52 protein-coding genes and 1 pseudogene (2 of these 53 only partly in view) are annotated in these 57,671 nt (G+C 57.8%); 24 read left to right on the top strand and 29 right to left on the bottom strand.

The window, feature by feature from the left end; genetic code table 11:
* From tagH to HCI85_RS08360, 19 genes are all read right to left on the bottom strand, one after another.
* Nucleotides 1-519, bottom strand: partial view of a type VI secretion system-associated FHA domain protein TagH gene (tagH, locus tag HCI85_RS08450; RefSeq protein ID WP_167144040.1) — the 5' end (the start) only. Its footprint begins 678 nt before the window's first position; only the first 519 of its 1,197 coding nucleotides appear in the window; its start codon is at nt 517-519; its stop codon lies off the left edge, out of view.
* Between the two features lie 19 nt (nt 520-538).
* A complete protein-coding gene (locus HCI85_RS08445; protein WP_167144038.1) occupies nt 539-673 on the bottom strand; it encodes a type VI secretion protein in 135 nt (44 codons plus the stop codon).
* 77 nt (nt 674-750) lie between these two features.
* Complete coding sequence (locus HCI85_RS08440; protein ID WP_241693744.1) at nt 751-2,904, bottom strand: lipase family protein; 2,154 nt, start codon at nt 2,902-2,904, stop codon at nt 751-753.
* Nucleotides 2,905-2,911: 7 nt separating this feature from the next.
* Nucleotides 2,912-3,667 carry a hypothetical protein gene (locus HCI85_RS08435; protein WP_167144036.1) on the bottom strand — a complete coding sequence of 252 codons (756 nt, stop codon included), beginning with the start codon at nt 3,665-3,667 and terminating at the stop codon, nt 2,912-2,914.
* A gap of 6 nt (nt 3,668-3,673) precedes the next feature.
* Nucleotides 3,674-4,420 carry a hypothetical protein gene (locus HCI85_RS08430; RefSeq protein ID WP_241693743.1) on the bottom strand — a complete coding sequence of 249 codons (747 nt, stop codon included), beginning with the start codon at nt 4,418-4,420 and terminating at the stop codon, nt 3,674-3,676.
* A complete protein-coding gene (locus HCI85_RS08425; RefSeq protein WP_167144034.1) occupies nt 4,417-5,259 on the bottom strand; it encodes a DUF4123 domain-containing protein in 843 nt (280 codons plus the stop codon). The genes HCI85_RS08430 and HCI85_RS08425 overlap by 4 nt, the downstream gene beginning before the upstream one ends.
* Nucleotides 5,256-7,334 carry a type VI secretion system Vgr family protein gene (locus HCI85_RS08420; RefSeq protein WP_167144032.1) on the bottom strand — a complete coding sequence of 693 codons (2,079 nt, stop codon included), beginning with the start codon at nt 7,332-7,334 and terminating at the stop codon, nt 5,256-5,258. Before HCI85_RS08420 ends, HCI85_RS08425 begins: the two co-directional genes overlap by 4 nt.
* Nucleotides 7,335-7,351: 17 nt before the next feature.
* Nucleotides 7,352-8,863: a sigma-54 interaction domain-containing protein gene (locus tag HCI85_RS08415; RefSeq protein WP_167144328.1), complete on the bottom strand. Its 1,512-nt coding sequence runs from the start codon at nt 8,861-8,863 to the stop codon at nt 7,352-7,354.
* Nucleotides 8,864-8,873: 10 nt separating this feature from the next.
* Complete coding sequence (gene tssH / locus HCI85_RS08410; RefSeq protein ID WP_167144030.1) at nt 8,874-11,477, bottom strand: type VI secretion system ATPase TssH; 2,604 nt, start codon at nt 11,475-11,477, stop codon at nt 8,874-8,876.
* An 11-nt stretch (nt 11,478-11,488) separates the two neighbouring features.
* Nucleotides 11,489-12,496, bottom strand: a complete 1,008-nt coding sequence (gene tssG, locus HCI85_RS08405) for a type VI secretion system baseplate subunit TssG (protein WP_167144028.1) — start codon at nt 12,494-12,496, stop codon at nt 11,489-11,491.
* Complete coding sequence (gene tssF / locus HCI85_RS08400; RefSeq protein ID WP_167144026.1) at nt 12,460-14,250, bottom strand: type VI secretion system baseplate subunit TssF; 1,791 nt, start codon at nt 14,248-14,250, stop codon at nt 12,460-12,462. Before tssF ends, tssG begins: the two co-directional genes overlap by 37 nt.
* Before the next feature lie 30 nt (nt 14,251-14,280).
* Nucleotides 14,281-14,556: a PAAR domain-containing protein gene (locus HCI85_RS08395; protein ID WP_167144023.1), complete on the bottom strand. Its 276-nt coding sequence runs from the start codon at nt 14,554-14,556 to the stop codon at nt 14,281-14,283.
* 9 nt (nt 14,557-14,565) lie between these two features.
* Nucleotides 14,566-14,973 carry a type VI secretion system baseplate subunit TssE gene (gene tssE, locus HCI85_RS08390; protein ID WP_108489173.1) on the bottom strand — a complete coding sequence of 136 codons (408 nt, stop codon included), beginning with the start codon at nt 14,971-14,973 and terminating at the stop codon, nt 14,566-14,568.
* Nucleotides 14,974-14,981: 8 nt separating this feature from the next.
* Nucleotides 14,982-16,457 (bottom strand): type VI secretion system contractile sheath large subunit, encoded by a 1,476-nt coding sequence (gene tssC, locus HCI85_RS08385; RefSeq protein ID WP_108489172.1) that lies wholly within the window; start codon nt 16,455-16,457, stop codon nt 14,982-14,984.
* 24 nt (nt 16,458-16,481) lie between these two features.
* Nucleotides 16,482-16,988, bottom strand: a complete 507-nt coding sequence (tssB, locus tag HCI85_RS08380) for a type VI secretion system contractile sheath small subunit (RefSeq protein WP_160086074.1) — start codon at nt 16,986-16,988, stop codon at nt 16,482-16,484.
* A 33-nt stretch (nt 16,989-17,021) separates the two neighbouring features.
* A complete protein-coding gene (gene tssA, locus HCI85_RS08375) occupies nt 17,022-18,584 on the bottom strand; it encodes a type VI secretion system protein TssA (RefSeq protein WP_167144021.1) in 1,563 nt (520 codons plus the stop codon).
* Between the two features lie 468 nt (nt 18,585-19,052).
* A complete protein-coding gene (locus HCI85_RS08370; protein ID WP_167144018.1) occupies nt 19,053-19,958 on the bottom strand; it encodes a D-hexose-6-phosphate mutarotase in 906 nt (301 codons plus the stop codon).
* A gap of 105 nt (nt 19,959-20,063) precedes the next feature.
* Nucleotides 20,064-21,440, bottom strand: coding sequence for a TRAP transporter large permease (locus HCI85_RS08365; protein ID WP_160086068.1), 1,377 nt, complete (start codon nt 21,438-21,440; stop codon nt 20,064-20,066).
* A complete protein-coding gene (locus HCI85_RS08360; protein ID WP_167144014.1) occupies nt 21,433-21,978 on the bottom strand; it encodes a TRAP transporter small permease subunit in 546 nt (181 codons plus the stop codon). The genes HCI85_RS08365 and HCI85_RS08360 overlap by 8 nt, the downstream gene beginning before the upstream one ends.
* Nucleotides 21,979-22,174: 196 nt before the next feature.
* On the opposite strand from HCI85_RS08360, the gene HCI85_RS08355 reads away from it, so the two are divergent.
* A complete protein-coding gene (locus HCI85_RS08355; RefSeq protein WP_090250792.1) occupies nt 22,175-23,275 on the top strand; it encodes a TRAP transporter substrate-binding protein in 1,101 nt (366 codons plus the stop codon).
* Between the two features lie 59 nt (nt 23,276-23,334).
* Here HCI85_RS08355 and HCI85_RS08350 read toward each other — a convergent pair whose 3' ends face one another.
* Nucleotides 23,335-23,736, bottom strand: coding sequence for an acyl-CoA thioesterase (locus tag HCI85_RS08350; protein ID WP_090250791.1), 402 nt, complete (start codon nt 23,734-23,736; stop codon nt 23,335-23,337).
* A gap of 312 nt (nt 23,737-24,048) precedes the next feature.
* Between HCI85_RS08350 and HCI85_RS08345 the strand changes: the two genes are divergently transcribed.
* From HCI85_RS08345 to HCI85_RS08315, 7 genes are all read left to right on the top strand, one after another.
* Nucleotides 24,049-25,020: a PstS family phosphate ABC transporter substrate-binding protein gene (locus tag HCI85_RS08345; protein WP_167144011.1), complete on the top strand. Its 972-nt coding sequence runs from the start codon at nt 24,049-24,051 to the stop codon at nt 25,018-25,020.
* A 180-nt stretch (nt 25,021-25,200) separates the two neighbouring features.
* On the top strand, nt 25,201-27,486 hold the full coding sequence (locus HCI85_RS08340; RefSeq protein ID WP_160086062.1) for an ABC transporter permease subunit: 2,286 nt from the start codon (nt 25,201-25,203) through the stop codon (nt 27,484-27,486).
* A 15-nt stretch (nt 27,487-27,501) separates the two neighbouring features.
* Nucleotides 27,502-29,178 (top strand): phosphate ABC transporter permease PstA, encoded by a 1,677-nt coding sequence (pstA, locus tag HCI85_RS08335; protein ID WP_167144008.1) that lies wholly within the window; start codon nt 27,502-27,504, stop codon nt 29,176-29,178.
* Between the two features lie 63 nt (nt 29,179-29,241).
* On the top strand, nt 29,242-30,075 hold the full coding sequence (gene pstB, locus HCI85_RS08330) for a phosphate ABC transporter ATP-binding protein PstB (protein ID WP_090250782.1): 834 nt from the start codon (nt 29,242-29,244) through the stop codon (nt 30,073-30,075).
* Nucleotides 30,076-30,128: 53 nt separating this feature from the next.
* On the top strand, nt 30,129-30,860 hold the full coding sequence (gene phoU, locus HCI85_RS08325; protein ID WP_160086060.1) for a phosphate signaling complex protein PhoU: 732 nt from the start codon (nt 30,129-30,131) through the stop codon (nt 30,858-30,860).
* Between the two features lie 132 nt (nt 30,861-30,992).
* A complete protein-coding gene (locus tag HCI85_RS08320) occupies nt 30,993-31,895 on the top strand; it encodes a response regulator (RefSeq protein WP_167144005.1) in 903 nt (300 codons plus the stop codon).
* A gap of 123 nt (nt 31,896-32,018) precedes the next feature.
* Nucleotides 32,019-32,915 (top strand): peptidoglycan DD-metalloendopeptidase family protein, encoded by an 897-nt coding sequence (locus HCI85_RS08315; protein WP_167144002.1) that lies wholly within the window; start codon nt 32,019-32,021, stop codon nt 32,913-32,915.
* A 252-nt stretch (nt 32,916-33,167) separates the two neighbouring features.
* On the opposite strand, the gene HCI85_RS08310 is transcribed toward HCI85_RS08315, so the two are convergent.
* The 5 genes from HCI85_RS08310 to HCI85_RS08290 form a co-directional block, all read right to left on the bottom strand.
* Nucleotides 33,168-34,508 (bottom strand): hemolysin family protein, encoded by a 1,341-nt coding sequence (locus tag HCI85_RS08310; RefSeq protein WP_167143998.1) that lies wholly within the window; start codon nt 34,506-34,508, stop codon nt 33,168-33,170.
* Between the two features lie 69 nt (nt 34,509-34,577).
* A complete protein-coding gene (gene phoR, locus HCI85_RS08305) occupies nt 34,578-35,885 on the bottom strand; it encodes a phosphate regulon sensor histidine kinase PhoR (RefSeq protein ID WP_167143994.1) in 1,308 nt (435 codons plus the stop codon).
* Between the two features lie 69 nt (nt 35,886-35,954).
* Nucleotides 35,955-36,644: a phosphate regulon transcriptional regulator PhoB gene (gene phoB, locus HCI85_RS08300; RefSeq protein ID WP_090250769.1), complete on the bottom strand. Its 690-nt coding sequence runs from the start codon at nt 36,642-36,644 to the stop codon at nt 35,955-35,957.
* Nucleotides 36,645-36,735: 91 nt separating this feature from the next.
* Complete coding sequence (ubiA, locus tag HCI85_RS08295) at nt 36,736-37,629, bottom strand: 4-hydroxybenzoate octaprenyltransferase (protein ID WP_167143991.1); 894 nt, start codon at nt 37,627-37,629, stop codon at nt 36,736-36,738.
* Nucleotides 37,630-37,739: 110 nt separating this feature from the next.
* On the bottom strand, nt 37,740-38,294 hold the full coding sequence (locus HCI85_RS08290) for a chorismate--pyruvate lyase family protein (RefSeq protein ID WP_167143988.1): 555 nt from the start codon (nt 38,292-38,294) through the stop codon (nt 37,740-37,742).
* 214 nt (nt 38,295-38,508) lie between these two features.
* On the opposite strand from HCI85_RS08290, the gene HCI85_RS08285 reads away from it, so the two are divergent.
* From HCI85_RS08285 to HCI85_RS08250, 8 genes are all read left to right on the top strand, one after another.
* Entirely contained in the window at nt 38,509-38,676 is a 168-nt protein-coding gene (locus HCI85_RS08285; RefSeq protein WP_090250760.1) for a rubredoxin, read from the top strand.
* Nucleotides 38,677-38,773: 97 nt separating this feature from the next.
* On the top strand, nt 38,774-38,941 hold the full coding sequence (locus tag HCI85_RS08280) for a rubredoxin (RefSeq protein ID WP_167143985.1): 168 nt from the start codon (nt 38,774-38,776) through the stop codon (nt 38,939-38,941).
* A gap of 63 nt (nt 38,942-39,004) precedes the next feature.
* The gene (locus tag HCI85_RS08275; RefSeq protein WP_167143982.1) at nt 39,005-40,153 is read left to right on the top strand and encodes an NAD(P)/FAD-dependent oxidoreductase; all 1,149 of its coding nucleotides are present in this window, start codon (nt 39,005-39,007) and stop codon (nt 40,151-40,153) included.
* 186 nt (nt 40,154-40,339) lie between these two features.
* Nucleotides 40,340-40,612, top strand: coding sequence for an HU family DNA-binding protein (locus HCI85_RS08270; RefSeq protein WP_090250753.1), 273 nt, complete (start codon nt 40,340-40,342; stop codon nt 40,610-40,612).
* A gap of 212 nt (nt 40,613-40,824) precedes the next feature.
* Nucleotides 40,825-42,042 carry a tyrosine-type recombinase/integrase gene (locus HCI85_RS08265; protein WP_143003809.1) on the top strand — a complete coding sequence of 406 codons (1,218 nt, stop codon included), beginning with the start codon at nt 40,825-40,827 and terminating at the stop codon, nt 42,040-42,042.
* Nucleotides 42,043-43,647 carry a site-specific integrase gene (locus HCI85_RS08260; RefSeq protein ID WP_167143979.1) on the top strand — a complete coding sequence of 535 codons (1,605 nt, stop codon included), beginning with the start codon at nt 42,043-42,045 and terminating at the stop codon, nt 43,645-43,647.
* Entirely contained in the window at nt 43,648-46,305 is a 2,658-nt protein-coding gene (locus HCI85_RS08255) for a hypothetical protein (protein ID WP_167143976.1), read from the top strand.
* 2 nt (nt 46,306-46,307) lie between these two features.
* Complete coding sequence (locus tag HCI85_RS08250) at nt 46,308-46,763, top strand: hypothetical protein (RefSeq protein ID WP_167143973.1); 456 nt, start codon at nt 46,308-46,310, stop codon at nt 46,761-46,763.
* Nucleotides 46,764-46,801: 38 nt separating this feature from the next.
* On the opposite strand, the pseudogene HCI85_RS20975 reads toward HCI85_RS08250, so the two are convergent.
* The 4 genes and pseudogenes from HCI85_RS20975 to cadR form a co-directional block, all read right to left on the bottom strand.
* Nucleotides 46,802-47,058 (bottom strand): annotated as a pseudogene (locus tag HCI85_RS20975) (HipA domain-containing protein); the annotation flags it as partial.
* Between the two features lie 143 nt (nt 47,059-47,201).
* Nucleotides 47,202-47,846: a DsbA family protein gene (locus tag HCI85_RS08235; RefSeq protein WP_167143970.1), complete on the bottom strand. Its 645-nt coding sequence runs from the start codon at nt 47,844-47,846 to the stop codon at nt 47,202-47,204.
* Nucleotides 47,843-48,280: a disulfide bond formation protein B gene (locus HCI85_RS08230; RefSeq protein ID WP_167143966.1), complete on the bottom strand. Its 438-nt coding sequence runs from the start codon at nt 48,278-48,280 to the stop codon at nt 47,843-47,845. Before HCI85_RS08230 ends, HCI85_RS08235 begins: the two co-directional genes overlap by 4 nt.
* 261 nt (nt 48,281-48,541) lie before the next feature.
* Nucleotides 48,542-48,994: a Cd(II)/Pb(II)-responsive transcriptional regulator gene (cadR, locus tag HCI85_RS08225; protein WP_167143962.1), complete on the bottom strand. Its 453-nt coding sequence runs from the start codon at nt 48,992-48,994 to the stop codon at nt 48,542-48,544.
* Between the two features lie 235 nt (nt 48,995-49,229).
* On the opposite strand from cadR, the gene HCI85_RS08220 reads away from it, so the two are divergent.
* From HCI85_RS08220 to HCI85_RS08185, 8 genes are all read left to right on the top strand, one after another.
* Nucleotides 49,230-51,512, top strand: coding sequence for a heavy metal translocating P-type ATPase (locus tag HCI85_RS08220; protein ID WP_167144326.1), 2,283 nt, complete (start codon nt 49,230-49,232; stop codon nt 51,510-51,512).
* Nucleotides 51,513-51,528: 16 nt separating this feature from the next.
* Nucleotides 51,529-51,876 carry a DUF3703 domain-containing protein gene (locus HCI85_RS08215; protein WP_167143959.1) on the top strand — a complete coding sequence of 116 codons (348 nt, stop codon included), beginning with the start codon at nt 51,529-51,531 and terminating at the stop codon, nt 51,874-51,876.
* Nucleotides 51,873-52,385 carry a signal peptidase II gene (lspA, locus tag HCI85_RS08210; protein ID WP_167143956.1) on the top strand — a complete coding sequence of 171 codons (513 nt, stop codon included), beginning with the start codon at nt 51,873-51,875 and terminating at the stop codon, nt 52,383-52,385. Before HCI85_RS08215 ends, lspA begins: the two co-directional genes overlap by 4 nt.
* Nucleotides 52,382-53,128, top strand: a complete 747-nt coding sequence (locus tag HCI85_RS08205; RefSeq protein ID WP_167143953.1) for a helix-turn-helix transcriptional regulator — start codon at nt 52,382-52,384, stop codon at nt 53,126-53,128. The genes lspA and HCI85_RS08205 overlap by 4 nt, the downstream gene beginning before the upstream one ends.
* Before the next feature lie 68 nt (nt 53,129-53,196).
* The gene (locus tag HCI85_RS08200; RefSeq protein ID WP_167143950.1) at nt 53,197-54,066 is read left to right on the top strand and encodes a sterol desaturase family protein; all 870 of its coding nucleotides are present in this window, start codon (nt 53,197-53,199) and stop codon (nt 54,064-54,066) included.
* 625 nt (nt 54,067-54,691) lie between these two features.
* Nucleotides 54,692-56,017, top strand: a complete 1,326-nt coding sequence (locus HCI85_RS08195) for an OprD family porin (RefSeq protein ID WP_167143947.1) — start codon at nt 54,692-54,694, stop codon at nt 56,015-56,017.
* A gap of 147 nt (nt 56,018-56,164) precedes the next feature.
* Complete coding sequence (locus HCI85_RS08190) at nt 56,165-56,443, top strand: hypothetical protein (RefSeq protein WP_241693742.1); 279 nt, start codon at nt 56,165-56,167, stop codon at nt 56,441-56,443.
* Between the two features lie 458 nt (nt 56,444-56,901).
* Nucleotides 56,902-57,671 carry the 5' portion of an arsenic resistance protein gene (locus HCI85_RS08185; protein WP_167143944.1) on the top strand. The gene runs 199 nt beyond the window's last position, so 770 of the gene's 969 nt are visible here — the first part of the coding sequence; its start codon is at nt 56,902-56,904; its stop codon lies beyond the right edge, outside the window.

Below are 57,671 nucleotides of genomic sequence, written 5' to 3'. Positions count from 1 at the left end.
ATCAATCTGCGCGTAGTCGCGCTGCTGCGCCTGCACGTTATGCGGACGCAGAATCGCCGTCAGATCATCGACCTCGGCGTATACACGCTCCTGCTGGTCGATGGCAGTCAGCGGATCGAGGTCGAGAAAGGCATCGTCCGGAATGATGCTGCCAGCGGGCTGGGCACGGCCGATATCGCCAGCAAACATGGCCGGGTCCTGAATCAGCCGCGCACGCAGCTCGAAATCGCCAAAGCAATACACGCTGCCATGCTCGATACGCTGGGCCTCGCCCTTGCGCAGGCTGGCGCCGCTGTCTTTCAGCTGAATACCGTTGCTGCTGGTATCGGTCAGATAGAAGGCGCCATTGCGGTAGCTCACCTCGGCATGCCGGCTGGACAGCACACGTTTGCGATCCGGAATCACCCAGTCGCATTCCTCCGCCCGGCCAATAATGCCGCCGGCTTGCTTGAAGGTTTTGGTGGTCAATAGACCTGGCACGAACTGCTGTGCACTGACCACATCGAAGACCAGTTCCATGGTTGTTAACTCCTTGCGGTCAGTTGCCGCGTTTCACTGCTTGCGGTTCGCCCAGGGGGCGATATTCGTCATCGTTGAACTTGTAATTGCCGCTGCAGGCGGTGAGGCATAGGGCCAGGGCGAGCAGGGCGGCAGTAGCTGTGTAGCGGTGCATAAGACGGTCCTTATCTAGTTGAAACGGGACGATTTTCGAAGTTTCCGGGCAGACTGTCGTTGATGCCATCGACGCTGTTACGCATACGCCCGCCCATCGGTTACTGGAATCTTGGCCAGTTTTTCAGCCTGCGTATTTGCGCCTATCGCGCGCCATTCGCTGACCAGCTCTGCAAGATCGGTGCGTTGGGATAGATCGCCGAAAACGTCTTCACGAGTCAGTGGTCGATGCGCCTGATTGAGCAAACGATTGCGTGCACGTATCAGTGCCTCGCGTTGCTCGTTGCTGAGCTGGCGCGCCAAAGTGATGCCTTCGTGATAGAGCTGGCGTAACTCCAGATCCGACTTGTTGTAGAAGCGCGTGTCATGGCGAAGACGTGTTTCACGGCGGAATTCGACAAAGCTGCGTGGCTGCCAATTGGCCAGTTGTTGTTCGGCCTGCTGCACCTGGGTCTGGATGTCTTGCATCTCTTCTGAGGTGAATAGCGCGCCATTACGCTGTTCAACACTGGCATTCCAGCGCAGCAGGGTGGTCAGCATTGAGCGGCTATAACCGCCATCGCTGGAGTGTTCAGCCGCAGAGAGCACCTGACCAATCAGCGATTTGCGCTTGGGCATATCGTTTTCAAGGTCCACTGCGCCGGCATAGCTTGCACAGGCCTGCTCGTCGATCAGTGCGCAGCCTGGCTGCCAGAGGATCGCTACTTCACTGCCGGCATTCGGTTTGCGCGGCATAAAGTGGCGTTGTTCGCCGTGATGCTCGTAAGGATCGCCACGCAGGTTCAGCAGCCCGCCCAGCAACAATGCGATGCCCGCAAGTGGCGAGCTGAACAGCGCAACTGTGCCGGGTAAGGCGAGCTTCCACTCCGCATCCATCCATGTAAACGGCACACCAGGTACTGGATCGTTATGGTTGACCAGGCGGTGGTGAGTCAGGGCTGCAGCGCTTTGAACAAAGGCACGGTCGCCTGCGCGGGGAGAGCCGAAGGTGTATAGCTGGATATCTTTAGACCAGTTGCGACGTAGCCACTCGGCTAGTAGCAGGGCTATGGCACCGCCTAGGCTATGGCCACAGACAATCACTGTTTGCTCACCAGTGAAGAAGGCTTCTAAGTAACGCTCAACGAAAGACTTGGTAGCCAGGAACGCTTCATAAAAGCCTCGATGCGCTTGGCCGTCGCCTTCTGCATAAGGCACCTGGCGTGCATCCAGGTCACGAAGAATGTCGGGTGTTTCTTGGGTGCCGCGTACGGTAATCAAGACCAGCTTGTCGCTATGGGTGATAAAAGCCTGGGTTTCTGATTTTTTGTGGTAGAGAAAGTGCACGTCCTCGGGGTTGTTCCAACCTTCAGTTGTCTCTGCGGCATAACGCACTGGATCGTGCGGCATTACCTCAAGGCGCTTGGAGTAGGGCACTTCTTCGCAGAGCAGGTGGTACTTGGCATCATTAAAACGGCTTGGTTTGACCAGACGCGCCAATTGCTCGCGCAACACATGGCCAATGGTGCCGCCCAGCTCATATGGCGGTGCTGATGAGGCATAGGGTTCATCGGGCACCGTGCGCTTACCAAAGGGGGCATAGACAAATGCACTCATCACAGCCAAGTGGTAGGCATTTAATGCGCAGAAGTTTTTGCTACGCGAGAGCAAAGGGCTATATGCCCGCAGCGCCTTCACTTCCAACACGTGGTGTAGGTTGGGCGTCAGGGCTGCGCCAGGCTGATCTTTTGCAAGCCCCGCGCTTTGTTTCAGTACGGCTGAAGGGCGTGGCGACCAGCCGCTATCGCTGTCCGGCAGGTGCTTGGTGGCTTCGGCAAAATCACTGACTTCGACCCGAAGGAACCTAGCCTTTTCAAGCGTAGCGCGTTCTTCTGCCAGGTAGGTTTTACCATTTGTATGGCGAGGGCCTGTGGGGGATTGCTCGGCGGCTACTTGTAAGGCGGTTAGAGGCAGCGAGAACTTATCTCGACGAGCAAGCCCTGCATACCATTGGTCTCCGCCTTTATAGCTATCAGAAAGGGCTAGTACAACTGGCCCACAATATGACTGTTCCACGCGAGCATACCCATCACCGTCTAATGTGCCTGCGTATATCTGTCCTTGGCTGTCATGTAGTTGGTAAGCGAGTCCGGCATAAGGCTGGCCATCGCCATGCTCATCTACTAAACGAAAGCTGACCCAGTCGCGGCGAAGTGGGCAGTCCATTGTTGTCGGTTTAACCGAGTCATTCATCCTTGGATTACTCCGTGCAGTTGGGGTAGACGGTGCATTCACGTCCATTCATCTCGAAGGTTTTGAACTGTGGTGGCTCTGTGCAAAGCTCTTCGAACTTAGTTCCCCAGCGACCTGTACAGGGCTTCCAGCCGGGTTTGGTTTTTAGCCAATAGCCATTCATATAGGGACGCTCATCACTGCTCAGTGTGAAATCCAGCCGTACGGTTTTATCTGGTAGTTCATTGCCTACTACATGCGTGCCTGAGCCTTTGCACGTCAGCAACTTACTAATCAGCCCTTGTCGAGCATGTGCCTTACTGAGTTGGAACAGCCATGTGCATTTGGCCTGCTTGGTGAGCGTGCCGTCGGACTGAAAAGCGGGTGAACCCTCTGGGAGTTTGTCGACGATCACCAAGCCGCCATTGTCGTAGGTCTGCTGCCAGTCCTTGTCGCCATAGCGGCCATGGATAAACAACCCAACCCTGGCTAAGCGCATTTCACACAGCCCTTCGCGATAGCTGACCGGTATGGTGAAACGGTATTGCTGCGGACCACTCTGGAAGCCACTTTCGAACGACTTGGCCTGGCTGCGCCCGTCACAGTCATTGGCCACGCCATAGTGGGCCTGGGCCTTGAGTGAAAAGTTGGCGGGCAGTTTGCCTTCCAAGGTAAAGCTCTCGCCGCTCAGAGGACTTAGTGAACTGCATGCGCTTAGCGAGAGGCCAAGCAATCCGGGCCACAAAAGTGCGCGCAGATGTTGGGGCTTAATGGGAAATTTCATTCCTGCTCACTCCGTGCAATTAGGGTAAACGGTGCATTCACGTCCATTCATCTCGAAGGTTCTGAACTGTGGTGGCTCTGTACAGAGCTCTTCGAACTTAGTTCCCCAGCGACCAGTGCAGGGTTTCCAACCGGGCTTGGTTTTTAGCCAATAACCATTCATATAAGGGCGCTCATCTGCGCTCACCTTAAATCCCAGTTGTACGGTTTTACCTGCTAGCCCATCGCGGGCCAGATGGACACCTACACCGTTACAACTCAGTAGTTTTGAAATTTCTAGATAGAGCTTGCTGATTTGAAATGTCCATGAGCACTCGGCCTGCTTGGTAAGCGTCCCGTCGGACTGAAAAGCTGGCGCACCCTGTGGGAGTTTGTCGACTATTACCAAACCGCCATTGTCGTAGGTCTGTTGCCAGTCCTTGTCGCCATAGCGGCCATGGATAAATAGCCCGACCCTGGCCAAACGCATTTCACACAGCCCTTCGCGATAGCTGGTTGGAATGGTGAATTGATATTGCTGCGGATCACTCTGGAAGTCCGTTTCGAACGACTTGGCCTGGCTACGCCCGTCACAGCCATTGGCCACGCCATAGTGGGCCTGGGCCTTGAGTGAGAAGTCGGCCGGCAGCTCACCTTCCAAGGTAAAACGCTCACCGCCCAGCGGGCTGAGTGAGCTGCACGCACTTAGCGAGAGGCCAAGCATGCTGATCCAGAACAGGCGATGAACCTGAAGATTGTTGAGCGCAAAGGTCATGCTTGAGCACTCGCTGTAAATAGCTCTTCGCTACTGCGCGCGAAGTGGGCATCCGCTGTTTCATTCTCGACGGGAGCCCACGCAGGGTGTTCAGCGAGCGCAGGGTCGAGTTGATAGCGCAGCAGGAACTGAATGCGTTCCAATGACTGCCATCGCCAGCTTTTGGCTTGGTCAAGTTGCGCGTCCAACCAGCTACTCAGGGACTGTGTCTCGGCTAGCTGGGCGGTTGCAGTGCTGTGGTTCTGCCAGAGCCACTGCTCCAGGTTATGACGCAGGATTGCCTGGGTGACGGCCTCTGGCTCGGTAAGTTCCTGCCAGGGCTTTTCAAAGGGGGCTGGGTATAAATCAGGGCGCGGGTTGTGGATGCCTTGCCAGGCTTGGCCGTCCCAGCATAGAGCGCTGTTTAATGGCCCCAGCAGCAAGGGGCGTTGCGTCTCGCTGAGTTCGGCAAGATGGCGGGCGATTACGCGGTTGTCCTGAAAGCGGTAAAGCGCACGTTGCTCTTGCTCATCAATCAATATGCGTTCGCGCCAGTGCTGGCTGAGGGCTGCTAGATCAATGTGTTCTGCGCTGGCCAGCCAGCCCCAGTCACTCTCAGGTGTATTGAGCAGCGTTTGTACAAATTCGGCATCTGGGTTGTGTAACCGAACTAGCCAAGGGCCGACATCCGCCATATCGGCGAACTCGGTGCCTTGGTAGAGGTTGACGTAGTCCTGCATCAGGTCCGCGCTGAACAGTGCCTTGATTGGGTCCGGTTCGGCGAGGCGGTCGACGATCAACAGCAGTTCGCGTTGCTGGGCAAGCTGTTCGGCGATCCAGCTTTGAGCTACTTCGATCATGCGCGAATTCCCGTTTCACAGAAGCCTTCTCTGCACGCTTCGCAAATCGGGCAGCGACTTGCACCAATCTGACGTGCTTTGCGGGCCATCTGCAGTTGGACGTTGGCCAAGGCGAGCTGAGGTTTTTCTCCGGCTTTATCCTGATCCGCCGCGCCCGGAATAGTGGGCGGCAGAATCGCGATGCCCGAACCCTTACCCGGCGCCCCCCCCGAATTGATCTTAATCGTCGCTCCGCTGAGCGTGACGCCGCCTGGATCAAGCTTGAGGAAGCTGCCGCCGCCGCTGGCAGTGAGTTCCATGCCGGCGTCGATCACTACTTTGTTGCCGGCGTAGTAGTGGATTTCGTTACCGGCCTCGACGAACTGGCCGACGCCGACTTTCACATGCTGGGTGGTGCCCACGGTAAGGTGGTCGTTGCTGCGGGTTTCCACTTTGCGGTCGGCGTGGGTGGTGCGGTGTTCTTCGGCGAGAAACTGGCTGTAGCTGTTGGCTTCGACCGTGTCGTGGCGTTCGTGGCCGATGCGGATCTTCTGGTCGTGCTCGATGTTTTCGTCCCAGTCGCGCTGGGCGTGCAGATAGATCTGTTCGGCGCCTTTCTTGTCTTCAATGCGCAGCTCGTTGTAGCCGCCACCGCCTGGGCTACTCAGGGTTTTGAACAGGCTACGGGTCTTGTTTGCTGGCAGCGCGTAGGGCACGACGTGGGCTGCGTGGTACAGGCAACCGGTAACCAGCGGCTGGTCGGGATCGCCTTCGAGGAAGGTCACCAGCACTTCCATGCCGATGCGCGGGATGGCGATAGCGCCGTAGCCATCGCCGGCCCAACTGGAGGACACGCGCAGCCAGCAGCTGGTGGTGTCATCCGCCTGACCTTCGCGGTCCCAGTGAAATTGCACTTTGACCCGGCCGTACTGATCGCAGTGGATTTCTTCACCCGCTGGCCCGGTGACCACGGCGGTCTGGCTGCCGAGTACCTTGGGTTTCGGGTGCTTCAGCGCTGGGCGATGCAGCACATCCCATGGCGTGGCGCTGAAGCGGTTGCGGTAACCCTGCTGGAAGCCGTCGCTGACCTGGGTGTGGCTGGTGACCGACTCTTCCAGCACTTGCGGCTGTTTGCCTTCATGGCTGATTTCCGTCAGCAACCAGAGCTGGTTCCAGTCATCACGCGGATGCTCGCTGAGGTTGAGGAAGTGGCCGCTGACCAGCAGCGGCTGATCACTTTCACCGCTAGCCAGCTCATAGTCGCTGCGGTGGCGTTCCAGGTTGCGTTTGGCCAGGTGTTTGCCGCGCTCGCGCTCGACAAAACGACCGGGGTAGTCGTAGTCCTCGAGGTCGGGCTGGAACTCGCTGTTGAAGGCCGCTTCCATCAGCAGCTTGGGTTTTTCGAAGTTGTAGTCGCGGCGGGTTACGCGGTTGCTGCGGGTTTCCAGGCGCAGGGCGAAGCGCTTGATCACCGGGTCGTCGGCAACCAGGCCGGAATCCTGCTGGTACGCAGTGGACGCCAATTTCGGGAATACCGTCTGGTCATCGCCGAAGACCATCACATGGCCTTGTTCGCTGTGCTGGAAGTGGTAGTGAATGCCTTCTTCCTCGCACAGGCGCTGAATAAAGTGCAGGTCGCTTTCGTCGTACTGCACGCAGTATTCGCGCTCCGGATAGACGCTGGGGCCGAACTGAAATTTGTAGGCATTGCTCTGAATGCCGTGCTCTTCGAGCACCTGGCTGATGATCTTTTCCACGCTCAGGTGCTGGAAGATCCGCTGATTGATGCGGTGCGCCAGATAGGCCAACTGCGGGCGCAGGGTGACGTGGTAGCGGGTCAGGCGCTGCCCGGAGTCGCCCTGGGCAATGCGGTAGATCAGGCCGTGAATGCCGGTGCCGCTGGGGCTAATGGCAAGGAAGGCTGGCTGGTGCAGCAGGCTTTCCAGATCGAGATCGGGGCGCTCGCTGATCAGCTCCAGCTCGAACACGAACGGCTGGCTGATGGCTTCACGGCCGGTAAATTCCAGCACCTGCAGATCGTGACTGGCACCTTCGATGCTCAGGCTGAAATGGGTCTGATTGGCGGCGTTGAACATGCTCTTCTCCTTAAGCCTTACACGTCAGCCGGGCTGATATTCAGCCGCTGCATGCGGTACAGCAGGGTGCGGCGCGGCAGGCCGAGTTCGCAGGCGGCGCTGGTCTGGTTGCCACGGTTCTTGCGCAGGCAGTCGAGCAGCAGGCTGCGTTCGACGCGCTCCATGCGTTCGCGCAGGTTCATGCCGGGGTCATCATTGCTGCCGGCCTGGCGCAGGTCGAAATGTTCCGGCAGCAGCTCGCCGCCTTCGCACAGCAGCACGGCGCGTTCGACCAGACCTTTGAGCTCGCGCACATTGCCCGGGAAGGGGTAGCGGGCCAGGTGATCGAGGGTGCTGTCGGCCCAGCGGCAATGGTTGCGCTGCAGGAAGGTGCTGGCCTTGTCGGCGAAGTAGCGCGCCAGAGTCAGGATGTCCTGATCGCGTTCACGCAGGGCCGGCAGCTCGATGGGGAACTGCGCCAGGCGATAGAACAGGTCTTCGCGGAAACGGCCTTCTTCCACCAGGTTGCGCAGGTTGTGGTGAGTGGCGGCGACGATGCGCACATCGACCTTATGCGTGGCGGTGGAGCCCAGCGGGCGTACTTCGCCTTCCTGCAACACGCGCAGCAGCTTGGCTTGCAGGCTCAGCGGCATATCACCGATTTCATCGAGAAACAGGGTGCCGCCATTGGCCGCATCGAACAGACCCTGATGATCGCGGTCGGCGCCGCTGAAGGCGCCTTTGCGGTAGCCGAACAGTTCGCTTTCCAGCAGGTTTTCCGGCAGCGAGGCGCAGTTCTGCACGACAAAGGTCTTGCTGCGGCGGAAACCACAATCGTGGATGGCGCGGGCCACCAGTTCCTTGCCGGTGCCGGTTTCGCCGGCCAGCAAAACGCTGACCGGGTTGTGCAGCACTTTGCTGATCAGCTGGTAAACGCTGCGCATCGCCGGGCTGTCGCCAATCAGGCCATAGCCGCTGGCGCAGGGCATGCTGACCACGGCAACCGGCTGCTCGCTGCGCGGCGAACGCAGGCGCTGCAGCAGATGCAGTTGGGCGACAACAAAGCTACCCAGATGGCCGAGCGAGTCGGCAAAACCCTGCAGTTCACGCGAGCGCTGGCTGGCAATCAGCAGCAGGCCGGTGACGCCTTTCTGTTCATCCAGCAGCGGCTGGCACAGCAGACTGCGCCAGGGTTTTTGTGCCTCGGGGAGGAAGCCGGTCTGGTGCAGGCTGCTGTCCAGTTCATTGAGGCTCAGCGTCTGGTTCTGGCACAGGCAGTACTGCAGCAATTGTTCGCCGTCGTAGTCGCTGGACAGGCTGGCATCCGCGCGCGGCTGCAGCAGGCCGTCCTGCCATTCGGCAGACAGGGTCAGGCGTGTGTGGGTGTCGTCGAGCAGGTACAGCTGGCTCAGTTCGCTGCCCGACAGCTGCGCGGCGCTTTCCACCAGGCCGCCGAGCAGGGCGTCGCTATTGGCCGCGCGCGCCAGCGTGGCGAAGCGTTGCAACAGCGCTTCGGCATAGCGCAGTGGCTGCGGCACCTGGCTGAACATCAGCGACACGTTAAGCGAACTCACAGACCACCGTCCCTTCGCCGTCCAGGGTGGCGTGTACGCGTTGCAGGCTTTCGCCACTGGCCATGGCGTCGAGCAGGCGGTCGACCACCAGCGGTTGCAGGTGCTGGTCGATCAGGTGATCGATCAGGCGCGCGCCGCTGTCGCTGTGGCTGCAACGCTCGGCGAGATTTTCCAGCAGCGCCTGGCAATGGCTGAACTGCAGCTGACGGCGCTGCAGGCGCTCGCCGAAACGCGCGAGTTTGAGGCCGACCAGCTCGTTGAGTACCTCGCCATTGATCGGGTAGTACGGCACCACGCGCATACGGCCGAGCAGCGCCGGCTTGAAGTGCTGAGTCAGGGTTGGGCGAATCGCCTGTTCCAGGTCTTCTGCATCCGGACGCTGACCGCCCTGGCAGAGGCTGGCGATACGCTCGCTGGCGAGGTTGCTGGTCATCAGGATCAGGCAGTTGCGGAAGTTGATCTCGCGGCCTTCGCCGTCGTTGGCCACGCCTTTGTCGAAGATCTGATAGAAGACGTTCATCACGTCCGGGTCGGCTTTTTCCACTTCATCGAGCAGCACCACCGAGTAGGGCTTCTGCCGCACGGCTTCGGTGAGCATGCCGCCTTCGCCATAGCCGACGTAGCCGGGTGGCGCGCCGATCAGGCGGGAAACGGTGTGCTTCTCCTGAAATTCAGACATGTTGATGGTGGTGAGGAAGCGCTCACCGCCGTACAGCAGATCCGCCAGCGCCAACGCGGTTTCGGTCTTGCCGACGCCGCTGGGGCCGACCAGCAGAAACACGCCGACCGGCGCATCGGCGCGATTAAGGCCGGCAGCGGTGGCGCGCATCGAGCGGTCCAGGGCGGCGATGGCTTGCTCCTGACCGCGTACGCGCAGGCCGAGGTCGCTGGCGAAGGTCAGCACCTTGCTGTTGTGTTCGCGGGCCAGCTGGCTGAGCGGCACGCCGGTCCAGTGACTGATCACTTCAGCCACCAGGCGCGGGCAGACTTCGAAGCTGACCAGGCGCTCATTGACCTGGGCGCTGGCCAGCTCGGCTTGCACGGCGCGCAGTTCGCTTTCCAGTTGCTCCAGCTGCACGGCCTGGCCGTCGCTGTTCTCGGCTTCGGTCGGGTTCTGGCGCAGGCTGGCACATTGCTTGCGCAACTCCAGCAGGCGTTCGGCCAGTTCGCGCTGCACCGCCCAGCGGGTTTCGATCTGCTCCAGCTCAGCGCGGGCCAGGCTCAGGCGCGCTTCGAGCTGGTCGAGGATTTCACTGTCGATGTTCAGGCCGGCTTCCATATCGCGGCCCATGGCCTCGCTCTGCCGCTCACCTTCGGCGATCTCGCCGCGCAGGCGCTCCAGCGCTTCCGGGGCGGCAGCCAGGCTGATGCGTACCCGCGCGCAGGCGGTGTCGAGGACATCGACGGCTTTGTCCGGTAGCTGACGGCCAGCCAGGTAGCGCGCAGAGAGTTCGGCGGCAGCGACCACGGCGTCGTCACGCAGGTAAATGCCGTGGCTCTTTTCATACACTGGCGCCAGGCCACGGAGGATGGTCACGGCTTCATCGACCGTCGGTTCATGCAGTTGCACCAGCTGGAAGCGGCGGGCCAGGGCCGGGTCTTTCTCGAAGTACTTCTTATATTCGCTCCAGGTGGTGGCGGCGATGGTGCGCAGCTCACCACGCGCCAGGGCGGGTTTGAGAAGGTTGGCCGCGTCACCGCTACCGGCCTGGCCGCCGGCACCGATCAGGGTGTGGGCTTCGTCGATAAACAGGATGATCGGCTTGGGCGAACCTTTGACCTCATCGATCACGCCCTGCAGGCGGCGTTCGAATTCGCCTTTGACGCTGGCGCCGGCTTGCAGCAGGCCGAGGTCCAGGCACAGCAGTTCGACACCCTTGAGCGCCGCCGGCACTTCACCAGCGGCGATGCGCAGGGCCAGGCCTTCGACAATGGCGGTCTTGCCGACACCGGCTTCGCCGACCACGATCGGGTTGCTTTTGCGGCGGCGGGCGAGGATGTCGATCATCTGGCGAATTGCGCCGTCGCGGCACAGCACCGGGTCGAGCTTGCCGTCACGGGCCTGCTGGGTGAAGTTGTGGGTAAAGCGCGCGAGGTTCGATTCGCCACTATTTGCGGGTTTACCTGCAGCGGTTTGCGGCTGCTGGGCCAGGGCGAATTCGCGCAGGCGCTCGGCATTCAGCTTGGCCAGTAGTGGCTGATAGTGGCTGCCGGCGTAACGCATCGGGTTGCGCAGCAGTGAGAGGATCAGCGCGGCTTCATCAATCTGGCTCTGGCCGAGTTCCAGGCTGGCAACCAGCAGAGCGTCCTGCAGCCACTGCACCAGTTCGGTGGCAAATACCGGGTTGCGCGATTCGCTGTGTTCGCCACGCGGTTGCAGGGCGCGGGCCAGTTCACCGGCGTCCACTTCGGCATCCTGCAGTGCGCGAGGTAGCAAGCCTTCCGGGCGCTCAAGCAGGCCGAGCAACAGGTCTTCCACGAGAATTTTGCTGCCGCCGCGGATTACGCAGCGCTCGGCGGCGGTTTCCAGGTCCTGTTTGCTGGCAGCGTCGAGGGCTTGCACCAGTTGCTGTAAATCGACGTTGATCATTTCATCAATCCTTAATGAGCTTTGCTGCCGAGGGTGACCACGCCGTCGGCGTTGTCACGCCCCAGCCAAGTGGTCCAGCCCAGCAGGCAGGGGTTGTCCGCGCCGAGGCGCAATTCGCGTATTTCGTCTTGGCGCAGTTCCAGGCGGATGTCGTAATCCAGTGGGTCGCGCAGGGTGAAGCGCACCAGCGCGCAGAGCGGTTGGTAGCCGCTGCCGATGGGCAGAAATTCGTGGAAGCGATCCCAGTTCAGCTGGCGTACATGGATGCGGAACTTGCCGCCGCGGTCACGCACGAACTCGCCAAGCACCAGGCTTTCACCCAGTTGGCTGTTGGCCAGACCGAGGCGGTTGCGCTGCTCGCCGAGGATTTCCACCTGGCGCTCCAGGCATTGCTCGATATGCAGATCGGCGTGCTTGAAGTAGTAGCGCAGCACCGACTCGATCAGCGCTGCCGAGTGGGCGCGCAGGCTGAGCAGGCCGAGGTAGGGCAGCAGGCGTTTCCAGTTCAATTCTTGCGCCTGGCGAATGGTTTCACCGCCCAGGCCGATCAGGGCAAACAGGTGCGCGGAGAACGGGTCGACCGCACCGCTCTGGAAGCGTGTGTGGTAGCGGTATTTCTGCCAGGTCGGCAGCAGCAGACGCTGCAGACGGTTGTTGAACAGGTCGAGGAAATCCCGCGTTGGGTTGCCGTCTTCACTGTCGCCCAGCGCCTGTTCGCCGTAGAACGCTGGCAGCGGCGAGCCGGCGCCAAAAAGGCTGACCAGGTTGATGCGCATGCGCGCGCGCAGCTCGCCGTGCTCTTCGAAAAAATGCACGCGATCGATATCGCTACCGGGGAACCCCATGCTCGGGTTGGCCTGCAGTTCCAGTCGCTGGTACAGCGCTTCCTCATCCAGTTCAGGATGAGCGGCGTGCAAGCGTTCCAGCACCAGCTGCACACCCTGAAACAGGCTGTACTCGCGGATGCCCCGGCTAATCCGGTTTAGAGCAGGGGCTGTAGCCCCATGCGCGGCGTCCATTGGTACACCTCTCCCTGTGTGCTCTGTACGCGCAGCTCGTGATACGAGTTCAAGCTGGCATACAGGGCGAAAAATTCATTGAGTACGGTGGCGAAGAGGAACAGGTCACCCTCGCCCACATAACCCTCGGGGTTGATCGTCAATTGCGTGCGCACACCGCGTACCGGCAGGCCGCGATGCAGGCGGTCGACGTGCTGGTGGCTGATGCTTTTTAGGCCGTCGAGCAGGCGCTTGCTGACCTTCTCCGCGTGCTGGTCGTAGTAGCGCGGCAGGTCGTAGGTTTCCAGGATCACCTTGAGCGCGTCGACGTTGGCCAGCGACAGGTAGTTCAGCGACATATTGCTGATCAGCTTCCACAGAAAGTCGCGGTGCAGCGGCGGCGCATAGCTCGGCGTAACCGCGCTGATATTGCGGAAGGTAAGGAACTCCGGAGTGTCCTCGCAGGGCATGCAGATATCACCGAGGCCCAGCTGACGTGGCAGGTTCTGGTTGGTGCAGGTCAGCTCGATGGACAGCGTTTCGTGCTGATCGAGGTTGCGCAGGCCGAAACTCAGGTAGGTTTCCAGGCCGTCGCCAAGCAGCGAAGGTTGCTGGCGCACGCTGTAGTGCGGGCGCGCCAGGGGCACATCGAAGCTGGCGTCATGCTCGAAGGATTCGAACGGCACGTACTCTTCGTAACCCTTGCCGCCGGGCTTCCAGCCGGTGACGCGATCCACCGAGAACACCCCGCAGTGCTCGGAGTCGAGCTCCGAGGGCAGCAGCAGGTATTGGTCCTGCTTGCCGTCGAGGCGAATCGGGATGGCGTCATGGGCAAACAGGTTGACCACCGGCGTACAGTACAGGCGCACGTTATCCAGGGTCGGGCGGATGCGTTGCACGCCGGCTTTATGGATATCAAAACGCAGCTCGATGCCGCGCGCCTGCTTGAGCACGTCCTCGGGCACGCGCTTGAGTACATCCAGGCCGAGCAGGTCGACGAACAGGAACTTGTCCTGAAAGGCGAAGTATTCCTGCAGGTAGCGGTACCCGCGGAAGGTGTTCAGCGGGTAGGGGATCAGCGCCTGATCTTCGGCAAAACCCACGGGTTGCACATTGCTGGCGGGCAGCTGCAGCGGCAGCAATGGACGATCATCAGGCCCTTGCAGCGGCTTGCCAGCCGCATTCAGCAGCACCAGCTGCACGCCGCCGAGGTGGCGCAACAGGCTCAGGTACAGCAACTGGCTGATGTAGCGCTCACCGGAAAGGTGCAGACGCAACTGCTTGAGGTCGAGATCACCCAGATGGCCATCGGCACTCATCGCCAGACGCAGGCTGAGCAGCGCACCGTCACCCTTTACCGAGTAATCCAGACTATTCAGCGCCAGTGGCAGCACCTCGGTGGCAAAGGCGGTACGGAAGCGGCAGGTCACGCCCTGGATCGGCTTGGATTCCACCGGCGTATGCCGTGGCACCAGCAAGGCTCCTCCCGGACGCTTGAGCGGGTCGAACTGCAACATGCTGAACGCTGGCAACGGCCGCATATAGTTCGGCCACAGCAGGTGCATCAGCGAGTGAGTCAGCTCCGGCAGCTCGTCATCGAGCTTCTGCCGCAGGCGCCCGGTGAGAAAGGCGAAACCTTCCAGTAGCCGCTCGACATCCGGGTCGCGCCCGCTCTGCCCAAGAAACGGCGCCAACGCCGGGCTGCGCTCGGCAAACCGCTTGCCGAGTTGGCGCAGGGCGGTGAGTTCGCTCTGGTAGTAGTGGTTAAAAGACATTCAGCAGTTCGTCCTTGTGGCTGTGTCGGCTCAGCCGCCAATCAACACGGTGCCGGAACCGGCGATAACCGGATTGCCATGGCTACCCACGGTGCCGAGCACGGTGGCCGGTTTGCCGTTGATCAGCACGGTTGGGATTACCGCGCTGGCCAGGGTGCTGCCACAGCCAGTGGGGTCGCCCATGCGCGCGGCGGGCAGGCTGTCGAACAGCACGTCGGGGGAGCCGGCGACAATCGGATTGGTGCCGTGGCCGGGAATCGGGCAGGCAGTGGGGTCGCTGACGCGGGCGGCGGGTTTACCGGACATGGGCTCTCCTTAATTGACCTTGACCTGTCCGCTGCCGTCCAGGCGCGCGGAGAAACTGACTTGGCGTTTTAAGCCGTCCACTTCCAGCAGGCCTTCGATGGCAAAGGCCAGGCTCAGCGGGTTGTTGTCGCGTGGCAGGGAAATCACCCGCACGTCGCTTAAACGCGGTTCGTACGCTTCGATAAAGCGTTCGATGGCGATACGCGCCTGCTGCAGCGAATCGTGCAGCGACAGGCGCATATCGTTGAGATCGGGCAACCCGTAGTCGGGCAGCGTTTGCACGCTGCCCGCCCGGGTGCTGAGCATTTTCGCCAGGTGGGTAGCCACCGACGCCATGGCGGCAACCTCGCGGCTCCAGCCAGCACGCTGGCTGGCTTCACCGCCGAGGCGTTCGAATAGGCTTCCGTACCCGGCCATAAGGATGCTTATTCCTTGTCCAGCTTGCCGACGAGCGACAGGGTGAAATCGGCACCCATGTACTTGAAGTGCGGGCGTACGTTGAGGCTGACGCGGTACCAGCCCGGCTCACCATCAACATCACTGACGATCACCTGAGCGGCGCGCAGCGGACGACGGCTACGCACTTCGGAGCTCGGGTTTTCCTGGTCGGCAACGAACTGGCGAATCCACTTGTTGAGTTCCAGCTCCAGGTCGGTGCGCTCTTTCCACGCGCCGATCTGCTCGCGCTGCAGCACTTTCAGGTAGTGGGCCAGACGGTTGATGATGAACATGTACGGCAGCTGGGTGCCCAGCTTGTAGTTCAGTTCAGCGGTCTTGCCTTCTTCGCTGATGCCGAAGAACTTCGGCTTCTGCGCCGAGTTGGCGGAGAAGAATGCGGCGTTGTCGCTGCCTTTGCGCATGGTCAGGGCGATAAAGCCTTCTTCGGCCAGCTCGTATTCACGACGGTCGGAGACCAGTACTTCGGTCGGGATCTTGGTTTCGATCTCGCCCATGCTTTCGAAGTGGTGCAGCGGCAGGTCTTCTACCGCGCCGCCGCTCTGCGGGCCGATGATGTTCGGGCACCAGCGGAACTTGGCGAAGCTGTCGGTCAGCTTGGAGGCGAAGGTGTAGGCAGTGTTGCCCCACAGGTAATGCTCGTGGCTGTTGGCGACGTTCTCTTTGTAGACGAACGTCTTCACCGGGTTGTCTTCCGGATCGTACGGGTTGCGCAGCAGGAAGCGCGGTACGGTCAGACCGACGTAGCGAGCATCTTCCTGCTCGCGGAAGCTCTGCCATTTGGCGAATTGCGGGCCTTCGAAGTGATCTTTCAGATCCTTCAGGTCCGGCAGACCGGTAAAGCTTTCCAGACCGAAGAATTTCGGGCCGGCAGCCGCGATAAACGGCGCGTGGGACATGCTGGCGACGCTGGCAACGTATTGCAGGGTCTTGACGTCCGGCGCGCTCGGGTCGAAGAAGTAGTTGGCGATCAGCGCGCCGACCGGCTGGCCACCGAACTGGCCATATTCGGCGGTGTAGATGTGCTTGTACAGGCCGGACTGGGTGATTTCCGGGCTGTCTTCGAAGTCATCGAGCAGATCCTGCTTGGAGGCGTTGATGATCTCCAGCTTGATGTTTTCGCGGAAGTTGGTGCGATCCACCAGCAGCTTGAGGCCGCGCCAGGAGGATTCCAGCGCCTGGAATTCAGCGTTGTGGAGAATTTCGTCCATCTGCCGGCTGAGCTTGGCGTCGATCTCCGCGATCATGCGGTCGACCATGGCCTTTTTCACGGGCTCATTTTCGTTCTGCGGCTTCAGCAACTCTTCGATAAAGGCCGACACGCCACGCTTGGCGATGTCATAGGCTTCGTCGTCTGGAGTCAGTTTGGTCTCGGCAATGATGCGGTCGAGGATGCCGAGGTCGGCGGCGCTGCGACCGCTTTCTACTGCTGCACTAGTGCTCATGAATTAGCTTCCTTGTTAATTGAATCAGGAGTCCAGCTTGCCTTGGGCAGCCAGGCCGAGTTCGCCGAGTACGCGGTCACGCGAGTCGTCGTCAGCCAGCACGCTTTCGATGGCTTTGCGGAAGGCCGGGGCGTTGCCCAGTGGGCCTTTCAGAGCAACCAGGGCGTCGCGCAGTTCCATCAGTTTTTTCAACTCAGGGACCTGGTCGACCAGGTTGGCCGGGTTGAAGTCCTTCATCGAGTTGATGCGCAGCTGCACGGCCATGTCGTCGCCTTCAGCGTCGTCCTGCAGGCGATTAGGCACGGCGAAGGTCAGGTTGAGTTCCTGCTTGGCCAGCACTTCGTCGAAGCTGTTCTTGTCGATGCTGATCGGCTTGCGGTCTTCGATCTTGCGATCGTCGGCGCGCTGGGTGAAGTCACCCAGAACCATCAGTTTCAGTGGCAGTTCGATCTCTTCCTGAGCACCGCCGGTGGCGGGTTTGAAAGTGACGTTGATGCGTTCCTTGGGGGCTACCGAGCCTTCTTTGGCCATGGTCATTCTCCGTTACGGTTATGGCCCGAGGGCCTAGTCCAGTACCACTTCAAGATCGAGGTGGCACAACCTGCGGTAGATCTCTTCCTTGCTTTCACGTATTGCGTGGTTCTGCGGCAACAGCTCACAACAGCTGTGCAGCATACGCAGTACGTCCAGGGCGAGATCGGGTTCCCAGTCGCCGAGGCCGGTGGCCTGTAGCGTCTGGTCGAGCGATTCGAGTTGGGTCTTGGCCAGTTCGTATTTCTTTGCGCTGTAGCACAGGCGCGCCAGGGTCAACTGCCAGAAGAAGCGTTCGCGGCCGCCGCGCGCCTTGGCCAGGCCGAGCTTGAGTTGCTGCACCGCCGACTTGAGGCCGTCCTTGCGCAGCTTGGGCAGGGTTTCCTGCAGGGCGATATCCCAAGCCGGGAGGCTGTTGCCCTCGCTGGCTACGGGGGTGTTGTCGCTTACTTGGGCCTGCACGTGTGGCATCACATGGGAGCTGAGCCAGGCGCGGGTCTGCGCGTCGGCGAAGGCGCTGCCGTCGTGGAAGCGCAGTTCTTCCAGGCCGCTCATGCGCTGCATAAATAGCGCGAGCTGGATTTCCACTTCGCGCATCGCCTGCTCGGCATCTAGCTCATGTAGGCACTGCCAGACCAGATGCTGGCCGTCGAGCCAGAAGGGCGCGCGGGCGATGCTGGCTTCCAGGTCGACCAGCAGATCGGCGTATTGGCCGTTCTGGTAGCGTTCCTGATAGCTGGCCAGCTTGTCCGCCGGCAGGCCACGAAGGGCGGTGATCTGTTCGGCGTTGCGTTCCGGCAGGCTGTCGATGGGCAGCCAAAGTAGAGTGCGGGCCAGGCGTAGGGCGCGCAGGTCGCTGGCTTTCTGTTTCAACCAATAGGCGCAGAGTGGGCGGGCCTGGTCTTGCAGGCTGCGCAGGCTTTTGTGCGCTTCCTTTTCACTTTCCACCGGTGCGCCGGGGGTGAGCATCTGGCTGGCAGCCTGCTTGACCTGTGCAATCGCCGCACCGACCGAACCTGGCTCTGGCTGACCCTGGCTGGCGCGCTTGACCAGCTCATCCAGGCGCCGGCACAGCGGCAGCAGCAGTGGCGCATCTTCACCCAGGTGTTCGGCCAGACAGGCTTCCAGGGCGCGCAGTTGTTCGGCCAGGCTGCGGAATAGTGCCAGTTGTTCGCCAATCGGTACGTGCTCGGCCAGCGCCTGTTCCAGGCGCGGAATCAGCCAGCTGATGGCGGCGGCGCGGGTGCGGGATTTGCGTGGGTGCAGCTCGGTCCAGTGATTGATGCACAGGTAGTGCAGCAGGCTGAAACCGGCCTGCAGACCGGGGAAGGATTCGCGCTGGTAGAGGCCCCAGATCAGCCAGGCGGCGACGCGTAAATCCTTGGAGTGGGCGCTGAGCAAGATCTCGCTGTTTTCGCGGACCTTTTGCCAGTCAATCGCCGCCGTTTCGTGCAGCGCCGTGGCTTTTCCCAGCTCATTTTCGAGAACTTCGTATTCGCTGGAATAACGCACGTCATTACCGGCAAAGTTCCCTTCATTAATAGGGAGTTTGGCCAGCTCTAAATAATGAGCAGTGAGCTTGTTTGAATAGGTCATTCCATGACTCGATTATCGCTGCGGGTAACTTCATTAAAGCTGATTAAGCATTTGAAGACCGTCTTGCTGCGCCCGAAGTGCGCAAAAAGTTGCGCACTTAAATGTGCAACAAGTTGCGCACGTCCTAGTGAGGTGGGCATCCTAGCCCCATGGCTCGTGTCGAACAACCGTTGAAAGTGTGAAATATGTAACAGTGGGAGATATTCGGGGATTAATAGATGGGACGATAGTTCCTAAAAATTGTGAGTGTTTCGTCACAATAAGATGTGCCCGGGAAGTTGTGTAGGTATATGGCTCTATATATGTAAGTAATTGCTTACTGGCAAATTAGTGGCTCGTCACAGAAGTTGCCGAATTGCTGCAAGTTAGTGTGATGCAGTGCAGGTTTTGCCGGGTTGGTCTGTGACCGATGTGCTGCGGCCGAGCCCGAACGGGCTCGGCGAAGGGAGGGCGTAAACCGTTGGTCGGTTAATCGCTACAGGATTCAGCCCAGAGACTCAAACCGAGCTGATGTTGCTCGCCCGGCGCCAGTACGCGGATGTCGTCCAGTACGTTGGCGTGTTCGATACACAGCATGCCGGTCCATGCGTCGGCGGCGAATTGCGAGAGGCGTTGCGCCTTGTCGATCCAGGGGGTCCACAGTACGGCTGAGTTTGAGCCGCTGCTGTGCAGCTGGATGCGCCGCTGCCATGTGCGGTCAAGAATACTCAGCTGCGCTGGGGTGCCCTGGTAGATGCGGTCGGTCTCGCCGCTGAACTGCAGCAGGCCGTCCTGCTGGCGTTGCTGCCAGTCTTCCAGGGTTTCGATATAGCGGCAGCCGTGCATGCCTTCGACTGCGACGTTGCGGATATCGCTGACGGCAAAGTAGCTGTGCAGCGCCTGGCTGATGGCCAGCGGCGTGTCGCCCAGGTTGCGGCTGTTCAGCTGGATATGCAGGCGCTCATCCAGGCGAATGCTCAGGCGCAGTTCGGCGGCGTGGGGCCAGTCGGCCAGGGGCTGAGTGGCGCTGTTGTAGACGAACTCAAGTTGGACTCCGTCATCGCGGCTGTCGATGCCTTGCAGCTGCCAGTCGAGGTTACGCACCAGGCCGTGGGCGGGCGCAGCGGCAGGCTGCAGATGCATGGCCTGCACCGTCTGCGGGTTGCGTTGCAGGCCGCCGAACCAAGGCCAGCACACCGGCACACCGCCGCGCACACCCTGGCCGCGTTTGTAGGTGGCTTGCTCGCTGAGCCAGATCAGCGGCGGTTGGTCATCTTCCTGGTAGCTGAGAATTTGCGCTCCCTGCTGGCTGATCAGCAGCTCGCGGGAACCAACGCGTGCGCGCCAGCAGATCAGCTCATCCAGCTCAAGGCGTTCAACGTGGGATCTGGCCATTGGCGTACTCGTAGAAGGAAGAATAAAGAAGGCTATTGGAGCCCAGCTTATGCGCAGAAAGCAAAACGCCCGTCAGTGACGGGCGTTCTGTGGCTGGAGCCAGGCTTACTTGCCGTAGACCTGTTCCGGCAACCAGGTGATCAGCCCCGGGAACTGGTAGGCAATTACCAGCAGCAGGATCTGGATCAGGATAAACGGCAGCACACCCTTATAGATGGTGCTGGTAGGCACAGACGCCGGCGTGACCCCGCGCAGGTAGAACAACGCAAAGCCGAACGGCGGGGTGAGGAAGGATGTTTGCAGGTTCAGTGCGATCATCACGCCGAGCCACACTGGGTCCAGGCCCATGGCCAGCAATACCGGGCCGACAATCGGCACCACCACGAAGGTGATCTCGATAAAGTCGAGGATAAAGCCGAGCAGGAAGATCACCACCATTACCAGGAAGAACGCGCCGAGCACGCCGCCAGGCAACTGGGCAAAGATGTCCTCGATCATCGCCTCGCCGCCGAAGCCGCGGAACACCAGGGAGAACAGCGAGGCGCCGATCAGGATGAGGAACACCATGGCGCTGATTTCGGTGGTGCCGTAGGCCACTTCGCGCAGCTGGCCGAAGTTCAGCTTGCCCTTGTAAAAGGCCAGCAGCATGGCGCCGAGGGCGCCGAGGGCTGCGGCTTCGGTCGGGGTGGCGTAGCCGGCGAGGATCGAGCCGAGTACCGCACCGATCAACAGCAGCGGCGGTACCAGGGCATTGATCAGCTTGCCCCACTCGATCGGCCCCAGCTCTTCCTGCGGCAGAGCCGGCAGCTTCTTCGGTTGCAGGATCGCCACGCCGATGATGTAGAGGATGTACATGCCCACAAGCATCAAGCCGGGGATCAGCGCACCGACGAACAGGTCGCCAACCGAGACGGTCTTCGGCGAGAAGATGCCCATCTTCAGCTGCGCCTGTTGGTAGGCGCTGGACATCACATCACCCAGCAGCACCAGCACGATGGACGGCGGGATGATCTGCCCCAGGGTACCGGTGGCGGCCAGGGTGCCGGTGGCAATCGCCGGGTCATAACCGCGGCGCAGCATGGTTGGCAGGGCCAGCAGGCCCATGGTCACCACGGTGGCACCAACGATACCGGTAGATGCCGCCAGCAGCGCGCCGACCACGCACACGGAAATCGCCAGACCGCCGCGCAGGGTGCCGAACAGCCGGGACATGGATTCGAGCAGGTCTTCGGCGACCCTGGATTTCTCCAGCATCACCCCCATAAATACGAACAGCGGCACCGCCAGCATGGTCTGGTTGTTCATGATGCCGAACAGGCGGTTGGGCAGGGCGCTCAGGTAGCCGCCATCGAAGGTGCCGGTGAGGATGCCGATACCGGCAAACAGCAGCGACACACCGCCCAGGGTAAAGGCCACCGGGTAGCCGGCCATCAGGGCCGCGCAAATGCTGATAAACAGCAGAATCGCCATCAACTCAGCCATGGTTCACCTCCGCGCCTTGCAGGCGGCCGGTGAGGATATTGGCGAATTTGATCAAGTCGGAGATTCCTTGTAAGACCAGGCTGACCACCAGCACCAGGATGATGCTCTTCTGCAGGTAGACGAATTTCAGGCCGCCCGACTCGCTGGAGCCTTCCAGGGTCGACCAGGAATTACTGACGTAATCCCAGCTGGCCCAGCCGAGGAACAGGCACACCGGCAGCAGAAACAGCAAGGTGCCGAGGCTGTCGACCAGGGCTTTACGTTTGGCACTGAACTTCTGATAGAAGATGTCCACGCGCACATGGCCGTTGCGTTGCAACACCCAGGCAGCGGCGCCCATGAATACCAGTGCGTGGCTATACAGCACGGCTTCCTGCAGGGCGGTGGCGCCGATGCCGAAGCCGTAACGCAGGACCACCACGATGGCGGTGCCCAGCACCAGAAACAAGGTCAGCCAGGCGCAGGCCTTGCCGAAACGGGCGTTGAATGAATCGATCAGATGAGCAAGGCCGAGCAGCAGAGGAGGTTTATCGGACATTATGAGTCCTTATGGTTATGGGCTTTGTGGGCAGGCAGGCCGGCGATTCTAGGCAGGCCCGGGCACGTGCGGCAATGGCACTACAACTTTAGTCGTATCCGCTAGGCTTGAGAGTCACTTACCCCTATGTTACTCAGGCGCGGTGGGTCCGCAGCGATCCTGTGGTCAGACCACTACAACAATAAAGGAGCTTTGCATGAAACGTCGTCAAATTCTCGCAGCAGCAGGCGTAGGCCTTGCAGCCACGGCACTGGCCGGTTGCAAACAAGAGGCTGAAACCGCTGGTAAGCCCCAAGAAGGCGCGAGCAGCCAAACTTTCAACTGGAAAATGGTCACCTCCTGGCCGAAGAACTTCCCCGGCGTAGGTGTCGGCGCTGAGCGCTTCGCCAAGCTGGTTGAAGAAATGAGTAACGGCCGCTTGAAGGTCAAGGTCTATGCCGCTGGAGAGCTGGTGCCGGCGCTGGAAGTATTCGATGCAGTAAGCCGCGGCACCGCCGAAATGGGCCACGGTGCGCCTTATTACTGGAAAGGCAAAGTGCCGGCCGCACAGTTTTTCTGCGCCCTGCCATTTGGCCCCAATGCCCAGGAAATGAATGCCTGGCTGCACAAGGGCGGCGGTATGCAGCTGTGGGAAGAAACCTACAAGCCGTTCGGCGTACTGCCGATGGCCTGTGGCGCGACGGGCGTGCAAACCGCGGGTTGGTTCAACAAGGAAATCAACGGCGTCGCCGACTTCCAGGGCTTGAAGATGCGTACCCCAGGCCTGGGCGGCGAAGTGCTGACCAAGATGGGCGGTACTGTGGTCAACATGCCGGCCGGTGAGATCTTCACTGCGCTGCAAACTGGTGCTATCGATGCCACCGAGTGGATCGGCCCATACAACGACCAGGCCCTGGGCCTGCACAAAGCCGCCAAGTACTACTACACCCCGGGCTGGCAAGAGCCGAACGTCACCTTCGAGCTGGATATCAACATCAAGGCATGGGAAACCCTGCCGGCTGATCTGCAAGCTATCGTCCGCGCCGCTGCTCGCGAAGTGAATGGCGACATGCTCGACGATTACAACGCGAAGAACATGGAAGCCCTGGAGCAGCTCAAAGGCGAGGGCGTGGAAGTACGCCGTCTGCCAGATGAAGTGCTGGCCAAACTCAAGGAAGTGGCCGCCGAGGTGGTCGACGCCAGCGCCGCCGCCGATCCGGTAGCGAGCAAGGTGTGGGCGCAGCAGAAGGCTTATCTGCAGCGTTTGTACGACTACGCCGAGCTGAACGAGAAGGATATCTACAACATCCGCGGCTGATTCTTAGCGCACAGCAAAACGCCGGCTCATAGCCGGCGTTTTCGTTTCACCATCGGCAATCAGCGCCGCGCTGGCACCGGGCGCGTGCGGCCGCTGCCGTCGATGGCGACGAAGACGAAGACTGCCTCGGTAACCTTGCGCCATTCGCTGGACAGCGGATCGTCGCTCCACACTTCAACCAGCATCTGAATCGAGCTACGGCCCACTTCCACGGTTTGCGTGTAGAAGGACAGTTGCGCACCCACCGCCACCGGCACCAGAAAGGCCATGCGATCTATAGCCACGGTGGCTACTCGCCCGCCCGCAACCTTGCAGGCCATGGCCGTGCCGGCCAGGTCCATCTGCGATACCAGCCAGCCGCCGTAGATATCGCCAAAACCATTGGTTTCACGCGGCAGCGCGGTGATTTGCAAAGCCAGGTCGCCTTGCGGGATAGGGTCTTCCTGTTCGAAATCGTGCATCTATCTAGGCTCGCGGCGCGGTTGTTTTTATTGGCGCGGTGCGGGGCTTGGCGGTGGCGGCGAGTCAGGCTCTGCGGCTATCGCGGGTCGGCCCAGCAGGCCCGCGGGAGTGCGGGCGCAGCGAGTATAGCGACTCGGCAGTCGCAGGGCGACCATGGCACTTGGCCGCCTGGGTTTTGCACGTCAGCTCATCGACTGCGGCAAAATTTCAGCAGCGTTCATCTAACTGTCACATTGCATACATACAGTCGTCATGCGGCCTACAGATACTTGGCCCCGTTCAATCCAACACTAGTTTGCTAGGAGTAAGGCATGAAACTTAAGCGTTTGATGGCGGCCATGACTTTTGTCGCCGCTGGCGTGGCTACCGCCACTGCGGTTGCTGCTGTCGATCCGGCTCTGCCGAGCTACACCAAAACTTCCGGCGTATCGGGCAACCTGTCCAGCGTTGGTTCCGACTCCCTGGCCAACCTGATGACTCTGTGGGCTGAAGAGTTCAAAAAGGAATACCCGAACGTCAACATCCAGATCCAGGCCGCCGGCTCGAGCACTGCGCCGCCCGCTCTGACTGAAGGCACCGCCAGCATGGGCCCGATGAGCCGCCCAATGAAGGATGCCGAGATCCAGGCGTTCGAAGAGAAATACGGCTACAAGCCGACTGCCGTACCAGTGGCCATCGACGCCCTGGCGGTATTCGTGCACAAAGACAACCCAATCAAGAGCCTGGACATGGCTCAGGTTGACGCGATCTTCTCCAGCACCCGCCTGTGCGGTGGCGCTACCGATATCAAAACCTGGGGTGACCTGGGCATGACCGGCGAGTGGGCTGCCAAGCCGATCCAGCTGTTCGGTCGTAACTCGGTATCCGGCACTTACGGTTACTTCAAAGAAGAAGCCCTGTGCAAAGGTGACTACAAGGCTAACGTTAACGAGCAGCCAGGTTCGGCTTCCGTGGTGCAGTCGATCTCCAGCACCATCAACGCCATCGGTTACTCGGGCATCGGCTACAAGACTTCCAGCGTGAAGACTGTGCCTCTGTCGAAGAAAGGCGGCGAAGCTTTTGACGCCAACGAAGAAAACGCCCTGGCTGGCAAGTTCCCGCTGGCTCGCTTCTTCTACGTTTACGTCAACAAGGCGCCGAACAAGCCGCTGAGCCCGCTGGACGCCGAGTTCGTCAAGCTGGTGCTGTCCAAGCAAGGCCAGGAAGTTGTCGTGAAAGACGGCTACATCCCGCTGCCAAGCAAAGTGGCTGCGAAAACCATGAAGGAACTGGGCCTGGAGTAATCCTGGTACAGGCAAGGACGCCTAAGTAAGTCGCACGCCCACCTTCGTTTACGACAGGTGGGCGTTGCTTTGTCAAAGCGCTGTAACTTTTCTGTCACATAGAGTGGCTAGAGTTAACGCCTCGTATAGCGACAGAACTCATTATGGCGCGCTCATGGCTGCGCAGAGACGCTCTTACCTATGAATGACTTGGCTAGTGAAACCATGACCGCCACCTCCAAATCCCTCGGGCTGGACTTCAACACCCCGGCCCTGCAGCGCAAGCGGCGTATCCGCGCGCTGAAAGATCGTTTCGCCCGCTGGGCAGTATCCATCGGTGGTATGGCCGTACTCGGTGCCATCACCCTGATCTTCTTCTATCTGGCCTACGTGGTGCTGCCGATGTTCCAGGGCGCAAGCCTGGAAACTCGCAAGCCGGTGCAGGTTGCCTGGTTGAATGAAGCAGCCGCGCCACTGCTGCTGACTCTTGAAGAACAGAACCAGATGGCAATGCGCCTGGACCAGAGCGGCAAGGTACAGTTCTTCGATGCGAAGAAGATGCAGCCGCTGAACAGCGTGCAACTGCCTATCCCGGCGGATGCGCGGATTGTTTCGGTCGGCCAGGACCAGCCAGGTAGCAACCGCGTTGCCCTGGGCCTATCCAACGGCCAGGTGCTGGTTTTCCAGCATGTCTACAAGCTCAGCTATCCGAATGATGTGCAAACCATTACGCCGAGCATCGAGTACCCGTTCGGCGAAGCGCCGATTGAGCTCGACCCTCAGGGCCGCGAGCTGGATCACATGGGCGTCAGCCTGAACAGCGGCACGCTAATGTTGGCCGGCTCCACCGGTACCGAGCTGCACGTGCTGAGCCTGGGCCGCGAAGAGAACATGATGACCGGCGAGGTGACCCTCAGTGAAGAGCGTGTCGCCCTGCCGCAGATTGCCGAGCCGATCAAGGCACTGATCATCGACCCGCGCCACTTGTGGCTGTATGTGGTCAATGGCCGCGCCACGGCCGATGTCTTCGATATGCGCAGCAACAGCCTGAACGGTCGTTACAAGCTGTTGGAGGACGGCAAGCTGGAAGTCAGCAACGCCACCTCGCTGCTCGGTGGTATCTCGCTGATGATCGGTGACACCAGCGGCGGCATCGCCCAGTGGTTTATGGTGCGCGAAGCAGACGGCAAGGCCGTGCTGAAGTCGATTCGCAGCTTCCAGCTGGCCGATAGCCCGATCATCCAGATTCTCCCGGAAGAGCGCCGCAAGGGCTTCTTCGCCCTGGACGCCAAAGGCAACCTGGGTATCTTCCACAGCACCGCGCACCGCACCCTGCTGGTTGAGCCTGTTGCGGATGGTAAGGCCCTGGCTGCTCTGTCGCCGCGCGCCAACCGCGTGTTGGTGGAGAGCGATGGCCAGTTGCAGCGTTTGATCATCGACAACCCGCACCCGGAAATCTCCTGGAGCTCGCTGTGGGGCAAAGTCTGGTACGAGAACTATGACGCGCCCGGCCACGTCTGGCAGTCGACGTCCGCCAGCACTGACAACGAACCCAAGCTGAGCCTCGCGCCGCTGGCCTTCGGTACGCTGAAAGCCGCGTTCTACGCCATGCTCCTGGCGGCTCCGCTGGCCATCGCGGCTGCGCTGTACACGGCCTACTTCATGGCCCCGGCGCTGCGTCGCAAGGTCAAGCCGGTGATCGAGCTGATGGAAGCGCTGCCAACGGTGATTCTCGGCTTCTTTGCCGGCCTGTTCCTCGCACCTTATGTGGAAGGCCATCTGCCGGGCATCTTCAGCCTGCTGATCTTTACCCCGATCGGCATTCTGCTGGCCGGTTACCTGTGGAGCCGTCTGCCGGAGTCGATCCGCCTGAGCGTGCCGGATGGCTGGGAGTCGGCGATGCTGATCCCGGTAATCCTGCTGGTGGGCTATGTGTCGCTGGCCATGAGCGGTCACGTGGAGAACTGGCTGTTCGACGGCAATATGCGTATGTGGTTGAGCAATGACCTGGGCATTCCGTTCGACCAGCGTAACGCTCTGGTCGTCGGCCTGGCGATGGGCTTTGCGGTGATCCCGACCATCTACTCGATTGCCGAAGACGCTGTGTTCAGCGTGCCGAAGAGCCTGACGTTCGGCTCCCTGGCCCTCGGTGCCACGCCGTGGCAGACCCTGACGCGCGTGGTGATTCTCACCGCCAGCCCAGGCATCTTCTCGGCGGTGATGATCGGCATGGGTCGCGCCGTTGGTGAAACCATGATCGTGCTGATGGCCACCGGCAACACCGCGATCATGGACATGAACATCTTCGAAGGCTTGCGCACCCTGGCCGCCAACGTGGCGGTAGAAATGCCCGAGTCGGAAGTCGGTGGTACTCACTACCGCGTGCTGTTCCTCTCGGCATTGGTGCTGCTGGCTTTCACTTTTGTCATGAACACCCTGGCGGAGCTGGTGCGCCAGCGTCTGCGCGTCAAGTACGCCTCGCTCTAAGGCTTGGGAAGGTATATGTCCGTGAAACAGAACAACCTGAAAACCTGGTTCAAGAGCGGTACGCCGTGGATCTGGATGAACGCCGGTGCAGTGTCGATCGCCGTGATCATGACCCTGGGTCTGATGATGGTGATCGCCGTGCGCGGCCTCGGCCACTTCTGGCCGGCCGATATCGTTGAAGCCGACTACCAGATCCCTGGTCAGGAAGCCCGGGTGATGGCCGGCGAGATCACCCAGATCGAAGAAGTGCCACGTGCCCGTCTGGCTGCTTCCGGTTTGCCGGTGGAGGCTGAAGGCGGCGAATTCATGACCCGCGAGCTGTTCAAGGTGGGTAACCGCGATGTGTATGGCGCGGACTTCACCTGGGTGGTCGGCGAATGGCTGAGCAACCTGCGTACTCCGGAAAACCTCACGGCGCTGGAGCGCCGCGAGTGGGGCAACTTCTACGGCTACCTGGTCAACGTCAAGGAAGCCGGCGTGTTGGTCGCCGAGGGTGATGCCAGCTGGCCGGCGCTGCAGGAGCGTATTGAGCGTGTCGAGCAGTTGCACACACAGCTGGTGCGCCTGGAGAAGAAGGACATCGGGCGGATCAACGCCGGCTTGGAGCGCATCCGTCTGCAAACCCGCAAGCTGGAGCTGCAGGGCAAACTGGACGATGTTGCCCAGGCTGAACTGGACGCCGAGCGCGCGCAGTGGGATGCCGAGTACAAGGTGCTGGAAACCGAGCTGATCGCCCTTAATCAGGCGTTCAATCGCGACAGCGTCACGCTGAAAACCGTTGATGGCCGCGAAGTGACCATCAGCATGGGCAAGGTGGTGCGCGCGTTCCAGCCGAATGCCATGGGCCTGGGTGAAAAGCTTGGCTTCTACTTTGCCAAGCTGTGGGAATTCGTCAGCGACGACCCGCGTGAAGCCAACACTGAAGGTGGCATCTTCCCGGCGATTTTCGGCACCGTGATGATGACCCTGATCATGGCTGTGATCGTGACGCCGTTTGGCGTGGTGGCGGCTATCTACCTACGTGAGTATGCCAAGCAGGGCCCGCTGACCCGGGTGATCCGTATCGCGGTAAACAACCTGGCGGGCGTGCCGGCCATCGTTTACGGGGTGTTCGGCCTGGGCTTCTTCGTCTATGTACTGGGTGGCTCGCTGGACCGTATGTTCTTCCCCGAAGCCGCGCCGGCGCCGACCTTTGGTACGCCGGGTCTGCTGTGGGCTTCGCTGACCCTGGCGATCCTCACCCTGCCGGTGGTGATTGTGGCCACCGAAGAAGGTCTGGCACGGATTCCGCGTGCCGTGCGTGAAGGCTCCCTGGCCCTTGGCGCAACCAAGGTGGAAACCCTCTGGCGCGTGGTGCTGCCAATGGCCAGCCCGGCCATGATGACCGGCCTGATTCTCGCTGTGGCCCGCGCCGCCGGTGAAGTGGCGCCGCTTATGCTGGTGGGCGTGGTCAAGCTGGCCCCGAGCCTGCCGGTGGATGGCAACTACCCGTACCTGCACCTTGATCAGAAGATCATGCACCTGGGCTTCCACATCTACGACGTCGGCTTCCAGAGCCCCAACGTTGAGGCCGCGCGGCCGCTGGTTTATGCCACTGCGCTGTTGCTGGTGTTGGTCATTGTGGTGCTGAACATGGCGGCGGTTTATATCCGTAACCACCTGCGTGAGAAGTACAAGGCGCTGGATCACTAATCATTGCGCCACGGCCCACTGGCCGTGGCGGCTTAACGAATTTGTTAGCGTAGGGAGCATCCCATGCAGCACGAAGCACACACCCACGGTATCGACATGGCGGCCCTCGGCCGCGACCGCCAGGGCTTGAACATGGCCAACGAACGTGTGGCCATCGACGTACCGGGTTTGAACCTTTACTACGGCGAGAAGCAGGCGCTGTTCGACGTCAAGATGACTATCCCCAATCAGCGTGTGACGGCGTTTATCGGCCCGTCTGGTTGCGGTAAATCGACCCTGCTACGCACTTTCAACCGCATGAATGATTTGGTTGACGGCTGCCGCGTAGAAGGCGAAATCAACCTCGACGGTAAGAACATCTACCGCAAAGGCGAAGACGTGGCTGAGCTGCGTCGCCGCGTCGGCATGGTGTTCCAGAAGCCCAACCCGTTCCCCAAGAGCATCTACGAGAACGTGGTCTACGGCCTGCGCATCCAGGGTATTAACCAGAAGCGCGTGCTCGATGAAGCCGTGGAGTGGGCACTGAAAAGCGCAGCACTGTGGGATGAGGTCAAAGACCGTCTGCACGAGTCGGCTCTCGGCCTGTCCGGTGGTCAGCAGCAGCGTCTGGTGATCGCCCGCACCGTGGCGGTGCAGCCGGAAGTGCTGCTGCTCGACGAACCCTGCTCGGCCCTCGACCCGATCTCCACGCTGAAAGTCGAAGAGCTGATCTACGAACTGAAATCCAAGTACACCATCGTCATCGTTACCCACAACATGCAGCAGGCTGCGCGGGTATCGGACTACACGGCGTTTATGTACATGGGCAAACTGATCGAGTTCGGTGATACCGATACACTGTTCACCAATCCGGACAAGAAGCAGACAGAGGACTACATCACCGGTCGTTACGGCTGATGGCAAGCCCATCCTAAGCAGAGACGCTATTCGGTTAATTCAAGGGTTTGCACATGATCAACAAAGAAAACCTTACCCAGCACATCTCCCAGCAGTTCAACGTCGAGCTGGAGGAGGTGCGCAGCCACCTGCTTGCGATGGGCGGCCTGGTCGAGAAGCAGGTTAACGACGCCGTTACCGCACTGATTGACGCCGACTCCGGTCTGGCCCAGCAGGTGCGCGAGATCGATGACCAGATCAACCAGATGGAACGCAATATCGACGAAGAATGCGTGCGCATTCTGGCGCGTCGTCAGCCAGCCGCGTCCGACCTGCGCCTGATCATCAGCATCTCCAAATCGGTGATCGATCTCGAGCGTATCGGCGACGAAGCCACCAAAATCGCCAAGCGGGCGATCCTGTTGTGCGAAGAGGGTGAAGCGCCGCGTGGCTACGTGGAAGTGCGTCATATCGGCGACCAAGTGCGCAAGATGGTGCAGGAGTCGTTGGATGCCTTTGCCCGCTTCGACGCTGACCTGGCGTTGTCTGTGGCCCAGTACGACAAGACCGTCGACCGCGAATACAAGACCGCTCTGCGTGAGCTGGTCACCTATATGATGGAAGATCCGCGTTCGATCGCACGCGTGCTCAACATCATCTGGGCGCTGCGCTCGCTGGAGCGCATCGGTGACCACGCCCGCAACATCGCCGAACTGGTTATCTACCTGGTGCGCGGCACCGACGTGAAGCACCTCGGCCTGACCCGCATGCAGGAAGAAGTGCAGGGCACCAAGAAGGACAGCTGAGTCGGCTGTTGCGGGCAGTGAACGCATTGCCCGATGGCCAAGATGCACCTGATCGCGACATTGGGTGCATTTCGGTTGGCCTTTGGCCAGTAGCCGTGACTATGCTTATGGTCATCAGAACAGGAGTGGCCGATGAGCAAAGTCAGCGTGCTGGTAGTGGACGACGCAACCTTTATCCGTGATTTGGTGAAAAAGGGTTTGCGCGACCACTTTCCAGGTATCCAGATCGAGGAAGCCGTGAATGGGCGCAAAGCCCTGCAGATGCTGACGCGTCAGCCGGTTGACTTGATTCTGTGCGACTGGGAAATGCCGGAAATGTCCGGCCTGGAGCTGCTCACCTGGTGCCGCGAGCAAGATGCTCTGAAGATCGTCCCGTTTATCATGGTCACCAGTCGCGGTGACAAAGAGAACGTGGTGCAGGCGATTCAAGCGGGCGTTTCCGATTTTATCGGCAAGCCCTTTTCCAACGAGCAGCTGATCACCAAGGTGAAAAAGGCCCTGAGTCGGGCCGGCAAGCTGCAGGCATTGGTGTCCAGTACCCCACCGAAAATGCTCAGCAGCGGTGCCTTCGCCAACGATTCGTTGTCCGCACTGACTGGCGGTAAAGCCGATACCGTCAAACCCTCCGCCGTGCAAGCCGCTGCTGCCTTTGCCAGCAAACCCGCCGCCAAGGCACCTGCTACCAGCGCACCCAGCGGGCGCGGGCAGGGCCAACTGCGGTTACCCGGCGGCGCCACCATGTCCTGCGTGATCAAGGCCCTGAGCCTCAAGGAAGCACTGTTGGTGGTTAAACGCACCGAGGAGCTGCCGCAGGTGCTCGACAGTGCGGTGCTAGATCTGGAGCAGGGCGACGCGGCGGAAACCGCTCGGCTCAACGGCTACTTGCATGCCGTGGCGGCCTTCGAGCCGAAGCCAGACAGCGAGTGGCTGCAACTGACCTTCAGATTCGTCGACCGCGACCCGCAGAAGCTTGACTACATCTCCCGGCTGATCGCCCGGGGAACTGCGCAGAAGCATTTCAGCCCCGGCGCCTGAGCACAGGCCACGCCGCCGTTGCATGCGAGATGGCTCACAACCCTGGCGCGCCGGTTCGCGTCGCATGGGTTCGGCTGCTAATCTGATTGGCCCGGACAGACAAATCATAAGATCCGAGTCGTTATGCTAGGGCGTCTGATACTTCTCTGCAGTTTGTTGACCCTTGCCGGCCAGGCAGCGGCGTTGACTATTTACAAGTACACCGATGCTAACGGCGTGGTCACCTATACCGACCAGGCCGCGCCCGGTGCCCAGGTGTTTGTGTTTCGCGACCGTATGGTTGAGCGCCTGGACAATCAGGTAAAGCTGGAAACCAAGAAACACGAGGCCGGTGAAACCCTGTTGGTGCGCAACGACCTGCACGCCCCGGTGCAGATTGAACTACGCCTGGAAGCCACGGATAACGTCACCGGCGTGCCGGAAAAGCCGATTAGCTGGGTATTACCGCCGCGCAGCAATATCCGTTTGGCCACCCTGGCCCCGCGTGATGCCAGCAAACCCATGCGGTATACCCCCAAGTTGCGTTATGCGATGGGCGACCCGCGCCTGCTGCCGACGCAGAAAAGCTACCCACTGCCGTGGCGTGGAGGGCCGTTCCGTCTGACTCAAGGGGCCAACGGCCAGTACAGCCACTTCACCCCCAAAGGCCGTTACGCCATGGATATCGCCATGCCCGAGGGCACGCCGATTGTTGCGGCACGCGGTGGCATCGTGGTGAAAACCGAGAATCAGCAAAGTGGACGCGGCAACAACCCGTCCGGCAACTATGTGCGCATTCTCCACGACGACGGCACCATGGGCGTTTACCTGCATTTGATGCAGGGGTCGGTGGCCGTGAGTGAAGGTGCTCGTGTGCGCGCTGGCAGCCTGCTCGCGCGTTCAGGCAACACGGGCAATAGCACCGGGCCGCATCTGCACTTCGTGGTGCAGCGCAACGTTGGCTTGGCGTTGGAGTCGATCCCGTTCAACTTCGCTCAGCCGGTCAACAGCCTGCCTAATTTCGCCGTCGGCGGCGAGTAAGAACCTGCAACGATCTGCTGCGCTTCGGCCTTACTGGGTTAAAAACAGGCTCGGCAAGCCGCTTACGGCCAACGCGCTTTTGCGCGACCCGAATGGCGAGCGGAATGAGTAATGCTCGTGTACAAAAGCACACTCGCGTGCGAGCCCAGTCCGCTTCCTCGCTGTCTTGACCAGCCGAAGGCTGTTCCTAGGTAGCGCCTTGTAGGACTCTCGCTCGCAAGATCGTAAACACGCTCTACGGCAGTCTGTCCCTCAATCCAGCTTAAGCACCTTGGCCAGCACGATCTTCGGGCCTTTCATCTTTTTGACGATGATGCGCAGGCCATCGACTTCTAGTACTTCCTCTTCTTCAGGCATGCGCTTGAGGGTGTCGTAAATCAGCCCGGCGAGGGTTTCCGCTTCGACGTGATCTAGGTCGACGCCGAGCAGGCGTTCGACTTTGGCCAGTGGCGTGTCGCCGCGTACCAGCAGTTTCCCCGGCTGGTACGCGAGAATGCCGCGTTCGGCTTTGCGATGTTCATCCTGAATGTCGCCCACCAGGGCTTCCAGTACGTCTTCCATGGTCAAGTAGCCGATTACCTTGCCGTCGGCTTCTTCGACTAAGGCGAAGTGCGAACCACCCATGCGGAATTGTTCTAGCAGGCTGGACAGCGGCATGTGCCGGCCGACGCGTTCAACAGGGTGCATCAGGTCAGCCAGTTTCAGTGCCGAGGGCAGCATTTCCAGCAAGGACAAGTGCAGCAGCAGGTCCTTGATATGCAGCACGCCGACGTACTCGCCACTGTTATCGTCGTAGACCGGGTAGCGGCTGTATTTGTGCCGACGGAACACGCTGAACACTTCGTCCAGTGCGGCTGTCAGCGGCAGGGACACCAAGTCCTCGCGGGAGTTGGCCCAGTCCACCACCTCCAGTTCGCCCAGCTCCACGGCCGAGGCCAGCACACGCATGTCCTGGTCGCTGGGGTCGCTGGCGCGGCTGGAATGGAGGATCAGCTTGAGTTCGTCGCGGCTGTAGTGGTGCTCATGGTGCGGCCCCGGCTCGCCCTGGCCGGCCACGCGCAGAATGGCATTGGCGCTGGCGTTGAGCAGGAAGATCGCCGGGTACATGGCCCAGTAGAACATATACAGCGGCGCGGCCGTCCACAGCGACAGCAGCTCGGGTTTGCGGATGGCCCAGGACTTGGGTGCCAGCTCGCCGACCACGATATGCAGGTAGGAAATGATAAAGAACGCGGTAAAGAAGGCGATGCCATGTATCAGCTTCGGCGATTCGATACCGATACCCGCCAGCAGCGGTTCGAGCAGGTGGGCAAAGGCCGGTTCGCCGACCCAGCCGAGGCCGAGGGAGGCCAGGGTGATACCCAGCTGACAGGCCGAGAGGTAGGCGTCGAGCTGGTTGTGTACGGTGCGCAGGATATGCCCGCGCCAGCCATTTTTTTCCGCCAGGGCATCGACCTTGGTGGCGCGCAGTTTGACGATGGCGAACTCGGCGGCAACGAAGAAGCCGTTGAGCAGCACCAGAAACAGAGCGAATAGAACGAGGCCGAAATCGGCGAAATAGTTGCTGGCGACGTAACTCGTGGAGGGGTCCATAAAGGGTTCGGGTAGTGAATGACCGCTAAAGGGTGGGGGCTGGCAGCCGGCTTTGCAAGTGGGGCGCGGTTACTGGCCGCGCCGTACCACTTGCAGCGTCGGGAAGTGGCAGGTGAAGGTGCTGCCTTTGCCCAGGGTGCTGGCGATATCCAGGCGCGCGCGGTGGCGCAGCAGCACATGCTTGACGATGGCCAGGCCAAGCCCGGTGCCACCGGTGTTGCTGGCGCGGCTGGAGTCGACCCGGTAGAAGCGCTCGGTCAGGCGCGGCAGATGCTTGGCCTCGATACCCAGGCCACTGTCCTGCACGCTGAGGTGCGCGCCCTGTTCATCGCCCCACCAGCGAATCTGGATGCTGCCTTCGTCCGGTGTGTATTTCACGGCGTTGAACACCAGATTGGAGAAGGCGCTGCGCAGCTCGGTTTCGCTGCCCTTGAGCTTGAGGTGCGGGTCTGCGTCCAGGCTGATGCGATGGTGGCGCTCGCCGGACAGCGCCTGGGCATCGTTCTTGATGCTCAGCAGTAGCAGATCGACGGCCACTGGTTGATTGTCCGAGGGGTAATCGGTGGCTTCCAGCTTGGCCAGCAACAACAGATCATTCAGCAGATTCTGCATGCGTCCGCCTTGTTGCTGCATCTGCTGCAGGGCGCGCAGCCAACGCGGATTCACGTCCTCGACGTTATCCAACAGCGTTTCCAGGTAGCCGCTGATCACTGTCAGGGGGGTGCGCAGCTCGTGGGAGACGTTGGCGACGAAATCCTTACGCATCTGCTCCAGCTGAAACAGGCGGGTGATGTCGCGTACCAGCATCAGGTGTTCGCGGTTGCCGTACTGGGTGATATGGAATTGCAGGCGCAGGCGGTCGCTGACTGGTGAGGGCAGCTCCAGCGGCTCGTTGTAATTGTGGTTCTCGAAATATTCGATAAAGCGCGGGTCGCGTACCAGGTTGGTGATCTGCTGGCCGCTGTCCTGTGGGGTTTTCAGGCCCAGCAGTTTCTCGGCGGCGATGTTCCACCATTCCAGGTTGCCGTCGCGGTCGAGCATGATCACCGCATCTTTAAGCGCAGCGGTGGACTCCTGGACGCGGTCGATCACTGCCTGCAGGCGGCCACGGACTTTCTGGTCGCGGCGCTGCAGGTGGTAGATGCTGTCGAACACTTCGCCCCACAGGCCGTAGCCATCGGGCGGTGCTTCGTCACCCTGGCGGGTGCGCAGCCATTTGTGCAGACGTAGCAGTTGTTGCAAGTGCCAGCCAAGGTAGCCGGCCAGGCCAATGACCAGTGCCCAGGCGTATTCGCCAGTGATCAGCCCCAGCAGCAGGCAGACACTGACCAGGAGCAACAAGCGACGTATCAGGGGGCCGCGCCAGTCTTGATTCAATTCGAGCTCATCCGCCAATCAATCCTTTTCACCGAGCGCTCATCGCGCCGGCAGGCCATCCTAACCGTGTTAGCTCTTGGTGGAGAAACGATAGCCGGTGCCGCGTACGGTTTGCACCAGGTTTTCGTAGGCTTCGCCGAGGGCTTTGCGCAGGCGACGGATATGCACATCGACGGTGCGCTCCTCCACGTACACGTTACCGCCCCAGACCTGGTCTAGCAGCTGGCCGCGGGTGTAGGCGCGCTCCTGGTGCGTCATAAAGAACTGCAGCAGGCGGTATTCGGTAGGACCCATCTCGGCCGGTTTACCGTCGATGGTGACGCGGTGGCTGACTGGGTCGAGCAGCAGGCCGCCGACTTCGATCGGCCCTTCACTGTCGGTCGGTCCAGCGCGGCGCAACACGGCTTTCAGGCGGGCGACCAGTTCGCGCGGGGAGAACGGCTTGGTGATGTAGTCGTCGGCACCGACTTCCAGGCCCTGGATCTTGTTGTCCTCTTCGCCTTTGGCTGTGAGCATGATGATCGGGATGTCGCCGGTCAGCTCATCGCGCTTGAGGCGCCGCGCCAGCTCAATGCCGCTGGTGCCGGGGAGCATCCAGTCGAGCAGAATCAAATCAGGTTTACGGTCGACGATGATGGCATGTGCCTGCTGGGTATTTTCCGCTTCCAGGCACTCGTAGCCGGCCATTTCTAGGGCCACGGCGATCATTTCACGGATCGGTGCTTCGTCATCGACGATCAGGATGTTCTTGCCAACCATGGGTCAAGCCTCGGGTCATCTCGCTGTAATGGGCTGCATTAGATAACGGAATTATTGCAGCGATATGACAGGTGCGCGGCAAAGCTTCTTTCTAGCCGCGCACAGCGTAGTCCACTACCAGGCCTATAAAGATCGCCAGACCAGCCCAATGGTTGTGCAGAAAGGCATTGAAGCAGGCCATTGGCTTGCGGTTGCGGGTCTTGTGAAACTCCCAGGCAAAGCAGCCAGCGGCGACCAGCAGACCGAGGTGGAAGTACAGGCCCAGCTCGAAGCGCGCCGCCGCCAGCAGCAGGCAGAGCAGCGCCAGGCCCTGGAGGATGACAATGATCAGACGGTCGGCATCGCCAAACAGAATGGCGGTGGAGCGTACGCCGATCTTCAGGTCATCCTCGCGGTCGGCCATGGCGTAGTAGGTGTCGTAGGCCACCGTCCATAGTAGGTTGGCGATATACAGCAGCCAGGCTTCCGGTGGCAGGCTGCCGGTTTCGGCAGTGAAAGCCATGGGCATGCCCCAGGAGAATGCCGCGCCCAACATCACCTGCGGGTAGAAGGTGTAGCGCTTCATAAAGGGGTAGCAGGCGGCCAGAGCCAGGCCGCCGAAGGACAGCCAGATGGTGGTGGCGTTGGTAAACAGCACCAGCACGAAGCTCAGCGACACCAGCACGGCGAATAGGACCAGCGCTTCACGCGGCTTGACCCTGCCACTGGCCAGCGGCCGCGCCTTGGTGCGGCTGACGTGGCCGTCGAAGTTGCGGTCGGCGTAGTCGTTGATCACGCAGCCAGCAGCGCGCATCAGAATCACCCCGAACACGAAGATCAGCAGGTTCTTCACGCTCGGCACGCCTTCGGCAGCAACCCACAGCGCCCACAGCGTTGGCCACAGCAGCAGGTAGATGCCGATGGGCTTGTCCAGGCGCATCAGCTGGATAAAGTCCCAGGCGCGTGGGTGCAGGCGATTAAGTGAATGCAGCAGGCGGGTATACATCGAGCGCGTCTCCATGCGAGGTGCGGCTGATTATACGGAGGGCGTAGGGCGGATCACGCTTTATCGATCCGCCCTAGTGCTGCTAGGTGGAGGTAAAAACGACACCCACTCTACGGCGTGTCGATCTCGGCGGCCTGCCAGAATGCGGGTAAGAACACCTCGGCCACCAGCACCCCCAGTGCGCCGCGGCTAAAGCACGAGCGCCGCGCCCACAGGCGCTCGCTGCAGGCGTCTGCTGGCAGCCACTGCGCCGGATAGCGGCACACCTGCAATTCACCACGCTCAAAGGCGCGGTCGCTGAACAGCAATTCACCCAGCGAGCGGCTGCCGAGTTGATCCAGCGCCAAACCGGAGCCTTCCAGTACGCTGCGCGCCGCCACGCTGCGGGCGAATACCCAGGGCTGGCCGTGACCGCGCAGATACACTTCGCGCACCCAGCCCTGGCTGCCGTTGACCACGCCCAGCGCGTTGCATTCATCGCTGCGCAGGCGCTGCCAGCCTTCCTGCAGCGGGGTGACGCTGAAACTATCGGCCGACAGGACGGTGAGCCGCCGCGTCAGCGAATCCTCATTGAATAGCCAGTCGCGCACCGCAGCAGTGGGCGCAGGGTGCAGTTGGCTGGCAGTCAGCCAGCGCGGCGGGTGGGCGAGGGCGGTGTGGGGCACGAGCGGTTTCACCGTAGGCAGAGGCGCGCGAGTCTAGCATGGGCCTTGCGCCTGGATAGATGACGCAAGGCGCGGCGATTGGCCGCTACGCCGGGCACAACCCGACTTTGGTTGGCCTCAATGGCGCGCTATTCATCGCCCGGCGGCTTGGCGCACCTGCGCATATACGGTAGTTTCCCCGGCGCAATAGCCGTGTGATCCACCTGAGGTAGTTATGAAGAAGTGGCAATGTGTGGTCTGTGGACTGATTTACGACGAGAGCCAAGGCTGGCCTGATGACGGTATCGCCGCCGGAACACTCTGGCAGGATGTCCCGGAAGACTGGCTGTGCCCTGACTGTGGCGTGGGTAAATTGGATTTCGAAATGATCGAAATCGGTTGAGTCCAGGCTGTGGCAAGCGGCGACCCAAGGGTCGCCGTTTTGTTTAGCGAGTGCGCATACTAAACCCTCGAACGAGCTGAGTAAGCGCGAGGTGGTTATGCGCAAGTGGCAGTGTGTGGTGTGCGGTTTTATCTATGACGAAGCCCTCGGCCTGCCCGATGAAGGCATCGCCCCGGGCACGGCCTGGGAAGATATTCCCGCCGATTGGTTGTGCCCCGATTGCGGCGTCGGCAAGCTGGATTTCGAGATGGTCGAAATCGTCTGAGCCGCGTCAGCCCCAAAATCTATTACGGCCGCTGCAGTGCGCGGCCTATGTGAGGAATGCAGCATGAGTGCACCTGTCGTTATCGTCGGCACCGGCTTGGCCGGCTACAACCTGGCACGTGAATTCCGCAAGCTGGACAGCGAAACCCCGCTGCTGCTGATCACCGCTGACGACGGTCGCTCGTATTCCAAACCCATGCTGTCCACCGGCTTTGCCAAAAACAAGGATGCTGATGGCCTGAGCATGGCCGAGCCGGGCGCTATGGCCGATCAGCTCAACGCGGAAATTCGCACCCACACCCGCATCAGCGGCATTGACCCTGGCCACAAGCAGCTGTGGATTGGCGAAGAGGCTGTGCCTTATCGCGACCTGATCCTGGCCTGGGGCGCCGAGGTGATTCGTGTACCGGTCGAAGGCGACGCTGATGATGCGATCTTCTCGATCAATGACCTGGAAGACTATGCACGCTTTCGCACGGCTGCTGCCGGCAAACAGCGCGTCCTGCTACTGGGGGCCGGGCTGATCGGCTGCGAGTTTGCCAATGACCTGAGCCTGGGCGGTTACCAAGTTGAGTTGGTCGCGCCCTGCGAGCAGGTCATGCCTGGCCTGCTGCATCCGGCTGCTGCCGCCGCAGTTCATGCGGGTCTGGAAGGGCTGGGCGCGCGCTTTCACCTCGGGCCGGTGTTGGCCAGCCTGAATCACAAAGGTGATGCACTGGAAGCGCACCTGTCCGACGGCACGCTGATTGAGTGCGATCTGGTGCTTTCGGCTGTGGGCCTGCGTCCACGTATCGAGCTGGCGGCAGCGGCTGGGCTGGCGGTCAATCGCGGGGTGGTGGTCGACCGCCAGCTGCGCACCTCGCACGCCAATATCTACGCCCTGGGTGATTGCGCCGAGGTCGATGGCATCAACCTGCTCTACGTTATGCCGCTGATGACCAGTGCCCGTGCACTGGCGCAAACCTTGGCCGGTACCCCTACGGCAGTCAGCTACGGGCCGATGCCAGTTACGGTAAAAACTCCGGTCTGTCCGCTGGTGGTATCGCCACCACCGCGCGGCCTGCAAGGCGAGTGGAGCGTTGAAGGCAGCGGCGCCGACATCAAGGCGCTGTGCCATGACAGCAGCGGTGCGCTACTGGGCTACGCCCTCACCGGTACGGCCGTGCAGGACAAATTGGCGTTGAATAAGCTGCTGCCTGCGCTTTTGGCCTGAATGGCGGTCGTTCTGTCGGATATGCCACAAAATTGCCCGGTTTAACTGTCGGACAAGACTGGCGCAGGGCTGGATGGCATGCCATCCTCCCTCAGTCTGCCGCAGCCTAGAGCTGTTGCCGCGCCTTGGTATCTGCTCGCGCAGAGCAGCCCGGACACAACAACAAAAAACCGTAAAGAGGCATTTATGCGTAAACCGGAACTCGCCGCCGCCATCGCCGATAAGGCGGATCTGACCAAAGATCAGGCAAACCGTGTACTTAACGCCGTACTCGAAGAAATCACCAATGCACTGAACCGCAAGGACAGCGTCACATTGGTCGGCTTCGGTACCTTCGTGCAACGCCACCGTGGTGCTCGCACCGGTAAAAATCCGCAAACCGGCGAGCCGGTGAAGATCAAGGCCAGCAACACCGTCGCCTTCAAACCGGGCAAGTCCCTGAAAGATGCTGTAAATTAAACAGAGAGTGTTTCATTTTCTGTGGATAAGTTCTGCAAAGCCCCGAGAATCGGGGCTTTGCACTATCTGGGGTAAGTGAAAATATCGAAACAGTGTTTCATTAAGTATTTAAAAGAAAAAGTGACCGCATTGAAGCAGTAGCGTTTCATTATTGACGCCCATTTAGCCTGTCTATAGGCTTCCGTGCTCGTGAAAAAAGCGCGGTGTTTCATTTGAAGAATTCAGTCTTTTCGCTCACTACCGTCGTCTTCGATAAATTGGGCGGTATAAAACTAAAGTTAGTAACTGAAAGTAGCCAGGTTGATATATTTGCCGGCGCGTATGCTTTGCAACGATTCGACAATGGCTCGAAGCCAAATACCATACGAGTTGATCAGAGTTCAATTCTGATCCTATATCGGTTCTGTGAAATTCAAAAAGTAGATTTGATCGAGCGCATCGCAAATCTTAATCCGCTTACTATCGGTGAAATTGAATCTTTCTCATCGTATTGCGGCTTTGCTCAACAGAGCGGCGAGCAGGTTAATCCGAATTGGTATGGTGCCCGCATGCGAGGCGCTAAAAAATTTATAGATTACCTATGGCTGTTCTATGAGGGGCGGTGCGCTCGAAACTTGGAGCAACTTAAAATTGCTAAGCGTTCGTATGAGAGGATGACTGCCGGCTTCAAGTTGTATATGAAAGCTCCTTACAGGGGCGATAAAAAAGACAGGATCGGCCTTACTCCTGCACTTCAGGCTAAGTTCATTGCTATTATTGACCCTGATGAGAGCAATAATTTAAATCCTTGGAAGATTTATAAGGTGCGATGGAGAAATTATATTCTCCTGCTTCTATTGATGTTGGGCGGAAATCGTAAAGGTGAGACGTTACTGTTGAAGCTGAATAATTTCCAGCTTACAGGAATGCGAAAGTATTACGACATCGTCAAGAACAAAGATGTGATTGATTATCCTCGCGCTGAGTCCCCCTCAGTTAAAACACTCGGTCGGCAGGTGGTGTTGCATGATCAACTGGCCGCATTAGTTGAACACTACATTGTGAATGTCAGAAAAGAATTCATCGGCTGGCAGTCAACAAGCTATGTCTTCCTGTCTTACCGGGATGGGCGTCCTCTTTCAGTGCAGACTCCTAATTCAATCCTGAATGAACTTATAAAACAATATCCAGAGTTTGTGGGTCTTCTCAGCCCCCATCGCCTTCGCAATACGTTTCATGATCTTTTGAATCAGGCACTGGATAGAAAGTTTAAGGGTGAAAGTGGTTTAAGTCGTAAGATTTTGAAAGCACCTATTCAGGAAGCGGCAGGCGGTTGGGCTAAGAATAGTAATATGCCTGAGCATTATGCTAAAGGATCGATACAAGCCAAAGTAGCCGAGTTACAAGCCCTACTCCAGCAAGAAGCCCTTAAGCCACAACTGGTTGATTAAATGAAAGAACTCCAGAGTCAGAGGGTGTTGTCCGGCAACGATGAACTTTCAGATTTTTTGCCGGGAGGCACTTTTGTAAAAAGTCGATTGGGCTATGACATCGAATTATTTGATGAGTATGGTGGCTTTCGATCTGCAATAAAATTGCCGGATGATACGGGTGAGTTTGTTTATCTTACATCACATTATCTTAATCTGTTGGATTTTGAGTTAAGAGAGATTGCGAGGAGTTATCTAAGATATATCTTGGAGAGATATCACGCTTCAACTGTTAGAATTAAATATAAATTTCTTGATTTGTTTGCCCGTGAGATGTCCAAAGGAGTTCATATCAATGACTTCTTGGAAAGTCTTTCTGTGCTTGAAAATAAAGAAAAGGCAGCATATATCTCTGCTTGTAAGGAATTTTTGAAGTTTCTATTGCTTTGCGGCTATGAAGATCTTTCACTTGAAGTGTATGAGGATTTCCATAAACTTCGAAATTATTCAGGTAAAGAAAATGCCTATTTAGCTCTATTTGTAATGGATGATGCCAGAGGGCCATTTACTAGAGAGGAAGTTTCCGTACTGTCAGGTCAGGTTAATAACCAGGCACTTCCGTTGGAATTTCGCTTGGTGTTAGATCTGTGTTTGTGTTTTGGGTTGAGACCAATACAAATTTCTTTATTGAAAAGAAAAGATTTTATTAAAGATAGTAGGAGCGGATTGTATTATCTTAACGTGCCGCGCGTGAAGCAAGATTCGCGCAATCGGCGAGTTCAATTCAGCTCTCGAATACTCACGGAAAGAACTGCAAGTCTTATTCAGTCTTACATAGATTCTGCAAAAAATCCCGATGGTATTGATCCTGCAGAGCTACCACTTTTTATTAACTCAAAATCGATAAATTTAGAACGAGACGGAAATACCTTAGGAAGTCACTACTGGGAAGATGCAGAGCGGTTGTCAAGTGACTATTTCTCAGATGAGTCAAAGCGGGCCATACTCTACCAAAAGTCGAGTGGCAAAATTAATTATATCCTTTGGGGAAATGAACATAGGCTGCCATTTTCCCCTCGTACCGGAAAGAAATTCAGTTTGTGTGCATATAGATTTCGTTACACGGTTGGCACGCAAGCAGTAATGTCCGGTTGTTCGCCAGAAGAGCTTGCCGATTTACTCGATCACAATGATACGAATAGCATTAAACACTACTTCAGATTCACTCATGAAATGTGGGAGATTCTAGAAAATGCTACGTTGAGTCGCATTGAACAGAAGCAATTCACAGCTGCTTGGATGAGAGAAGGTGACCTTGTAAATAATATATATAGTCACGTATGTGAACCAAGAAATTTCAATGTCATAGGAAAGTGTGCGTCTCAATCTATATGCTTCGAGGAGCCGGCGGTATCTTGCTATTCGTGTGACAGATTTTGTCCTAATAAAGATGTTGTAGCACATGAAAGTGCTTTGGAGGGTTTGGTAGAGCGAAAAGATCGCTTGCTAACCGTCAGCACCGCTAATGTAGTTTCAGTTATAGACCAGGCCATAGCTGGTTGCCGTGCTGCAATCGCCTACTCTGAAGGGCAGGACGTGGTTCTAATTAATGTGAAGGAAGTCTGAGTGCAAAATATAATGGCACAGGATATTTTGCATGAGGAGCTTCGGATTAAGCTAAACCGCCTTGCCAGCAAAGCCGAGGAGAGATTCTCAAAACTCAGTTGTTTCAATGGGTCAAAGTGGGAGGATCTCTCCTGGTTATATAACGGAAGGCATAATGTTTATTTGCTGGCTCGCGGAGAAACTAATGCAGAGTTAATGCTACTTAATAAGGTCTTCTTGGTAAGTTATCTCTGGGACAGAAGGGCGGACCACAAGGTGGTATCAGCTGGTCGCGTTATGGACTTATCGGCTGCGGTAAAGTATATGGCTGCTCAGGGTGTTGTTAACCTTAGAGGGCTTGATCAATCTTCCTACATGACAACGTTTAAATATATTCAAACACGCTATAAATCACCTGCTAGTGCATGTAGATCGCTAAATTATTTTATCAGATTCATCTTTAATTCTTCCTTGACCGTTAGCAATTTTGACCTCATCGGTACGCAGGATCTTCAAGAGAAAGATAAGTATGGCCGTGTTGCCCTTGGAGATAAACTGCCGCTTCCAGAATTGGTCAAAGCAATCATAGCGTTGAAGTGGGCAGTGCAAGACCAGTGGGATGGCAGCTTTCGTGCTCAGATGGATATGTTGTCGGTTCTGACTCAGGCATTTCAATATGGATTAGGCCTAAGAATCGGGGAGGTTCTGCGGTTACCTAAGAACTGCTTAGTTACAATAAACAGTGAGTTATATTGTCGAGTATGGACAGAAAAAGGTGCGGAGCCAATCGCCAGGTATGTCCCTACTATCTGGAGAGCCGCCCTCTGTGAAGCGGTTCTCCGAATTGATGCCATCTGCGAACCCTACAGAAAAAGGGCTTTGAGCATTGAAGATGGTTCCTATGCCGAGACTCTCGATTATCGCTTTCAGGGAAGAACAGAAGCAATTGATCGGCATATTGAGTCTACCCTAAACTGTCTATCTAAGAAAATAGAGTCTAATGTTTCAGCGTCTGAAAGACAGTTGCGCCTCCTGAAGTATCTGCCGGATGAAGAACTTGTTGAGCTCAAGAATTTGCGTGAGTACTTACCATTTGCCTCGAATTCGCACGACTCTACTTCACTCCTTAAATTCTACAAAAAAAACGGATTTAAGATAACTTCAAAATCACTCGGAAAGGTAAAGTGCGTTTATTATGTACGAGGATCTGATGTTAAGCAGCGACTTGCTCAATTGATAGAGTTTCGCCGCAATATTGTTTTATATTCTGAGTTTTTTGAGGTGCTCCATAAACGACCACCTGCAGGAAGTCGGTCTAAGGATGTACACGCTCTAAAAGATAGGTTGCAGTCGCAAAGCCTGGCTTCTTTGGAAGCCTTTGTCTTGACGGGGGAGTCGTGTCTTTATGGTGCGAGGATAGTATATCTTAGTCGTGACGATGCAGTTGCCGCAATAAGAAATATTGTCAGTGGTGGGTATGATTATCGCGCTTACATTCCGATATTAGATGCTGAGGAACTTTATCCAGAGCTGTTCAACCAGAAGACCATGACCTACATTGCTAATGCAAATGCGGCTGGGTTCTACTCGTTTCTTAGAGTCTCGGAAGAACGAATCAATTTTTATAGGCCAGTCGCGAAAAGCAATAGAGTTAAGCATTCTGCCGTATCTGGGTTCTTGGTTGAACAGGCCAGCATTAAAAGTGCCGTTGTAGATGCTTTTGTATCAGTTAATACAAAAGTTAAGTCAGAACTAATCCAGGGAATTAAAGAGGAACTTCTAGCGGATGGAGTAGAGATTGGTTCGGCTACATTTGGGATAAATCAAAAAGTCTCTGATTATTTATTTGTTGTCCCAAGCAATCTTGGCGGTGTGTATAACGAACACATTCCATCTATCCTTGGCTATTTTTCTGTTCTATATGCGATAAAACCAGCTAAGCAGGGGCAGTCAGCGTTTGTCCGTTACGGTGTTGTAGCCAATGAAGAGATTGTAAGTACGTTTCAGACCCACAAGGGACGACATTGGCAAACTAATTCACTTTTTCGGGCGGGCTTGGCTGCAAGTATTGTGAATAAGTGGATGGGAAGATCTGATAGTCAAGGTGATCATTACGATCATCAGACTGCTAAAGAACGTGCTGAGAAAGTCGGTGAGCTTATGCTCTCTGAGCAGTCCCGCTTTATTGGTGATCTGGCGAATAAGGTCAAGGCTTGGACTGACAATGATATTCCGACCCAGAATGTGCAGACCTTTTTGACTGATATGCTGCAAACCGTACATTACGGTCCGCTTGGGCATTGTTTTCGTGATATTAATTTGAAGCCCTGCGAATTTCATCTGAAGTGTCTGACCGGCAATTCAGGAAAAGGCTGTAGAGAGTTCGTTGTAGATCTTTTAGATCCAGTTCAAATAAAGCAAGTCGAGTCAGAGCGTAATAGATCAGAAATTGAGTTGGCGCGGCTTTTTGAAGCCTTGAATAGACCCGGTATCCCGGTAGAGTCTGTTGAAATGCATATCGAACATCAAATGGCGATTTTTAGAAATGCTTCTTATATTTTAGATAATTCTGAGGTGGTGCTTAACGAAATTCAAGTTGAAAAGAGTAAGGACTATCAGCCATTTAGGACCAATGGCTCTGTTCCAAGCGACTGTGTATTCCAATGTGGAGTAGCTTGATTGTGACTACGTCTACTGAGCAATGGGGTAAAGCTTTTTCGGTATTGCAACAATTTGAAAGACAGCTGATAGATCCTTCAAACTTTGGGTGGAAGTATATTACCGATAAGTCTGGTGTATCTAAGCCGACCCTTTGGCGAAACAAGGAATTTGAAAAAGAGTTTCAACGTATTAAGGAAGTTGTCAAAAGTTATGCTCGTGGTGAGAAACAGTTCGATCAAGAGGTTTCACTGAAAGCGGCCAGAGATCGTGATCGAGATCACCAGATCGAGGTGCTCAAGGCACAGGTCCAGGAGTTGACGAAGCAATTAAATAGGGAGCGCGAAAGACTCATATACGCCTCTATGATTGCTCGCCGTAAGAATATCGATCCTGCGGAATTCTTAGATGAGAGCCCAGTGTTTCGTAAGCCTGCCAAAGGCGGCTCGGTGGTCAAGCTGCCATCAAAGGGGCACTAGCCAAGTCGGGTGCCATCATCTGGCTTTGTACTGGCATTTAAGGCCAAATAGCTCTTGCTGTACTTTTGCTCCGCGGCCAGCCCCTCAATGCCACCCTGTCCTCGAAACCGATGGGGTTGAGCTTCTCATCTCGGTCGATGCGGCGCATAACTAACTACTTGGCGTTGGCGGAGAGATAGAGTTCCGGCACCGCAATTCCCGCCGCCCTTGCCGCGGACATACAACGGTACTCGTTTACCGCCAACCTCGATAACTCCTCCTGGCCGCCCTTGATGATCAGGCCAGAGGTTTTCGAGGCGAGACCTGGCACATAGCAGGCTGCCAACCACATAAGTAACCCGAAAATACTGGCCACAATCGGCGGAGGTATCCTGTTTTCCAGTGTTCGCATAAAAGTGCTCGATAACGCAGCCACAGCGTTTGCGCCAGTCGCTATGTTTAGCGTACTTTTTGCAGTTCGCTCTGCACTAGTTCTAGCAGCGGCTCCGGGCCGAACTTCGTCAGCAGCGTGCCGTTGACGAAGAAAGTTGGCGTGCCTTGAATCCCCACTTTCTTAACGTCCGCTGCGTCTTTAGCCAGGATGTCGTCGATAGCCGGCGAGTTCATCGTGGCGCGGGCCTTCTCGACATCCAGGCCAACTGCTGCTGCGGCTTCCCAGGCCTTCTGCGCTTTCGCGTCGTCATGCCACAGCGGCTGGGCCTCCAGCACGGCTGCTAGCACAGGCTCGTAAAGCCCCTGCATTCGCGCCGTCTCCAGCAGGCGCACGGCCTCTTCTGAACCTTTGTGGAACAACACATAGCGCACGACCAGACGCACGTCCTGTGGGTACTGCGCCATGATTTGCTTTACGTAGGGGAAGAACGCCCGGCAGCTTTCGCACGATGGGTCGAAGAACTCGACGATGGTGACCGGCGCCTTGATTGGCCCAAGGGTTGGCGAGTGGAAACGTACCAACGAACTGCTCGCCTGGGTGACTGCTTGAGTCTCCTGAGGTGCTGAAAAACGCTGATAGAGCACTGCCGCAGCGATAAAGCCGGCAATGGTTACAGCGCTGATGGTCAGTACGATGGCACGTCTATTCATACAAGGGTTCTCCGGCGAATCAGGGCAAGAAGCAAGACGATGGCGGTGAAAGCCGCCAGGGAAAGCAGCGGCAGCGGCACGCTACCAAAGATCAGCATATCGGCCCCGGAACAGGAGGTTCCGGCGCTACACGGCTTGAGGTTTTCTGGAAGTATGCCCATGAACAGCAGGGAGTGATACAGGGCGATTGCCCAACCGATAACGGCCAGGGGCAAGGCGTAAAGCCAAACGGCGAAGTCCGCGCGATAACAGGCGACCGTCAGCATTACCCCCAAAGGAAACATGAAGATGCGCTGGAACCAGCACAGCACGCATGGGGTTTTGCCCATGACTTCACCGATAAACAAGGCGGCTAGGGTTGCGGCCACAGCCAGCAACCACACAGAGAGCAGCAAACCCCAGGGGTTAGCGGAGGGGTGACTCTGGCTTCTCATCGTTATTTACTCGCCATTTTCCTTAAATAGGGATGGCACGTTAGCGGGCCCGCAGCAGCTGTCGATTGGCTTTGTGTTACAGCATGCGTCCTGCACAGGAACCGGTCGATTCGCTTGGCGTTGCAACCAGCAGGCACAGCAACTATCGAGCTGGGCGGTTCATCTTGATGACGAAGCTCCCATTAAGGCTGGGGCTGGCAACTACAACGTGAATCGCGCCGGGGGTTTGTAAATACTTTCCGCGCTCTTCTAAGGCGATGGTCAATGACGGTGGCTTTTCCCAACATGGGTGTGCCCGTCATCCGGAAGCGCATTGACTCCGCCAGTGGTGTTCAGGCGCTGGAGGATTCCGCACTCGTCTACGCCCCGCTCAGAAGCGCAGCGGTGGCGCAACTCAACCAGCTGTTTTTGCAGCGCCAACAGGCTGGTCACGCGTGCTTGCACATGCTCAATGTGCTCATCCACTAAGCTATTTACACCCTCACAGTTTTCCTCTGGCCGATCCATCAGCGCCAGCAAACTTCTGATCTCGTCCAGGGTCATGTCCAGCGTTCGGCAGTTGCGAATGAACGTAAGCCGCTCAAGGTGCTCACTGCTGTACAGGCGGTAGTTACCCTCGCTGCGAGCCGGAGCCGGCAACAGCCCCTCGCGCTCGTAATAGCGAACCGTTTCAACCTGGCAATCGGCAAGCTTGGCCAGCTCTCCAATTTTCATGAAATACCTCTTCGACAAACGCTTGACCCTGTAGTGGCTTCAGGGTGTTCACTCTGCATAACTGATCAATGAGGATACCCCCATGGCTGGCTGCTGCAGTGATGAACACAAACCTGAAGCGGTTTCAAATGATGTCTGCTGTGACCCCAATGAGGCAATTAAGTGCTCCTCCGCTACAGCCTCAACGGTAAATGCCGTAGCTGGCTCCAGGCTCAGCAGCTTTCGCATTGCGCAAATGGACTGCCCTACCGAACAGTCGCTGATTCAGGACAAGCTGAGCAAGCTCGCAGGCGTAGATAAGCTCGACTTCAACCTGATCAAACGGATTCTTGGGGTATGGCACAACTTGCCGTCGACCGCCCCCATCGAGGAGGCGATCTTGTCCCTGGGAATGCAGGCAGAACCGCTCTCTGCTGAAGGGCAAGCCCGCATCAAAATTGAACAGATGGACTGCCCAACGGAAGAAAAGCTGATCCGCGACAAGCTCTCCTCAGTGCCCGGCATCAGCGCGCTGGAGTTCAACCTGCTGCAACGCGTACTGACGTTTAGCCACACAGCAGAAGCATTGCCAGCAGCACTGGCCGCGATTCGCGACCTTGGTTTCACGCCAGTGGTTGAGGATTCAGCAACAGCAAATGAAGAAGCGCAAGGAACCCCGCGCAAGAAAGCCTGGTGGCCCTTGGCGCTCTCGGGCGTGGCCGCCGTATCGGCGGAAGTGATCCACTTTGCCGAGCTTGCGCCAGATTGGGCTGTGGCTGGCGTGGCGCTGCTCGCCATTCTGCTGTGCGGCCTAACGACCTATAAAAAGGGCTGGATCGCGCTGAAGAACCGCAACCTGAACATCAATGCGCTGATGAGTATCGCGGTGACCGGTGCGGTGCTGATTGGGCAATGGCCAGAAGCGGCCATGGTCATGTTCCTCTTTTCTGTAGCAGAACTGATCGAAGCGAAGTCATTGGATCGGGCTCGCAATGCCATCCGCGGCCTGATGGATCTGACGCCGGAGCGCGCCACGGTGCAGCAGATCGATGGCACATGGCTTGAAGTTGACGTTAAAACTATCGCCGTAGGCGCATTGGTCAGGGTAAGACCGGGCGAACGAATCGGTCTCGACGGCGAGGTTACGTCCGGCAACTCCACCATCAACCAAGCGCCCATCACGGGGGAAAGCCTGCCCGTAGAGAAAACCATTGGCGACCCGGTTTTTGCAGGAACCATCAACGAAGCCGGCTCCCTGGAATACCGCGTCCTAGCCGCCGCTGCCAACACCACGCTGGCACGTATCATTCACGCGGTCGAAGAGGCGCAGGGTTCACGTGCGCCGACCCAGCGCTTTGTCGATCAATTCGCCAAGGTATACACCCCTGTCGTATTCCTATTCGCCCTAGCTATCGCCATTGTGCCGCCACTCTTCATGGCCGAGCCCTGGTACGACTGGATCTACCGTGCTTTGGTGCTGCTGGTGGTCGCCTGCCCTTGCGCCTTGGTCATATCGACGCCCGTCACCATTGTCAGTGGCCTGGCAGCGGCGGCGCGTAAAGGCATTCTGGTCAAAGGCGGCGTCTATCTGGAAATCGGTGGCAAGCTTGGCTTCCTGGCACTCGACAAAACCGGAACCATTACTCATGGCAAGCCGGTACAGACCGATTACATGCCGTTGGTTGAACAGGATTCAGAACTCTACCGTACTCATGCTGCCAGCCTCGCCAGTCGCTCTGACCACCCGGTTTCGCAGGCAATAGCCAAGCATGCCACTGAGAATGGCCTGACGTTTGCTGCCGTTGAGGGATTCGAAGCCCTGCCGGGTCGAGGTGTTCGAGGCACCATCGAAGGCATAGATTTCCACCTGGGTAACCACCGCCTGGTGGAAGAGCTTGGCCTCTGCTCACCCGAGCTGGAAGCGACGCTGGAGCGTCTCGAACGCCAAGGTAAAACAGTGGTGGTGCTGTGCAATCCGCAGCGTGCCATTGCCCTGTTCGCCGTTGCCGATACCGTCAAGGACTCCAGCCGCCAGGCAATTGAGGAGCTTCACGCGCTTGGCGTGAAGACCACAATGCTGACCGGCGATAACCCGCACACCGCAGATGCGATTGCACAGCAGGTAGGCATCGACGAGGCACGCGGCAACCTTCTGCCAGTCGACAAATTGCAGGCCATTGAAGCATTGCAGGCGCGCGGCTACGTTGTAGGGATGGTCGGCGATGGCATCAACGATGCGCCGGCGCTGGCGAAGTCTGAAATCGGTTTCGCCATGGCCGCCGCCGGCACGGACACGGCCATCGAAACTGCGGATGTGGCCTTGATGGATGACGACCTGCGCAAGATCCCGGCCTTCATCCGCCTGTCTCAACAGACCGCCGTCATCCTCAAGCAGAACATCGTGCTGGCGTTAGGGATCAAGGCCCTGTTTCTCGCCATTACCTTAACGGGGCAGGCGACGATGTGGATGGCCGTCTTTGCCGACATGGGTGTCAGTCTGCTGGTGGTGTTCAACGGCCTGCGCCTGCTTAAAAAGTAGGGTTGGAGGATTGAAGATGAAAGCAGCATTGCAACTCGCAATTGAACAAGCCTTTCAGCAGGCCCGGCAGGCCATGCAGGAACAGCGCAGTACAGATGCCTTTCAATGGCTGGAGCGCGCGCACATCCTGACTCAGCGCCAACCTTTGCTGCATGCCAGGTCACACTGGCTGATGCTCACGCTCGGCTGGCAAATTGGCGATTATCGCGAGGTGGCGGGGCAAATACCGCGCATTGTCGCGGCCCTGCTGTTTTCCAGAATTTGGGTGCCCATCGGCAATACCGGCCGCTCGAGGATCAGTGCTTTCGCGCCCATGCCCATCTCTCAGGAGTTGCAGCGACTTCTCCAAGGAGGAGAACAATGAAGTCACTTCCTGGAGTGACACACTTTATCGCTCCCTGGCGTTGGTGGACGCTAGCGCTGGCCATTGCCTCGGCCGACCAAGCGCTCAAGAGCGCAATTGCGGGGGCGCTACCGGTCGGCAGCGTCATTCCGCTGGCCCCGTTCTTCAATCTGGTTCATTTCTGGAATACCGGTGCAGCGTTCAGCTTCCTGGCTGACGCGGGTGGTTGGCAGCGTTACTTTTTCAGCGTCATCGCCTTGGTCGTTTCGGTGGTGCTGGCTCTGATATTGCGTAAACCCAGAGCCAACAGCGAAGCCCTAGGCTATAGCCTCATCTTAGGCGGTGCCGTTGGCAATCTGATTGATCGAGCCTCGCAAGGCCATGTGATCGACTACCTGGATTTTTACTGGCAGTCCTGGCATTGGCCTGCGTTTAACCTGGCGGATATCGGTATCGTCGGTGGTGCGACCATGTTGATCCTGAGCAGCTTACTGAACCCGAATGAGGAAACCGGCCGAGCCAGAGAATGAAAGACTTGCCCTCAACAGGCGCGGTGCGCTGGGCAGGCCATGCCTGGGTGGGGCCCGGCATCGGCATCTTTCATGGCCGTGCCGGCCACCAGGATTGGCACCACCATCAGGCACATCAGATCTCAGCGGGTCTCGATTCACCTGTATTGGTTGAAACGCCGCTGGGCATTCAAACAGGATCGGCCGTCTTCATCCCGGCCGGCTTGCCGCATCGGCTCAGCGCCAACCGAGTGCTATCGATCTATCTGGATGCAGTGTCCGATGAGGCGCGTGCTTTGTGTGGCAGCGAAACAGCGCGGGTGATTGAGATCGCGCCGGGGGATATCACGCCGATTATCGAGGCGCTACGTGAGCCAGGGCACACTGCACTTCAGGTAAGAGCGGGGGTGCGCCAATCACTGCAACTTTCCGATCCGCCGCCTTCAGATCCTCGTTTGACCACTGTGGTTGAGGCGCTGCGTAGTGGCCAAATGGGACGCGACGAAATGGCCGCGTTGGTGCATTTATCCCCCTCACGGTTTTCCCACTGGTTTGTAGAGCAAACCGGCCTGCCGCTGCGCAGCTATGCGAAATGGTTGCGTCTCACGCAGGCCCTGCAATATGTGGCCAAAGGTGTACGACTAACCGAAGCAGCTCATGCAGCGGGCTTTTCTGACTCGGCGCATTTCTCCCGGACATTCCGGACGCTGCTGGGCATCGATCCTTCTTCCGCACTGGCTGAGGTCGATCTTCAGGAGTCATAGCTCTTTCGTTCAAGCCGAAAGCGGGTCTCCCCACATACAGTCATGGCTCCCTACCCAGGAGCTGAGCGATGCCTATTTTCCTGCGATTCCCCCTACGCTGGCTGAGCTATCCACTTGTGTTTGGTGGCTGTGCCGCCTTCATGCTCTGGGCGCTGTACGCGGGAGTGCCGTATTGGCCCACCACACCGGTAGTCGCCGCGGTGGGTCTGTTAAGCGTCGCGGGGTTAGAGCGCATCCAGCCTTTTCGCGAAGCCTGGCTTGAGGATCATCAAGACACCGCGACCGACCTACTGCACATGCTGGTGAATCTCTCCGTCATCCAGTTCACCGCTGAAATCCTGGCCAGGCTGGGCGATGCAGTGCCAGCTTCGGTTCGTCTCTTCCCAGTCGAGAGCCCACTTTGGCTGCAACTGCTGCTGGTCGCCGCCGTGCTCGATCTGAGCCTGTATGCCATGCATCGTATCAGCCACCATGTACCCTGGCTGTGGCGTTTTCACATGATTCATCACAGCGCCGAGCGGCTGTACTGGATCAACGGGGAGCGCCGACACCCCTTGCACGCCGCACTCATGGCCGGTCCGGGGCTGGTGATTCTGCTCGCATCAGGTGCTCCATCCGCAGTGGTTGCTACCTGGTTTGGCATTTTGACCGTGCACTTGGCGTTCCAGCATGCAAACCTGGACTACCGACTGGGATGGCTGCGCCACATCATCGGGGTTGCTGAAATTCATCGCTGGCATCACAAGCGCGACTTTGCGGATGCCCAGGTTAACTTCGGAGAGTTTCTGATGGTGTGGGATCGACTGTTTGGCACGTTCTACGACAGCGCAGGGAAGCTGGGAGAGGCAGAGGTTGGATTGCATGAAAAGGACTATCCCAAAGACTACCTTGGACAGTTGACCGAACCCTTTGGGCGAGACCTTACAAGCCAAGGCTAACGGATTCTCTTGCGAAGGGCTGCCGCTAGGTGCAACACGATGCCCCTAGTGAGTGGCTCTGGCTAGCTGATGAAAGCGCGCGCCCGTTGAGCCGATGCCACCCAACGTAAGCTCGCTCGCCCGCAACCAATGTGAGCCCAAGGCTATGCCAGTCGCAGTTAATCTGAGCTGGAGATCGCATCGATTGCGAGCTCGGCCGAACTCAAACGCGAGCTGATTCAACTACTGGTTCATGGCTCGAAACCTTCAGCAGAGTGGTGCACAACCACTGGAATGGGCGACTCATATCCTCTGGAGCAAGTGGCCCATTTCACTGCAATACATAGCGTTGCAGTGAGCTGATCGCCTCTCTAGCGAATGACCTGGGCCAACCCAAGCTGGGCGCTCTCACGGCCTATACGCCGTTTTTGTTGAAAACCTGCACTTAAATGTCGCTTTAAGACAACTTTTATTGCCGCCTTGTGAAGATTACAGAATTGTAATTTTCCAATCATCTTCAAGTTATCTTCAGCTTGCAAGGATAGGGCTCAGCTCCCCAAAGGCGCAGAGCGCTTGAGGGTGCAATACCTATAAGAACGCCATGGCGAAAACTAGACTAATAACTGCCAATATAAAGGAGCAATAAATGCTTAATAAAACCAAACTATCCCTTGCAGTATTTTCGGCGATTGTCAGTGCAGCTCCGCTCATGGCGGCCGCAGAAGAGCAAGCCGAAGGTTTTGTAGAAGGTAGCAGTTTCAATATTCTCAACCGTAACTTCTACATGAACCGTGACTTTCGTAAAGGTCAGTCGAGCAACACTGACAATGGTTATACTGAAGCTTGGGCACACGGCATCATTGGCCAGTTCGAGTCGGGCTTTACCCAAGGCACCGTAGGCTTTGGTATTGATGCCTTCGCCATGCTCGGCCTTAAACTGGATACCGGGGATGGTCGATATGGCCCAGGTGGTACTGTTAATCTGCTGCCGGTAAATAGTGATGGTGAAGCTGAAGATAACTACTCCAAAGTGGGTGGTGCAGTAAAAGCCCGGCTATTCGACACCGTTGTCAAAGTGGGTGATGTGTTCCCCATGACTCCGGTGGTTCACTACGGTGACTCCCGCCTGCTACCGGAAAGCTTTCGCGGCGTTACGGTTGAGAACACCAGCTTTGATGGTTTGACCCTTCAGGGTGGCCGCCTGCATGCCATGAGCCAGCCGCAGGTCAGCACCATGCGTGATGAATTCGCAACCTTCTATGCGGGCTCTGTCGCGTCGCCATGGGTTGCCTATTTCGGCGGTGACTATTCGCTAAATGACAACCTGAGCTTTAGTCTCTATAGCAGCCAACTCAAGGATGCTTGGAAGCAGCACTATGCCGGTACGTCCTTCACCTACCCGCTGACCGACAGTGTTTCCTTGTTCGGTGGTTTGAACTACTACAAAGCTGTCGATGACGGCCAGCAGCTGCTGGGTGAGTTCGATAACGACATTTACAGCGGCAAAGTGGGTGTGCAGTTCGGTGCACACAGCGTTGCCCTGTCGCACCAGCGCAACAACGGCGACGATGATTTCGACTACCTGCGCCAGTCTGATTCCATCTTCCTCGACAACTCTATTCAGTACAGCGACTTCAACTCGCCGAAAGAGAAGTCCTGGATGCTGCGCTACGACCTAGATATGGCCAGCTATGGCGTTCCTGGACTGACCTTCATGACGCGCTATGCGCTGGGTACAGATGCGGACTACTCCGACGCCAACAATGTGTATATGCGTCGTGATGCCGATGGTAATCCGCTGACCGACCAGAAGCGCTGGGAGCGCAACATCGAAGCCAAGTATGTCGTACAAGCTGGCTCGCTGAAAGATATGTCCTTCCGCGTTCGCCAGATGACTACCCGCGCAACGGATTACGAGTCGGATCTGGACGAGGTTCGTCTGATCGTCGAGTACCCACTGAGCGTGCTCTAAAAATGGATGGGCGGGCGGGCTCTAAAAGCCCTGCCCGCTCATGCATAACAAGATAGATAGTTATTAGATTTCAAGAATGTAATGTTGAGCTCACGCTGCTGTTAGCTTCACCCCCGTAAAATTCACTCGAACTTGCAGAACTTGTCCATGAACCTCGACAAGCTACTAATTGAATTTTACGAGGCCTGCCTTATGAAGATGTTGAAAGCTCTAGTTATTGGATCGGTACTTCTTGTCGGCTCCACACAGACTTATGCAGAAGATGGCTATGATCGCTCAATGAAAGCTCAGGAAAAATTTCGAGCAGATCAAAAACGAATTCACGGAACTGAGCCTTCTGCCAAACCGGCGGACGAACTAAAGGTTAAGACCAGCAACCAAAATCGGGCCAATACCGATATTAAAAAAGAAACCAACGCTGACTAACCGCCCACTTCCGAACGATGTTCACCTCTAGAAGCTCCCGAGCTCCTTTGGAAAGAGGTGTACCCTAAGCGCCCTTCGGGGCGCTTTTTTTATTTAATCTTTAATAAAAAAGACTCACTGGGAGTTTAAACCTCCAAGCTAGAAAACTAACTCTACTCTTCCGCAAGTCATTCATGTCTGCAACAAGCCATCGCTGTCAGCGTGTAGCAAGAAGGGCAAAATGATACCGGTGCAGGCCTTTAGATTGATCTGCCTGATATCTGCAAAGGCACTGGCTATCACCCCGATGCTAGAACACGGTGTCATTTGAATACCGCGCCCTTGCACCGTCAGCAGATACCTACTCAATAGCTAGACGCCGTGCCCATCTCAATTTTTCATGATTCAGGCCATCCAAGAGTATCGCCGCGCTCTCCGCTACCTCATGTAAGCTGAAGTTTTTACTCCTTGAGGATGCTATGAGTAGGGATGCGCTTGAACAAAACCAGATACCGATCTATTTCGTTGCGGTCATTGCAGCGGCAATCGGTGGGTTAATAGCTCCTGCAGCTACGCAGAGCCTGAACGCATTAGTGACCCCGACTATCGCCGTGCTGATGTACGCGATGTTCCTGCAAATCCCCTTTCTTGATTTCCGCGAGAGTCTTAGCAACAAACGCTTCATGTCTGCCTTGCTGATCGCCAATTTTGTACTGATTCCACTGTTGGTGTGGGCACTAACCAGAGGGCTCGCAGAACACCCGGCAGTACTAATCGGCGCTCTTCTGGTTTTGCTCACTCCCTGTATCGACTACGTGGTGGTATTTACGCACATAGGCAGAGGCGACTCGCGTGCGATTCTTGCAGCAACCCCCATCCTCTTGCTGTTGCAACTTGTGCTGTTGCCTGTGTATTTGGCTTTTATGCTAGGGGAGCAATCCCAAGTCGTTATCTCGATAGCGCCTTTCGCTGAAGCCTTTCTCGCACTGATTGTCGTGCCTTTATTGCTCGCGGTGGCTACAGCAGCCTTGGCTAAGCGCTCGCGGATCGTAGGTCGCTGGAACACCGTATGGGCATGGATGCCAGTCCCTGCGATGGCGGCAGTTCTCATTGCGGTGGTTGGGTCGCAAATCTCGCCAGTGGTACGTGATATCGACCAGCTTTTACCGGTGATCCCGGTGTATATCGGTTTCATGCTTTTGGCCCCCGTAGTGGGCGCACTCGCTTCAAAAGCTTATAAACTGCCCGC

Source organism: Pseudomonas sp. OTU750018, assembly GCF_011636575.1.
In the GTDB taxonomy this organism is placed as follows: domain Bacteria; phylum Pseudomonadota; class Gammaproteobacteria; order Pseudomonadales; family Pseudomonadaceae; genus Aquipseudomonas; species Aquipseudomonas peli.
The sequence above is the reverse complement of the archived record's forward strand: the minus strand, read 5'-3'. Positions and strand labels throughout refer to the sequence as shown.

Bases quoted from the DNA above. Each gene is read 5' to 3' on its own strand.
- HCI85_RS08445 (WP_167144038.1), bottom strand. From the start codon at position 673: ATGCACCGCTACACAGCTACTGCCGCCCTGCTCGCCCTGGCCCTATGC.
- HCI85_RS08440 (WP_241693744.1), bottom strand. From the start codon at position 2,904: ATGAATGACTCGGTTAAACCGACAACAATGGACTGCCCACTTCGCCGC.
- HCI85_RS08435 (WP_167144036.1), bottom strand. From the start codon at position 3,667: ATGAAATTTCCCATTAAGCCCCAACATCTGCGCGCACTTTTGTGGCCC.
- HCI85_RS08430 (WP_241693743.1), bottom strand. From the start codon at position 4,420: ATGACCTTTGCGCTCAACAATCTTCAGGTTCATCGCCTGTTCTGGATC.
- HCI85_RS08425 (WP_167144034.1), bottom strand. From the start codon at position 5,259: ATGATCGAAGTAGCTCAAAGCTGGATCGCCGAACAGCTTGCCCAGCAA.
- HCI85_RS08420 (WP_167144032.1), bottom strand. From the start codon at position 7,334: ATGTTCAACGCCGCCAATCAGACCCATTTCAGCCTGAGCATCGAAGGT.
- HCI85_RS08415 (WP_167144328.1), bottom strand. From the start codon at position 8,863: ATGTTCAGCCAGGTGCCGCAGCCACTGCGCTATGCCGAAGCGCTGTTG.
- tssH (WP_167144030.1), bottom strand. From the start codon at position 11,477: ATGATCAACGTCGATTTACAGCAACTGGTGCAAGCCCTCGACGCTGCC.
- tssG (WP_167144028.1), bottom strand. From the start codon at position 12,496: ATGGACGCCGCGCATGGGGCTACAGCCCCTGCTCTAAACCGGATTAGC.
- tssF (WP_167144026.1), bottom strand. From the start codon at position 14,250: ATGTCTTTTAACCACTACTACCAGAGCGAACTCACCGCCCTGCGCCAA.
- HCI85_RS08395 (WP_167144023.1), bottom strand. From the start codon at position 14,556: ATGTCCGGTAAACCCGCCGCCCGCGTCAGCGACCCCACTGCCTGCCCG.
- tssE (WP_108489173.1), bottom strand. From the start codon at position 14,973: ATGGCCGGGTACGGAAGCCTATTCGAACGCCTCGGCGGTGAAGCCAGC.
- tssC (WP_108489172.1), bottom strand. From the start codon at position 16,457: ATGAGCACTAGTGCAGCAGTAGAAAGCGGTCGCAGCGCCGCCGACCTC.
- tssB (WP_160086074.1), bottom strand. From the start codon at position 16,988: ATGGCCAAAGAAGGCTCGGTAGCCCCCAAGGAACGCATCAACGTCACT.
- tssA (WP_167144021.1), bottom strand. From the start codon at position 18,584: ATGACCTATTCAAACAAGCTCACTGCTCATTATTTAGAGCTGGCCAAA.
- HCI85_RS08370 (WP_167144018.1), bottom strand. From the start codon at position 19,958: ATGGCCAGATCCCACGTTGAACGCCTTGAGCTGGATGAGCTGATCTGC.
- HCI85_RS08365 (WP_160086068.1), bottom strand. From the start codon at position 21,440: ATGGCTGAGTTGATGGCGATTCTGCTGTTTATCAGCATTTGCGCGGCC.
- HCI85_RS08360 (WP_167144014.1), bottom strand. From the start codon at position 21,978: ATGTCCGATAAACCTCCTCTGCTGCTCGGCCTTGCTCATCTGATCGAT.
- HCI85_RS08355 (WP_090250792.1), top strand. From the start codon at position 22,175: ATGAAACGTCGTCAAATTCTCGCAGCAGCAGGCGTAGGCCTTGCAGCC.
- HCI85_RS08350 (WP_090250791.1), bottom strand. From the start codon at position 23,736: ATGCACGATTTCGAACAGGAAGACCCTATCCCGCAAGGCGACCTGGCT.
- HCI85_RS08345 (WP_167144011.1), top strand. From the start codon at position 24,049: ATGAAACTTAAGCGTTTGATGGCGGCCATGACTTTTGTCGCCGCTGGC.
- HCI85_RS08340 (WP_160086062.1), top strand. From the start codon at position 25,201: ATGAATGACTTGGCTAGTGAAACCATGACCGCCACCTCCAAATCCCTC.
- pstA (WP_167144008.1), top strand. From the start codon at position 27,502: ATGTCCGTGAAACAGAACAACCTGAAAACCTGGTTCAAGAGCGGTACG.
- pstB (WP_090250782.1), top strand. From the start codon at position 29,242: ATGCAGCACGAAGCACACACCCACGGTATCGACATGGCGGCCCTCGGC.
- phoU (WP_160086060.1), top strand. From the start codon at position 30,129: ATGATCAACAAAGAAAACCTTACCCAGCACATCTCCCAGCAGTTCAAC.
- HCI85_RS08320 (WP_167144005.1), top strand. From the start codon at position 30,993: ATGAGCAAAGTCAGCGTGCTGGTAGTGGACGACGCAACCTTTATCCGT.
- HCI85_RS08315 (WP_167144002.1), top strand. From the start codon at position 32,019: ATGCTAGGGCGTCTGATACTTCTCTGCAGTTTGTTGACCCTTGCCGGC.
- HCI85_RS08310 (WP_167143998.1), bottom strand. From the start codon at position 34,508: ATGGACCCCTCCACGAGTTACGTCGCCAGCAACTATTTCGCCGATTTC.
- phoB (WP_090250769.1), bottom strand. From the start codon at position 36,644: ATGGTTGGCAAGAACATCCTGATCGTCGATGACGAAGCACCGATCCGT.
- ubiA (WP_167143991.1), bottom strand. From the start codon at position 37,629: ATGTATACCCGCCTGCTGCATTCACTTAATCGCCTGCACCCACGCGCC.
- HCI85_RS08285 (WP_090250760.1), top strand. From the start codon at position 38,509: ATGAAGAAGTGGCAATGTGTGGTCTGTGGACTGATTTACGACGAGAGC.
- HCI85_RS08280 (WP_167143985.1), top strand. From the start codon at position 38,774: ATGCGCAAGTGGCAGTGTGTGGTGTGCGGTTTTATCTATGACGAAGCC.
- HCI85_RS08275 (WP_167143982.1), top strand. From the start codon at position 39,005: ATGAGTGCACCTGTCGTTATCGTCGGCACCGGCTTGGCCGGCTACAAC.
- HCI85_RS08270 (WP_090250753.1), top strand. From the start codon at position 40,340: ATGCGTAAACCGGAACTCGCCGCCGCCATCGCCGATAAGGCGGATCTG.
- HCI85_RS08260 (WP_167143979.1), top strand. From the start codon at position 42,043: ATGAAAGAACTCCAGAGTCAGAGGGTGTTGTCCGGCAACGATGAACTT.
- HCI85_RS08235 (WP_167143970.1), bottom strand. From the start codon at position 47,846: ATGAATAGACGTGCCATCGTACTGACCATCAGCGCTGTAACCATTGCC.
- HCI85_RS08230 (WP_167143966.1), bottom strand. From the start codon at position 48,280: ATGAGAAGCCAGAGTCACCCCTCCGCTAACCCCTGGGGTTTGCTGCTC.
- cadR (WP_167143962.1), bottom strand. From the start codon at position 48,994: ATGAAAATTGGAGAGCTGGCCAAGCTTGCCGATTGCCAGGTTGAAACG.
- HCI85_RS08220 (WP_167144326.1), top strand. From the start codon at position 49,230: ATGGACTGCCCTACCGAACAGTCGCTGATTCAGGACAAGCTGAGCAAG.
- HCI85_RS08215 (WP_167143959.1), top strand. From the start codon at position 51,529: ATGAAAGCAGCATTGCAACTCGCAATTGAACAAGCCTTTCAGCAGGCC.
- lspA (WP_167143956.1), top strand. From the start codon at position 51,873: ATGAAGTCACTTCCTGGAGTGACACACTTTATCGCTCCCTGGCGTTGG.
- HCI85_RS08205 (WP_167143953.1), top strand. From the start codon at position 52,382: ATGAAAGACTTGCCCTCAACAGGCGCGGTGCGCTGGGCAGGCCATGCC.
- HCI85_RS08200 (WP_167143950.1), top strand. From the start codon at position 53,197: ATGCCTATTTTCCTGCGATTCCCCCTACGCTGGCTGAGCTATCCACTT.
- HCI85_RS08195 (WP_167143947.1), top strand. From the start codon at position 54,692: ATGCTTAATAAAACCAAACTATCCCTTGCAGTATTTTCGGCGATTGTC.
- HCI85_RS08190 (WP_241693742.1), top strand. From the start codon at position 56,165: ATGAACCTCGACAAGCTACTAATTGAATTTTACGAGGCCTGCCTTATG.